This is a genomic window from Myxococcus xanthus (assembly GCF_013116825.1).
Classification (GTDB): Bacteria; Myxococcota; Myxococcia; order Myxococcales; family Myxococcaceae; genus Myxococcus; species Myxococcus xanthus_B.
The window spans coordinates 1-55310 of sequence record NZ_JABFNS010000013.1 but is presented as its reverse complement, the minus strand read 5'-3'; the positions used below and the strand labels follow the sequence as shown (position 1 = coordinate 55310).

General features: G+C 69.9%; 56 protein-coding genes and 1 pseudogene (1 of these 57 running past the window's edge). 30 read left to right on the top strand and 27 right to left on the bottom strand.

Features of this window, described 5'->3' with window-relative positions; genetic code table 11:
• From HNV26_RS05695 to HNV26_RS05665, 7 genes are all read left to right on the top strand, one after another.
• Positions 1–522 carry the 3' end of an ABC transporter substrate-binding protein gene (locus HNV26_RS05695; RefSeq protein WP_171440576.1) on the top strand. It extends 684 nt beyond the left edge of the window, so 522 of the gene's 1206 nt are visible here — the last part of the coding sequence; the start codon falls outside the window, past its left edge; its stop codon occupies positions 520–522.
• Entirely contained in the window at positions 522–1442 is a 921-nt protein-coding gene (locus HNV26_RS05690; RefSeq protein ID WP_011556589.1) for a branched-chain amino acid ABC transporter permease, read from the top strand. Before HNV26_RS05695 ends, HNV26_RS05690 begins: the two co-directional genes overlap by 1 nt.
• Entirely contained in the window at positions 1442–2506 is a 1065-nt protein-coding gene (locus HNV26_RS05685) for a branched-chain amino acid ABC transporter permease (RefSeq protein WP_171440575.1), read from the top strand. The genes HNV26_RS05690 and HNV26_RS05685 overlap by 1 nt, the downstream gene beginning before the upstream one ends.
• Positions 2503–3387 (top strand): ABC transporter ATP-binding protein, encoded by an 885-nt coding sequence (locus HNV26_RS05680; protein WP_171440574.1) that lies wholly within the window; start codon positions 2503–2505, stop codon positions 3385–3387. The genes HNV26_RS05685 and HNV26_RS05680 overlap by 4 nt, the downstream gene beginning before the upstream one ends.
• Positions 3384–4139: an ABC transporter ATP-binding protein gene (locus HNV26_RS05675; protein ID WP_171440573.1), complete on the top strand. Its 756-nt coding sequence runs from the start codon at positions 3384–3386 to the stop codon at positions 4137–4139. The genes HNV26_RS05680 and HNV26_RS05675 overlap by 4 nt, the downstream gene beginning before the upstream one ends.
• A gap of 151 nt (positions 4140–4290) precedes the next feature.
• On the top strand, positions 4291–5037 hold the full coding sequence (locus HNV26_RS05670) for a hypothetical protein (RefSeq protein ID WP_216611828.1): 747 nt from the start codon (positions 4291–4293) through the stop codon (positions 5035–5037).
• A 100-nt stretch (positions 5038–5137) separates the two neighbouring features.
• The gene (locus HNV26_RS05665; RefSeq protein WP_171440571.1) at positions 5138–5905 is read left to right on the top strand and encodes a methyltransferase domain-containing protein; all 768 of its coding nucleotides are present in this window, start codon (positions 5138–5140) and stop codon (positions 5903–5905) included.
• 6 nt (positions 5906–5911) lie between these two features.
• On the opposite strand, the gene HNV26_RS05660 is transcribed toward HNV26_RS05665, so the two are convergent.
• The 4 genes from HNV26_RS05660 to proS all read right to left on the bottom strand — a co-directional run bounded on the left by HNV26_RS05660 (position 5912) and on the right by proS (position 10914).
• The gene (locus tag HNV26_RS05660) at positions 5912–7975 is read right to left on the bottom strand and encodes a putative metal-binding motif-containing protein (protein ID WP_171440570.1); all 2064 of its coding nucleotides are present in this window, start codon (positions 7973–7975) and stop codon (positions 5912–5914) included.
• Positions 7976–8028: 53 nt separating this feature from the next.
• A complete protein-coding gene (locus HNV26_RS05655; protein ID WP_171440569.1) occupies positions 8029–8646 on the bottom strand; it encodes a YiiX family permuted papain-like enzyme in 618 nt (205 codons plus the stop codon).
• 79 nt (positions 8647–8725) lie between these two features.
• Positions 8726–9283 carry an RNA 2',3'-cyclic phosphodiesterase gene (gene thpR / locus HNV26_RS05650; RefSeq protein WP_171440568.1) on the bottom strand — a complete coding sequence of 186 codons (558 nt, stop codon included), beginning with the start codon at positions 9281–9283 and terminating at the stop codon, positions 8726–8728.
• A 179-nt stretch (positions 9284–9462) separates the two neighbouring features.
• Positions 9463–10914: a proline--tRNA ligase gene (gene proS / locus HNV26_RS05645; RefSeq protein WP_011556580.1), complete on the bottom strand. Its 1452-nt coding sequence runs from the start codon at positions 10912–10914 to the stop codon at positions 9463–9465.
• A 159-nt stretch (positions 10915–11073) separates the two neighbouring features.
• Here proS and HNV26_RS05640 point away from each other — a divergent pair, with 159 nt between their 5' ends.
• From HNV26_RS05640 to HNV26_RS05630, 3 genes are all read left to right on the top strand, one after another.
• Entirely contained in the window at positions 11074–11748 is a 675-nt protein-coding gene (locus tag HNV26_RS05640; RefSeq protein ID WP_171440567.1) for a DUF4336 domain-containing protein, read from the top strand.
• A complete protein-coding gene (locus HNV26_RS38900) occupies positions 11729–12466 on the top strand; it encodes a TetR/AcrR family transcriptional regulator (RefSeq protein WP_171440566.1) in 738 nt (245 codons plus the stop codon). The genes HNV26_RS05640 and HNV26_RS38900 overlap by 20 nt, the downstream gene beginning before the upstream one ends.
• Before the next feature lie 72 nt (positions 12467–12538).
• A complete protein-coding gene (locus tag HNV26_RS05630; RefSeq protein WP_171440565.1) occupies positions 12539–13156 on the top strand; it encodes an MXAN_6652 family MXYO-CTERM-anchored protein in 618 nt (205 codons plus the stop codon).
• Positions 13157–13194: 38 nt separating this feature from the next.
• On the opposite strand, the gene HNV26_RS05625 is transcribed toward HNV26_RS05630, so the two are convergent.
• Positions 13195–13476, bottom strand: coding sequence for a hypothetical protein (locus tag HNV26_RS05625; RefSeq protein WP_253816267.1), 282 nt, complete (start codon positions 13474–13476; stop codon positions 13195–13197).
• A gap of 211 nt (positions 13477–13687) precedes the next feature.
• Between HNV26_RS05625 and HNV26_RS05620 the strand changes: the two genes are divergently transcribed.
• Positions 13688–14551, top strand: coding sequence for an endonuclease/exonuclease/phosphatase family protein (locus HNV26_RS05620; protein ID WP_171440564.1), 864 nt, complete (start codon positions 13688–13690; stop codon positions 14549–14551).
• Positions 14552–14575: 24 nt separating this feature from the next.
• On the opposite strand, the gene HNV26_RS05615 is transcribed toward HNV26_RS05620, so the two are convergent.
• On the bottom strand, positions 14576–15127 hold the full coding sequence (locus HNV26_RS05615; protein WP_171440563.1) for a hypothetical protein: 552 nt from the start codon (positions 15125–15127) through the stop codon (positions 14576–14578).
• A 116-nt stretch (positions 15128–15243) separates the two neighbouring features.
• Positions 15244–15630 carry a hypothetical protein gene (locus tag HNV26_RS05610; protein WP_171440562.1) on the bottom strand — a complete coding sequence of 129 codons (387 nt, stop codon included), beginning with the start codon at positions 15628–15630 and terminating at the stop codon, positions 15244–15246.
• A gap of 292 nt (positions 15631–15922) precedes the next feature.
• Between HNV26_RS05610 and HNV26_RS05605 the strand changes: the two genes are divergently transcribed.
• Positions 15923–16564: a YdcF family protein gene (locus tag HNV26_RS05605; RefSeq protein ID WP_171440561.1), complete on the top strand. Its 642-nt coding sequence runs from the start codon at positions 15923–15925 to the stop codon at positions 16562–16564.
• Here the strand turns inward: HNV26_RS05605 and HNV26_RS05600 are convergent.
• A complete protein-coding gene (locus HNV26_RS05600; RefSeq protein ID WP_216611827.1) occupies positions 16545–18083 on the bottom strand; it encodes a trypsin-like peptidase domain-containing protein in 1539 nt (512 codons plus the stop codon). The genes HNV26_RS05605 and HNV26_RS05600 overlap by 20 nt on opposite strands.
• 116 nt (positions 18084–18199) lie before the next feature.
• A complete protein-coding gene (locus HNV26_RS05595; RefSeq protein WP_171440559.1) occupies positions 18200–18709 on the bottom strand; it encodes a MarR family winged helix-turn-helix transcriptional regulator in 510 nt (169 codons plus the stop codon).
• 96 nt (positions 18710–18805) lie between these two features.
• Here HNV26_RS05595 and modA point away from each other — a divergent pair, with 96 nt between their 5' ends.
• The 11 genes from modA (at position 18806) to HNV26_RS05545 (ending at position 29010) form a co-directional block, all read left to right on the top strand.
• Positions 18806–19564, top strand: coding sequence for a molybdate ABC transporter substrate-binding protein (modA, locus tag HNV26_RS05590; RefSeq protein WP_171440558.1), 759 nt, complete (start codon positions 18806–18808; stop codon positions 19562–19564).
• Between the two features lie 20 nt (positions 19565–19584).
• Positions 19585–20238, top strand: coding sequence for a molybdate ABC transporter permease subunit (gene modB, locus HNV26_RS05585; protein ID WP_225888234.1), 654 nt, complete (start codon positions 19585–19587; stop codon positions 20236–20238).
• Entirely contained in the window at positions 20235–21305 is a 1071-nt protein-coding gene (gene modC, locus HNV26_RS05580) for a molybdenum ABC transporter ATP-binding protein (protein WP_171440557.1), read from the top strand. Before modB ends, modC begins: the two co-directional genes overlap by 4 nt.
• Positions 21306–22080: 775 nt before the next feature.
• Entirely contained in the window at positions 22081–22449 is a 369-nt protein-coding gene (locus tag HNV26_RS38185; protein WP_253816274.1) for a hypothetical protein, read from the top strand.
• On the top strand, positions 22439–22621 hold the full coding sequence (locus HNV26_RS38180; RefSeq protein WP_366816762.1) for an MYXO-CTERM sorting domain-containing protein: 183 nt from the start codon (positions 22439–22441) through the stop codon (positions 22619–22621). Before HNV26_RS38185 ends, HNV26_RS38180 begins: the two co-directional genes overlap by 11 nt.
• Before the next feature lie 239 nt (positions 22622–22860).
• Positions 22861–23943 carry a type III polyketide synthase gene (locus tag HNV26_RS05570; protein ID WP_171440556.1) on the top strand — a complete coding sequence of 361 codons (1083 nt, stop codon included), beginning with the start codon at positions 22861–22863 and terminating at the stop codon, positions 23941–23943.
• A complete protein-coding gene (locus HNV26_RS05565; RefSeq protein WP_171440555.1) occupies positions 23937–24512 on the top strand; it encodes an isoprenylcysteine carboxyl methyltransferase family protein in 576 nt (191 codons plus the stop codon). Before HNV26_RS05570 ends, HNV26_RS05565 begins: the two co-directional genes overlap by 7 nt.
• A complete protein-coding gene (locus tag HNV26_RS05560) occupies positions 24505–24786 on the top strand; it encodes an acyl carrier protein (protein WP_020478192.1) in 282 nt (93 codons plus the stop codon). The genes HNV26_RS05565 and HNV26_RS05560 overlap by 8 nt, the downstream gene beginning before the upstream one ends.
• Entirely contained in the window at positions 24783–26561 is a 1779-nt protein-coding gene (locus HNV26_RS05555; protein ID WP_171440554.1) for a fatty acyl-AMP ligase, read from the top strand. The genes HNV26_RS05560 and HNV26_RS05555 overlap by 4 nt, the downstream gene beginning before the upstream one ends.
• An 81-nt stretch (positions 26562–26642) precedes the next feature.
• Positions 26643–27740: an NAD(P)/FAD-dependent oxidoreductase gene (locus HNV26_RS05550; protein ID WP_171440553.1), complete on the top strand. Its 1098-nt coding sequence runs from the start codon at positions 26643–26645 to the stop codon at positions 27738–27740.
• Between the two features lie 232 nt (positions 27741–27972).
• A complete protein-coding gene (locus tag HNV26_RS05545; RefSeq protein ID WP_253816265.1) occupies positions 27973–29010 on the top strand; it encodes an MBL fold metallo-hydrolase in 1038 nt (345 codons plus the stop codon).
• Between the two features lies 1 nt (position 29011).
• Here HNV26_RS05545 and HNV26_RS05540 read toward each other — a convergent pair whose 3' ends face one another.
• From HNV26_RS05540 to HNV26_RS05515, 6 genes are all read right to left on the bottom strand, one after another.
• Positions 29012–30361 (bottom strand): DoxX family membrane protein, encoded by a 1350-nt coding sequence (locus HNV26_RS05540; RefSeq protein WP_171440551.1) that lies wholly within the window; start codon positions 30359–30361, stop codon positions 29012–29014.
• 118 nt (positions 30362–30479) lie between these two features.
• Positions 30480–31217 carry an SDR family oxidoreductase gene (locus HNV26_RS05535; RefSeq protein ID WP_011556557.1) on the bottom strand — a complete coding sequence of 246 codons (738 nt, stop codon included), beginning with the start codon at positions 31215–31217 and terminating at the stop codon, positions 30480–30482.
• A gap of 24 nt (positions 31218–31241) precedes the next feature.
• The gene (locus HNV26_RS05530) at positions 31242–32636 is read right to left on the bottom strand and encodes an FAD-binding oxidoreductase (protein WP_171440550.1); all 1395 of its coding nucleotides are present in this window, start codon (positions 32634–32636) and stop codon (positions 31242–31244) included.
• 13 nt (positions 32637–32649) lie between these two features.
• On the bottom strand, positions 32650–34095 hold the full coding sequence (locus HNV26_RS05525; protein WP_171440549.1) for a UbiA family prenyltransferase: 1446 nt from the start codon (positions 34093–34095) through the stop codon (positions 32650–32652).
• 111 nt (positions 34096–34206) lie between these two features.
• Positions 34207–35250 carry a class I SAM-dependent methyltransferase gene (locus HNV26_RS05520; RefSeq protein ID WP_171440548.1) on the bottom strand — a complete coding sequence of 348 codons (1044 nt, stop codon included), beginning with the start codon at positions 35248–35250 and terminating at the stop codon, positions 34207–34209.
• A 10-nt stretch (positions 35251–35260) separates the two neighbouring features.
• Positions 35261–35611 (bottom strand): MXAN_6627.5 family MYXO-CTERM protein, encoded by a 351-nt coding sequence (locus HNV26_RS05515; RefSeq protein WP_171440547.1) that lies wholly within the window; start codon positions 35609–35611, stop codon positions 35261–35263.
• Positions 35612–35725: 114 nt separating this feature from the next.
• Here HNV26_RS05515 and HNV26_RS05510 point away from each other — a divergent pair, with 114 nt between their 5' ends.
• Positions 35726–37045: a response regulator gene (locus tag HNV26_RS05510; RefSeq protein ID WP_171440546.1), complete on the top strand. Its 1320-nt coding sequence runs from the start codon at positions 35726–35728 to the stop codon at positions 37043–37045.
• A gap of 51 nt (positions 37046–37096) precedes the next feature.
• Here HNV26_RS05510 and HNV26_RS05505 read toward each other — a convergent pair whose 3' ends face one another.
• Positions 37097–37744, bottom strand: coding sequence for a hypothetical protein (locus HNV26_RS05505; protein WP_171440545.1), 648 nt, complete (start codon positions 37742–37744; stop codon positions 37097–37099).
• Between the two features lie 67 nt (positions 37745–37811).
• On the opposite strand from HNV26_RS05505, the gene HNV26_RS05500 reads away from it, so the two are divergent.
• The 3 genes from HNV26_RS05500 to HNV26_RS05490 all read left to right on the top strand — a co-directional run bounded on the left by HNV26_RS05500 (position 37812) and on the right by HNV26_RS05490 (position 40000).
• Positions 37812–38312, top strand: coding sequence for a hypothetical protein (locus tag HNV26_RS05500; RefSeq protein WP_171440616.1), 501 nt, complete (start codon positions 37812–37814; stop codon positions 38310–38312).
• 61 nt (positions 38313–38373) lie between these two features.
• Positions 38374–39192 carry a thioredoxin-dependent thiol peroxidase gene (gene bcp / locus HNV26_RS05495; protein WP_253816264.1) on the top strand — a complete coding sequence of 273 codons (819 nt, stop codon included), beginning with the start codon at positions 38374–38376 and terminating at the stop codon, positions 39190–39192.
• A 316-nt stretch (positions 39193–39508) separates the two neighbouring features.
• Positions 39509–40000, top strand: coding sequence for a hypothetical protein (locus HNV26_RS05490; RefSeq protein ID WP_171440543.1), 492 nt, complete (start codon positions 39509–39511; stop codon positions 39998–40000).
• A 96-nt stretch (positions 40001–40096) separates the two neighbouring features.
• Here HNV26_RS05490 and nagZ read toward each other — a convergent pair whose 3' ends face one another.
• The 4 genes from nagZ to HNV26_RS05470 all read right to left on the bottom strand — a co-directional run bounded on the left by nagZ (position 40097) and on the right by HNV26_RS05470 (position 44263).
• Positions 40097–41206 (bottom strand): beta-N-acetylhexosaminidase, encoded by a 1110-nt coding sequence (gene nagZ / locus HNV26_RS05485; protein WP_171440542.1) that lies wholly within the window; start codon positions 41204–41206, stop codon positions 40097–40099.
• 100 nt (positions 41207–41306) lie between these two features.
• The gene (locus HNV26_RS05480) at positions 41307–41672 is read right to left on the bottom strand and encodes a response regulator (protein ID WP_171440541.1); all 366 of its coding nucleotides are present in this window, start codon (positions 41670–41672) and stop codon (positions 41307–41309) included.
• A 2-nt stretch (positions 41673–41674) separates the two neighbouring features.
• Positions 41675–43174 carry an ATPase domain-containing protein gene (locus HNV26_RS05475; RefSeq protein WP_171440540.1) on the bottom strand — a complete coding sequence of 500 codons (1500 nt, stop codon included), beginning with the start codon at positions 43172–43174 and terminating at the stop codon, positions 41675–41677.
• A gap of 159 nt (positions 43175–43333) precedes the next feature.
• A complete protein-coding gene (locus HNV26_RS05470; RefSeq protein ID WP_171440539.1) occupies positions 43334–44263 on the bottom strand; it encodes a DUF6209 family protein in 930 nt (309 codons plus the stop codon).
• Between the two features lie 180 nt (positions 44264–44443).
• Here HNV26_RS05470 and dbpA point away from each other — a divergent pair, with 180 nt between their 5' ends.
• Entirely contained in the window at positions 44444–45829 is a 1386-nt protein-coding gene (gene dbpA, locus HNV26_RS05465) for an ATP-dependent RNA helicase DbpA (RefSeq protein ID WP_171440538.1), read from the top strand.
• Positions 45830–45838: 9 nt separating this feature from the next.
• Here the strand turns inward: dbpA and HNV26_RS05460 are convergent, their stop codons facing one another.
• The 4 genes from HNV26_RS05460 to HNV26_RS05445 form a co-directional block, all read right to left on the bottom strand.
• Positions 45839–46924, bottom strand: a complete 1086-nt coding sequence (locus HNV26_RS05460; protein WP_171440537.1) for a YcjF family protein — start codon at positions 46922–46924, stop codon at positions 45839–45841.
• Between the two features lie 210 nt (positions 46925–47134).
• On the bottom strand, positions 47135–48115 hold the full coding sequence (locus HNV26_RS05455; RefSeq protein WP_171440536.1) for a sporulation-delaying protein SdpB family protein: 981 nt from the start codon (positions 48113–48115) through the stop codon (positions 47135–47137).
• A complete protein-coding gene (locus HNV26_RS05450) occupies positions 48109–48687 on the bottom strand; it encodes an SdpA family antimicrobial peptide system protein (protein ID WP_366816761.1) in 579 nt (192 codons plus the stop codon). The genes HNV26_RS05455 and HNV26_RS05450 overlap by 7 nt, the downstream gene beginning before the upstream one ends.
• A 71-nt stretch (positions 48688–48758) precedes the next feature.
• Positions 48759–49385: a sporulation delaying protein family toxin gene (locus tag HNV26_RS05445; RefSeq protein ID WP_171440535.1), complete on the bottom strand. Its 627-nt coding sequence runs from the start codon at positions 49383–49385 to the stop codon at positions 48759–48761.
• A 371-nt stretch (positions 49386–49756) separates the two neighbouring features.
• On the opposite strand from HNV26_RS05445, the pseudogene HNV26_RS05440 reads away from it, so the two are divergent.
• Both HNV26_RS05440 and HNV26_RS05435 read left to right on the top strand, forming a co-directional pair.
• Positions 49757–50523: pseudogene (locus tag HNV26_RS05440) on the top strand (zinc-binding dehydrogenase); the annotation flags it as partial.
• 16 nt (positions 50524–50539) lie between these two features.
• Positions 50540–50941, top strand: a complete 402-nt coding sequence (locus HNV26_RS05435) for a hypothetical protein (protein ID WP_253816263.1) — start codon at positions 50540–50542, stop codon at positions 50939–50941.
• Positions 50942–50944: 3 nt separating this feature from the next.
• Here the strand turns inward: HNV26_RS05435 and HNV26_RS05430 are convergent, their stop codons facing one another.
• From HNV26_RS05430 to HNV26_RS05420, 3 genes are read right to left on the bottom strand one after another with little or no spacing between them, the layout of a single operon-like run.
• A complete protein-coding gene (locus HNV26_RS05430) occupies positions 50945–53044 on the bottom strand; it encodes a BatA domain-containing protein (protein WP_171440533.1) in 2100 nt (699 codons plus the stop codon).
• Positions 53041–53919: a DUF58 domain-containing protein gene (locus HNV26_RS05425; protein ID WP_011556537.1), complete on the bottom strand. Its 879-nt coding sequence runs from the start codon at positions 53917–53919 to the stop codon at positions 53041–53043. Before HNV26_RS05425 ends, HNV26_RS05430 begins: the two co-directional genes overlap by 4 nt.
• A 13-nt stretch (positions 53920–53932) precedes the next feature.
• Positions 53933–54961, bottom strand: coding sequence for an AAA family ATPase (locus tag HNV26_RS05420; protein ID WP_140868104.1), 1029 nt, complete (start codon positions 54959–54961; stop codon positions 53933–53935).
• Between the last annotated feature and the right edge of the window lie 349 nt (positions 54962–55310).

Genomic DNA, 55310 nt, shown 5'->3' with positions numbered 1-55310 from the left:
GGCGACACGGATTACCGCGCCCAGCTCACCGCCATCCGCAAGTCGCAGCCGGAAGGCATCTACGTGCCGGGCTACTACAGCGAGGTGGGCATCATCGCCCGCCAGGCGCGCGAGGTGGGCCTCAAGGTTCCGCTGATGGGCGGCGACGGCTGGGACTCCGAGAAGCTCTTCGAGCTGGGCGGCAGCGCCATCGAGGGCAGCTACTTCTCCAACCACTACTCGCCGGACAACCCGGATCCGCGCGTGCAGAAGTTCATCGCGGACTACAAGGCCGCGTACGGCGCGGTGCCGGACGCCCTGGCCGCGCTGGGCTACGATTCGGCCCGCGTGGCGGTGAGCGCCCTGGAGCGCGCCAAGGACCTGAGCGGCCCGTCCGTGCGTGACGCCATTGCCCAGACAAAGGACTTCCCGGGCGTGGCGGGCACCGTGACACTGGATGCCCAGCGCAACGCCGTGAAGTCCGCCGTCGTCCTCAAGGTCGAGGATGGCAAGACGCAGTACGTCACGACCATCAATCCCTAATGGCGCAGCTCCTCCAGCACCTCATCAACGGCCTGGCCGCCGGCACCATCTACGCGCTCGTCGCGCTTGGCTACACGATGGTGTACGGCGTCCTGAAGCTCATCAACTTCGCCCACGGCGACGTCATGATGGTCGGCGTCTACATGGGCTACGCCACCGCGTTCGCGCTCGGGCGCGACATGCGCAGCTCCCTGCTGGGCGTGGCCGTCGTGTTCGCGGTGGCCATGCTGGGCTGCGCGCTGCTCGGGTTCCTCATCGAGCGCTTCGCGTACCGCCCCCTGCGGGAGAAGCCGCGCCTCACCGCGCTCATCACCGCCATCGGCATCTCCTTCGCGCTGTCCTACGGCTTCCAACTGGACCTCGGCTTCCTGCCGGGCGCGGCGCCGCGGGCCTTCCCGGAGGTCATCGAGCCGGTGGAGTGGCTCGTCATCGGTGACCGGGACGTGGTGGTGTGGAACTGGCAGGTCATCAGCTTCGGCATCGCCGTGGCGCTGATGGTGGGCCTGCAGTACCTGGTGTTCCGCACGCGCTTCGGCCGGGCCATGCGCGCGGTGTCCTGGGACCACCGCGTGGCGGCGCTGATGGGCATCCCCACCGACCGCGTCATCGCGCTGACGTTCATGCTGAGCAGCGCGCTGGCGGCGGGCGCCGGCCTGCTCTACGCCATCAAGGACACGTCGGTGAGCCCGCTGATGGGGCTGTACGTGGGCCTGAAGGCCTTCGTGGCGGCGGTGATTGGTGGCATCGGCCACGTGCCGGGCGCCGTGGTGGGCGGCCTGGTGCTGGGCCTGGTGGAGGAGTTCGTGGTGGGCTACGCGGCCAGCACCTGGCGTGACGCGGTGGCCTTCGGCTTCCTCATCCTGGTGCTGCTGGTGAAGCCGGGCGGCCTCTTCGGCCGCGTCGCCGCGGAGAAGGTCTGATGGAGACTCCGGCGATTCCTGCCCCCGAGGCCCGCTCCGCCGTCCCCGCGTCGCTGCGCGGCCTGCTGCCCGTGCTGCTGGCGCTGCCGGTGCTGGCGCTGTTCCAGGGGCTGATGAGCGACGCGCCCTTCGCCTCCTACCTGCTGTCGGTGGTGGGGGTGAACATCATCCTCGCGGTCAGCCTCAACATCGTGAACGGGATGACGGGGCAGTTCTCCATTGGCCATGCGGGCTTCATGGCGGTGGGGGCCTACATCTCCGGCGTCCTGTCGCTGAACTTCAAGGACGTGGCGCTCTCCTTCCTGCCGGTGGCGGTCAGCGACCAGGTGTTCTTCGTCGTGTCGCTGCTGGTGGGCGGCCTGGCCGCGGCGCTGTGCGGCTTCCTGGTGGGGCTGCCCTCGCTGCGGCTGCGCGGGGACTACCTGGCCATCGTCACGCTGGGCTTCGGCGAAATCATCCGCGTGGTGGTGCAGAACACGGACGCGTTCGGCCGGGCGCTGGGCCTGTCCGGCATCCCCCAGACGTCGTCGCCGGCCATGGTGTACTTCTTCGTGTTCCTCACGGTGCTGGTGGCCCGGCGCATCACCGGCTCCAGCCACGGCCGCAGCCTGTGGGCCATCCGCGAGGACGAGGTGGCCGCCGAGGCCATGGGCGTGGACACCACGGGCTACAAGGTCCGCGCCTTCGTCATCTCCTCGTTCTTCGCGGGCATCGCCGGCGCGCTGTTCGCGCACTTCGTGCCCATCATCAACCCCGGCTCCTTCACCTTCGTGAAGTCGATGGAAATCGTCGTCATGGTGGTGCTGGGCGGCCTGGGCTCCACGACGGGCGCCATCGTCGCGGCCACGTTCCTCACGCTGCTGCCCGAAGGCATGCGCTCGCTGTTCACCCTGCTGGGGGCCGAAGGCAGCCTGGCGCAGAAGGTGGACCAGATTCGCATGCCCGTGTACGGCCTGCTGCTGGTGGCGCTGATGCTGGCGCGGCCCCAGGGCCTGTTCGGGACGAAGGAAATCTGGGACGTGCTGCCGCGGTGGATTCCGCGCAAGCGCAGGGGGCTGGCGTGAGCGCGGCCGCGGAGGAGACGAAGGCGGAGGCCGGAGCGCCATTGCTCCAGGCGGACGGGGTGAGCATCCAGTTCGGCGGCCTCAAGGCGCTGACGGACTTCAACCTCTCTGTTCGGCAGGGCGACTTGCAGGGGCTCATCGGCCCCAACGGCGCCGGCAAGTCCACGGCGTTCAACGTGTTGACCGGCGTGTACCAGCCCACCCAGGGCGAGGTCCGCGTGGGCGGGCAGCGGGTGAACGGGTGGCTGCCGCATCAAATCAACCACCTGGGGCTGGCGCGCACCTTCCAGAACATCCGCCTGTTCCGCGCGCTCACCGCGTTGGACAACGTGAAGGTGGCGTGCCGGGCGCAGGGCGCGCTGCACCCCGAAGGCGTGGGGTTGGGCGCGAAGATGAAGGGCGCCTTCATCAACTACCGCGACTGGTGGCGCGCGCTGCTGCTGACGCCGCGCTTCCAGCAGGAGGAGCGGGAGTTGACGCAGCAGGCGGAGCACCTGCTGGAGGTCATGGGCCTGTCGCACCGCCGCGACGAGGAGGCTCGCAACCTGCCTTACGGTGAGCAGCGCCGGCTGGAAATCGCGCGCGCGCTGGGCACGCAGCCCAAGGTGCTGCTGCTGGACGAGCCCGCGGCGGGCATGAACACCCGTGAGAAGGCGGACCTGATGGTGCTCATCCGCAAGCTCCGGGACGACTTCAAGCTGGGGGTGCTCGTCATCGAGCACGACATGAAGCTGGTCATGGGCATCTGCGAGTGCATCACCGTGCTGGACCACGGCGAGACGATTGCCCGGGGCGCTCCGGCGCAGGTGCGCAGCGACCGGAAGGTCATCGAGGCGTACCTGGGCGACAGCTATCTGGAGAGTCACGGAGGGGCGGCGTGAGCGACGCGCAGGTGAAGACGCTGGGGGAGCGCCAGTCCTTCCCGCCGCTGCTGTCGGTGGACGGCATCAAGGTGCACTACGGCGCCATCCAGGCGCTCAAGGGTGTGTCGCTGACGGTGGGCAAGGGCGAGGTGGTGGCCCTCATCGGCGCCAACGGCGCGGGCAAGACGAGCACCCTGCGCGCGGTGAGCGGCATGCTCAAGCCCAGCGCTGGACGCATCCAGTTCAACGGGCACGACACCACGGCCATGAAGGCGCACCAGCTGGTGCCGCGCGGCATGGCGCACGCGCCGGAAGGCCGGGGCGTGTTCCCCAACATGTCCGTCCAGGAGAACCTGGAGCTGGGTGCGTACCTGCGCACGGACACCTCCGGCATCCAGCAGGACCTGGAGAAGAGCTTCACGCTCTTCCCGGTGCTCAAGGAGCGCCGCAAGCAGATGGCCGGGACGCTGTCGGGCGGCGAGCAGCAGATGCTGGCCATTGCTCGCGCGCTGCTCAGCAAGCCGCAGCTGCTGCTGTTGGATGAGCCTTCGCTGGGGTTGGCGCCGCAGGTGACGGAGGCCATCTTCCGCACCCTGCGCGAGGTAAATGCCACGGGCGTGAGCGTGCTGTTGGTGGAGCAGAACGCCCACCTGGCGCTCAACGCCGCGCACTACGGCTATGTGTTGGAGACGGGCGAGGTCGTGATGGCGGGGCCGGGCAAGGCGCTCCTGGAGAGCGCGGAGGTCCGGCGTGCGTATCTCGGCGAGTAGTGGACGGCGCTACGTCCTCTCGCCGACGCTCCGGTAGAGTCCGGCGCGCAATGAAACTGGCTCCCCTCCCAAAGTCGGGTAGTCAGCAACCAGGAAGTTCGTCTAGCGTCCGTCGACGCACTGCGTTCAACCACACTCAGGAAGTGTGCCCATGTCCCCGTTGTCCCGCCTTGTCGCCAGCCTCGCCACCCTGTCGCTGATTGCCGCCGCGTGCGCCGGTCAGCAGAAGCCCGATAACCGGGAAGCCACCTCGACCATCGAGGAGGTCGCCAACGAGGGTGGTGAAGAGACCCCCGCCGTCGCGTTCAACGTCCTGGAGGCTCCCGAGGGCTTCACCGTGAAGCTGCCGGGGCCCCCGCCGCAGGCGCAGCGCAGCGAGGCCGCCCTGCCGAAGCGGACGGACAAGGCCACGCTCGTCACGTACGCGGCCAATGAGGGCGGTGTCAGCTATATCGTCAACGCGGTGGACTACCCGGAGGCGTTTGTCGCCACGGTGCCCGCCGAGGCGCTCATCAACGGCGGCATCCAGGGCATCGCCGGGCAGGTGGGTGGTGAGCTGAAGAGCTCCGAGGACATCACCCTGGATGGCTACCCGGGCAAGGCGTACATGCTGGCGTCGCCCAGCGGCGAGGTGAAGGGCCGCAGCTTCCTGGTGGGGCCGCGCGTCTACAACCTCATCACCGTCTACAACGCGGGCATCGGCGCGCCGGGCGCGGATGAGTTCCTCACCTCGCTCACGCTGGTGAACCCGCCGCCGAAGATTGAGCTCCCGGAGGCCGACGCGGGCACGGACGCCGGGACGGCCGATGCGGCCGACGGCACCGGCGCCGCCGTGGAGGGTGGCGAGGATGCCGGGAGCGCGCCGGACGCGGGCGCCCGTCGCCGCCGCGCCAAGTAGTTTGCTGTCCCGGGGACACGCTTCCTCCCTGGGGAGCGTGTCCCGCGATACCGCGCTGAAGGACCCTGGGCGTTAGGCTCTCCCGTGACAGGAGGCCGCCATGTGGGACCCGGCGCAGTACTCGCGCTTTCGCGACGAGCGGAAGCGTCCCTTCTTCGATTTGCTGTCGCGGGTGGACTCGGCGACGCCCTCCCAGGTCGCGGACCTGGGGTGTGGCGCCGGGGACCTCACGCGTGTGTTGGCCGAGCGCTGGCCGTCCGCCTTGGTGTCCGGTGTGGATGCGTCCTCGGAGATGATTGAGGCGGCCCGTCGCGGTGCGTCCGTGGGCTCGGTGCGTTTCGAGGTAGCGGACCTCGCGGACTGGGAGCCCCCCGCGCCGCTGGACGTGCTCGTGTCCAATGCGGCGCTGCACTGGCTGCCGGACCATGAGGTGTTGCTCAGGCGGTTGGTGGCGAAGCTGGCGCCCGGCGGGGTGCTGGCCTTCCAGGTGCCGGCCAACTTCGAGGCGCCTTCGCACCGGCGTGTCGACGAGGTGCGGGCCTTGCCGCGCTTCGCCTCCGTGGTGGCGCCCGCGCGGCGCAGGCCGGTGGAGTCCCTGCCTGTGTATGTGTCCTGGCTGTTCGGCCTGGGGCTGACGGTGGAGGCCTGGGAGACGACGTACCTGCACGTGCTCCCGGGCGAGGACGCGGTGCTGGAGTGGCTGCTGGGGACGACGCTGCGGCCCGTGCTCGCGGCGCTCGGAGAGGAGGAGGCGCGCGCCTTCGTGGAGACGCTGCGCCCGTTGCTGCGCGAGTCCTATCCCGCGCAGCCGTATGGGACGCCGTTCCCGTTCACCCGCCGCTTCGTGGTGGCGCGGCGGGTGACGTGAGCCGGTTTACTGGGGCCAGTGGAGAATCTGGCCCGCGTTGCCCGCGACCCAGAGGTCCGCGGGACTGGTGCCGGCGATGTCGTTGAAGCGCAGGCTCGTGTTCTCGAAGACGATCTGCCACCCCGTGCCGTCATACCGGTAGATGCGTCCGTTGTATGCGGTCACGTAGACCGACTTCGAACCAAAGGCGATGACGGAGGTCAGGGTCTCGCTTTGCGTGTTGGGGAAGGAGGACATCCTGCTCCAGGTGCTTCCGTCCCACTGGAGGACGGTGTTCGCACTGTTCATTCTTTCGCCCACGGCGAAGGCGAGCTTGTCATTCACCACCCAGACGCCGCGGAGCCGGCCCATGCCTGAGATGGCGGCTTCCACGCTCTCTGACTGCCACTGCCCGGAGGAGGGGTTGAACCGGTGGATGCGTCCCCTGTTTCCTCCATTGTCGAGGCCGCCTACCGCGAACATCACTGCACGGGAACGGCCGTGAATGTCGAATAGCGGCGCGACTGCGGCGGGGCCGAAGCTCAACGCGCTGGAGCTGCTACCTCCAGTCCACTTGAATGTCAGTCCCTGCCCCCCCGTGCCGGAGTTCTCGGTGACTCCATGAATCTCCAGGGTTCCTTCGTGTCGGAAGCCGACGAGCCCTTTCACCCACCGGCCGATGGTGTTTGTCTCGGTGCAGGCATTCTCCGACCTATCCAGGAAGGAGAGGCTGCCTCCCGATGAGCCGAGGTAGAGGCGGCCCAGGTTGGCCATGTCCGCCCAGACGGCGTTCCAGCCCCTGTTGTTGTCGCCGCAGTTGGTCGCGTTGGTCTGGAACGTGGATGAGGGCGGCTTGAGTATCGCGGTCCCGCCCTGGTTACCTGAGACACTCACGTCGCCTGGAGCTTCCGTGAAGATGGAGCGCCACTCCTGATCGCTCGCGCCCACGGTGCGGGCTGCCCAACTGGCACCGCCGCTCGGGCAGACCTCGGGGCCTTCGGCATTCCCGTCGCAGTTGTTGTCCAGGCCGTCGCACAGCTCCGGCGCGCCAGGGTAGGTGAACGGGTTTCCGTCGTTGCAGTCACCACCAACCTCGACGTAGCTCGCGCCAGGCGAGACGCAGGACGACACGGCCGTGCCATCACCAAAGGTGTCTCCGTCGCCGTCCAGGAACCAGTCGGTGGGCGTCGCCGCGGCCTGGCAGGTGGTGGCGATGCCCGAGGCGTCGCAGACGTAGACGCCGGCACACTGGGCATCCGCGGTGCACGCCGTGCCGAGGTCGGGGAAGGTCTCGTCAATCTGGTCGTTGCAGTTGTCGTCGACGCCGTTGCAGAGCTCCGTCGCTCCTGGCCGGATGCTGGCGTTGTTGTCGTTGCAGTCGTCCGCCGGGCTCACGACATAGCCCTGCGGGATACCGGAGCAGAATGCGACGGGAGCGGCGTTCCGGTCGCCGTGGCCGTCCTGGTCCACGTCAGGGTAGGCATACGCGGCCAGTGGCATGTTGCAGAGGACCTCGCCGTTCCCACCGCACGCACGGACGCCCTCACAGCCTTGGCCCTCCGTGCAGCTCTGGCCCAGGCGCAGCTCCACCGTGTCCGACTGACCGTTGCAGTTGTCGTCGACGTCGTTGCAGCGCTCCGTTGCGCCCGGGCGGATGTCCGGGTTGGTGTCATTGCAGTCCGTGCCGCCCGTGAGCACGGAGACGTACCCGTCGCCGTCTCCATCCGTCGCCTGGAGGGACAGGGCCACCGGGACGGGGGTTCCTGGCGTCAACGTCACGGACGTGGACCGCGTCACCACGGGGCTCGCGGCCTCACAGGTCTGCTCGAAGGCGCGCGCCTCCACCTGGATGGTCGAGCCCCAGCCGCTGGGCGCAATCACCGCGACCGTCAGCGAGCCGCCGGTGCGCTCGCCCTTGCCGGCGACGGTGGTGGAGAGCTCCTTGCCGCTGCCCTCGTCGCGTGCGTTCACCTGCACGCAGCCAGGCAGAAAGCCCGAGTAATCCACCGTGACTTTGGCTGCGCCAGGGCTTTCGTCCTTCTTACAGTTGGCCAGCGCGAGGAGAGGGAGGAGCACCAGAACGCGTCGCATGCCGACACTCTATCGCGTCCGTGCCCCGCCGCTGCATCCTCGCGAGCCCGCGCCTACCTCACGGACGGGAAGTCGGAGTGGACCACGTCCAGGCGTACATCCGCGGCGATGCTGGCGGGCGTCACCAACTGCAAATCCAGGGGAACCCGCTTCCCGTAACGTTCGCGGAGCTGCTGCTCCAGGCCCTTCACGCGGAGCGAGTCCAGCCGCTCCATTTTCCCATATTCCAAGCCCGCCCCCTGGGCGTAGGCCTTGCGCACCAGCTCCGAGCAGTACATCGCGTCGTCCCCCCAGCCGAAGTGCCAGTCATAGGGCTTGCCCAGGTGCGCCTTGGCCGCCGTCACCGCCTGCTGGCGCTGCGCATCGCTCAGTTCTCGCGGGCGTAGGACGAGGATGTCGCCCTTCACGCCCCGGGCCTTCCACTTCGAGAACCGGATTCGCTGCACCGGCTGCACGGCCTCCACGACCCACGCGCCCTGTTCGGTCACCTCCACCATGCCCACATGGGACAGGGGGCTCTGCGTGGCCTTCTGGATGGCCTGTGACTGCGAGGAGCGCGAGGTGTGCAGGACGATGTCTCCCGTCTGCAACCGGGCCTCCAGCCCCTCATGTGGCGCCGCGACCGCGTTGTGGGCGCCGAACCACACCATCAGCATGACCATCCACCGCATTGGCGAGTCCTTTCAGGTGCCTGGCTGCTTCCGGCGTGCGGAGAGTGCAGCCGGGATGCCAGCCGTCACGAGGGAGCCGCTACCCCGGCGGGCGGGTGAGGGGCACCTCCAATCGGGGCAGGTAATGGCCGCCCTTGCTCTCGAAAAGCACCAGTTGGTCCACACGCCCCTCGCCCAGTGACGTGTCCTTGAGCGCCTGGACGCATGCGAGGAGGGCGGCGTCTCCGCGCGGGTGTTTCGCGCGGGCCAGCGTGAGGTGCGCGGTGTACTCGCGATGCTCGGGCTCGAAGCCGAGCGGCTGGAGCACCCGAGCGGTATCCGCCTGCAAGGCCTTCAGCGCGTCCGTGGCGCCGCACACATCCGCCCAGAGCACGCGTGGGTGGGCGGGCGCGCCAAAAGCGCCGCCACCGACGACAGACAGCACGAAGGGGGAATGCCGAGCTCCAATCGGCGTCAGGGCGTCGTGAATGGCGGGCAGGCGTGCGTCATCCACGTCCCCGAGGAACACGAGCGTGAGGTGCAGGCCCTCCAGCTTCACCCAGCGAGCCTGGGGGGCCAGGGGGCGCAGCCGGTGCAACTCCTCGGTGGCGCGCGCTTCGATGGCGGGCCCCAGGGTGACGGCGGTGAACAGGCGCATGGCTCACGGCTCCTGACATCATGAGCGAGACACAGTCCGTCGATTCCCTTCAGCACAGGAGCCGGTGGGAGCGCCCCACGCGTATCCGGTGGCACTGGAAGCGCCGCGGGGGCGCCTTCCAGTTCGAGCCGGCGGCGGGCGGTGTCGTGCCCTGCCGCCGGCCCTGACGTGACTGGGGCTCAGTACGCCTTGGAGAACACGATGCGGCCCGGCGAAGGCTCGCCGGTGACGACGCACTTGCCCGGCTCCTGCTTGAGGTCGAAGGGACGGCAGCGCGTCGTCAGGCCCGTCTCCTCCTTGATGCGCGCCTCCACCTTGGGGTCCAGGTTCCAGTGCGCCAGCAGGAAGCCCTGGTCCGCCTTCTCCTTCAGCTCCTCGTAGGAGTTGACCTCGAAGGTGTGCGAGTCGCGGAAGGACTTCGCCTTGGTGAACAGGTCCTTCTGCATGGCGTCCAGCATGGCCTGCGCCTTGGACACGGCCTCGTCCAGCGACACGAACTCCTTCTGGCGCACGTCGCGGCGGACCATGACGCAGGAGTTCTTGGCCAGGTCCTTGGGGCCCAGCTCGATGCGCAGACACGTGCCGATGAGCTCGTGCTCGTTGTACTTGAAGCCCGGGCTCTTGGTGTCGTCGTCGTCCAGCACCACGCCCAGGCCGGCCTTGCGCAGGTCGGCGGCCAGCGCGTTCGTCTTCTCCAGCACCTGCGCCTTCTCCGCGTCGGAGGCCTTGCCGAAGATGGGGATGATGACCACGTGCGTGGCCGCCAGCTTCGGCGGGACGATGAGGCCGGCGTCATCCGAGTGGGTCATGATGAGGCCGCCGATGAGGCGCGTGGACACGCCCCAGGACGTCTGCCACACGTGGTGCATCTTGCCGTCGCGGCCCTGGAACTGGGTGTCGAAGGCCTTGGCGAAGTTCTGCCCCAGGTTGTGGCTGGTGCCCGCCTGCAGCGCCTTCTTGTCCTGCATCATCGCTTCGATGCTGTAGGTGCGCAGCGCGCCGGCGAAGCGCTCGGACTCCGACTTCTGGCCCGTCATGACCGGCATCGCCATGTAGTCCTCGGCGAAGGTCCGGTAGACCTCCAGCATCTGCCGGGTCTCCTTCTCCGCGTCCTCCTCCGTCTCGTGACAGGTGTGGCCTTCCTGCCAGAGGAACTCGGTGGTGCGCAGGAACAGGCGCGTGCGCATCTCCCAGCGCATCACGTTCGCCCACTGGTTCAAGAGCAGCGGGAGGTCCCGGTAGCTCTGGATCCACTTGGCGAAGCTGCGGTTGATGATGGTCTCACTGGTGGGCCGGATGACGTAGGGCTCCTCCAGCTTGGACCCACCCGCGTGGGTGACGACGGCCAGCTGCGGGTTGAAGCCCTCGACGTGCTCGGCTTCCTTCTTCAGGTAGCTCTCGGGGATGAGCAGCGGGAAGTAGGCGTTCTTGTGGCCCAGGTCCTTGAACATCTTGTCCAGGACGCGCTGCATGTTCTCCCACAGCGCATAGCCATTGGGCCGGATGACCATGCAGCCCTTCACGTCCGAGTAGTCGGCGAGCTTCGCCTTCTGGACCAGGTCGACGTACCACTCGGAAAAGCCCTTCTCGCGGGGCGTGAGCTTCTCGGCCATGTGCGGAGCACCCTTCAAAAGTCGTGGAAAGAGGACGGTTGCCTACGCCGGGCCCACCCGGAAATCAACGGCCCCGTCGCCCGGACGGGCGCTGGGTCCCTTCCTGGACGGGATTGTGTTTTTCGACCAACGGTCAGAATAATGAGCGCCGGTTGAATCCGCATCCAGGAGGCAGTCATGTTTCGCCAGGTGGCCGACGACGTGCACGTGCTCGCGGTGGAGTTCCGCATCGGGGGGATGGACTTGGGGGGCCGGATGACGGCCGTCCGCCTGCCGGATGGGGGGCTGTGGCTCCACTCGCCCGTCCGCTGCAGTCCGGAGGCGCGGGCGGCGGTGGATGCGCTCGGGCCGGTGCGCTTCCTGGTGGCGCCCAACCTGATGCACCACCTGTACGTGCAGGACTGGGCGGCGGCCTATCCCGACGCGAAGGTGGCCGCGCCCGCGGCGCTGCGGCTCAAGCGGCCGGACCTGCGCATCGACCTGGAGTTGGGTGCCACGGCCGAGGCCAGCTGGGCCGGCGTCCTGGACCAGGTGCTCGTCCAGGGGATGCCCAAGGTGGACGAGCTGCTCTTCTTCCACCGCCCCAGCCAGACGCTGTTCGTCACCGACCTGGCGTTCAACGTGCACCGGACGGGTTCGTGGTTCACCCGTATGTACCTGAAGCTGAGCGGCGCGTGGCAGCGGCTGGCGCCGACCCTGCTGGTCCGCTCCGTCATCAAGGACCGGGAGGCTGTGCGCGCGTCCCTGGCGCGGGCTCAGGCCTGGGACGTGGAGCGCGTGGTGGTGTGCCACGGTGACGTGGTGGAGCAGGGCGGCCGGGAGGCGGTGCGGAATGCCTTCGCCCGGTTCTAGCGGCGGTGGTCGCAAACCCGCGCCGGGCCGCCGTCGCCCGGCCGCGTCACCGGCCGCGCCCACCCCCGCGTCGGCGCTCACCGCAGCGCTCTCCGAGCGCGAGGCGCGCAAGGCGCGGCGACAGGAGGGGCGCCGTCAGGCCATCCTCGTCGCCGCGCGGGCGGTGCTGGTTCGGGGCGGGGTGTTGGGACTGACCCTGGAGGCCGTAGCGGCGGAGGCGGACCTGAGCAAGCCTTCCCTGTTCTACTACTTCCGCTCCAAGGAGGAGCTCGTGGGGGCGCTGGCGGTGGAGGGACTGGAGCGCGAGGTGAAGGTGCTGGAGGCGGCGGTGGCGGCCGCGGCCAGCGGCGTGGAGGCCCTGGCCGCGCTGGTTCGTGCCCGGGTGGATTTGTACGCGGAGGACCTGGACGGCTTTCGCGTCGTCTATCTGTGGCCGCAGTTGACGGGGCGGCAATCCGAGGCGCACCAGTCGCGGGTGCTGGCGCTGAGTGGACAGCTGAATGACGTGCTGGAGGCGCGGCTCCAGGCGGATGCGCGCGCGGGCCGGCTGGCCCCAGGACTCCAGCCGCGTCGGCTGGCCAACCTGGCCTGGACCATGGCGCACGGGGTGCTTTCCCTGGGGGCCGGACTGGAGCACTCGGGTGTGGGAACGCGCTTCACCTTGTCTCAACTTCGTGACGAGGCCTGTGCGGTATTGCTGCGCAGTAGCGGCCGTTAGGGTGGCTGTGAAGGGTGGGAGGGGCGCGCTATGTAGAGAGCCTCCTTCCCGTCGTTCCTTTTTGGAGGCTTCATGCGGTCGTACCTTGCATCACTCGGAGTTGCCGGCGTCGTGTCGGCGTGCCTTGTCTCCGGTTCCGCGTTCGCCAACTCCATGGGCATCAGTGGCCGAAGTGGTAAGCAGGGCTCGAGCCTCACCTGTGCGGAGTGCCACTCTGGCGGCAGCGCGCCCACAGTGACCATCGAAGGGCCCACCACGCTGGCGCCGGGTGCCACTGGCAACTACACGCTCGTCGTCCGGGGCGGTCCGGCCGCTGGCGCGGGCTACAACGTGGCGGTGAGCGACAACGGCGGCACGCTCAACCCGGGCACGGGTTCGTACAAGCTGAGCGGGGAAGTCACCCACAAGAACATCCAGGCGTTCTCTGGCGGCGCGGCCCGCTTCGACTTCTCCCTGGTGGCGCCGTCCACTCCCGGCACCGTCACCCTGTACGGCGCGGGCAACTCGGTGAACGAGAACGGTACGGATGAAGGCGACGCCTCCGCGGCCACCACGCTCAACGTCACCGTGGCGACTGGCGGCGGCAACGGTGACGGCGATGACGGCGGTGGCTGCGCCGCCGCGGGCGGTATCCCGTTGCTGGGCGCGGCCCTGGTGCTGCTCGGCACCCGCCTGCGCCGCCGCCGCTAGTCCTCGTTGAAAGGCGGCCTCCGTGCGCGACAGCGCCGTCAGTGACCGGAGGCCACCGAGGCGGTGAACTCGTCGGGCAGGAACGCGGAGAAGGGCGGCACCCGTCGAATCTTCCGCCGGGAGTTGCCCGCCAGCCGCAGGATGGCCAGGGACACCAGCCCCAGGCCCACGGCGCTGCGCAGGGGCGCCGGACGGCGTGACCGGTGCCGGGCACGGTAGCGCAGGAGTCCCACGGGCAGCAGGGCGGCGGGAATGGCCATCAGCGCCCACGAGCGCCAGCGAGCCCGGCCAGACGAATCGGATGCCAGTGTCGTTTTCATGAAGGAACAGGTTGGACGTGGGATGGAGCAGGGGGAAGGGTGGCCCGGACCGGACGCAGGTCGGCTCCTGGGTCGGGCCCCCCGGTGGAGAGCGGACACGGCCTCGCCAGCCTGCTTGCGGATGGCTCGCCAGGCCGGCTGCCTTCCGGACGAGCCAGGGGGGCCGGGAGACAGGTTCGCGGAGGGGGCTTAACATCGCGCCCCTTCGCCCATGAGCGTTCGCCGCCTCCTCCCCGTCTTGTTCCTGATGGGGCCGCTCGCGTGTGCGACCGGCCCTGGCTACCTCGCCTCCACCGAGTCCGTCGCCGCCGTGCGGCGCGCCCCGGGAGAGCTGCGGGTGATGACCTTCAACATCCAGTCTGGCGCCCGCGGGTTGGAGCGCGTGGCGCACGTGATTCGCGCCGCGGTGCCGGACGTCGTCGCCTTGCAGGAGGTGGACGCGGGGTCCACCCGCGCGCGGGGGCTGGACCAGACGGAGGAGCTGTCCCGCCTCACCGGCCTGAAGTACCGCGCTCACTTCCGCACCACGGATTTGTTTGGTGGGGCCTACGGCATCGCCGTGCTGTCGCGCTTCCCGCTGGAGGCGCTGGCGCAGTATCCGCTGCCGGGGCCGCGCGGCGCGGAGCCTCGCACCGTGGCGCACGCGGTGGTGGAGGTGGATGGGCGCGAGGTGAGCGTCTACCTCACGCACCTCATCCGCCAGCCCTTCAACAGCGACACCCGCGTGCGGCAGAGCGCCTTCGTGGCGCGGCTGATGGCGCGGGATTCGCGGCCCAAGGTGTTGATGGGGGACCTCAACGACGGACCGGATTCACGCTCCACGCGGCTGCTGCGGCGGGCCCTGCATGACGTCGCCGAGGCGACTGGGGGCACGGGGGGCACGTATCCGCTGCCGCTCTTCCTGCCCACGCTGCGCATCGACTACGTGCTGGCGTGTGATGCCTTCACGTCCGTGGCCAGCCGGGTGCTGCGCGTGGACGTGTCCGACCACTACCCCGTGGTGGCGGACCTGCGGCTGAAGCCGGAAGCGGCGCCCCTGGTCGCCGAGCGCGCGGCGACCGGCACCGCGCCTTGAACGAGGCGCGGGCCCGCGCGGGCATCAGCCGACGTTGAAGCGGTACAGCACTTCGTTGTCGTTGCGCGTGAAGCCCTTGAGCACCTGGTGCTCGAGGTTCTGCGCGCCCAGGTACGCCAGTCCGCCGGAGGCGAAGCCCATGACGGACAGCTCGAAGTAGGGGTGCGGCCGGGGGACGTGGGTGATGCGCAGGTCGGTGTGGCCCTCACCGGGGAGCACGCTGAGGTCGCCCTCGGTGAAGTAGCCCTTCCAGATGCCGGGGGTGAACAGCAGGAAGCGCCGGAAGTCACCCTGGCTGAACATCGCCTTGAGCTGGCCCTGGCCCAGGGCGTACTCGGCGGACTTCACGCCGAACTGCCAATATGCGCTCGGGTTGTTGTTGTAGAAGCGCGCCAGCAGTTCGTCGTTGAGCCGGAGGAACGCGTCCGCCGGCATGCGCGACACTGGCATCACGGGCTTGGAGAAGAAGGGCTCCTTCTTCGCGAAGTGGGTGAGGAAGGCCTTCCAGGCCGCCTCCCCGTGGGTCTGCACCATCAGCTGTTGCCGGGCCAGGAAGGCGACGCCTTTGACTTCCATTCACGCTCTCCGCGGGGGCGCGGACGCCCCGCGTTTGGGTTTGCAGGCCACAGTGTGCTGTAGATGTTTCATGAGACGAAGCGGTGATGTGACAACCGCTCGCGTCCGCCCGTCCCTCAATCGAGCTGGAGCCCGCAGTCGCTACAGGCGCCTTCCAGCAGCGGCGCGGCGGTGCCACAGGCCGGGCAGGGCGGTTCGTCGTCCTCGGAGACGGGGGCCGCCGGAGCGGCGGTGCGTCCCATGGGCACCAGGCCTTCGCGCTCGATGCTGTCCATCCACCGCTGCTGGAGCAGGGCGGCCACGCGAGGGCCGTCCTCGGGGCGCACCAGCACCTGGAACTTCGGGCTGCATCCCGGCTTGCTGCAGGCCTCGCGATGCACGAGCGCCGGTACGTCCGCGCCCAGGCAGGCGTCCACCAGCCGCCGCGCGTCCATCAGCGCCATCTCCGCGCAGGGCACCAGCTCCACTTCCGAAAGGGCCTTCGTCGCGTCTTCAGGAGTCATCACCTGGGGGATTGGAGCGCACCGCTGGGGCTACGTCCAGTCCGCCCGGGCCCGCGTGTCATGCCGCGCACGCGCCGGGGCACGACGCGCCGCGGCCGAGAGGTGGTTCATTCCCCGGGCCTTCTCATGGCCCGTCGGGACATGCGCTCAGGCGACGCGCCAGCGCTGGAGATCCTCGCGACCCCGGTGGTTCTTGCGGGCCACCGCGGCAAGGCGCGCCGGTGTGTGGCCTCCAGGCCTCGGCGTGGATTGCGCGGTGGCGGAGGGGCGACTTCAGGCTAGCGTGTGGAGGGTGCCGCCCACGTCCCTCACGCCGCGCACCGCGCGCCTCTTCCGGCTCCTGATGGTGGGGGCGGGCGTGCTGACGTGTGGCGTCTTCGGCCTCGCCTGGGTGGTAGACCGCTTCGGGCAGCGCGAGCAGGCCGCGCCCGCGGACGTGCTGGTGGTGTTGGGCGCGCGCGTGTTGCCCGGGGGCGTGCCTTCCGGGGCGCTGCGCGCGCGCACCGAGCACGCGGTGGCGCTGTACCACCGCGGCGTGGCCCCCCGGCTCGTCTTCTCCGGCGGCGTGGGCGTGAATCCGCCCTCCGAGGCGCGCGCCATGCTGGCGCTGGCGACGCGGATGGGCGTCCCGGCGGAGGCGTGTATCCTGGAGGAGAGCAGTCACTCCACCGACGACAACGCCCGGCTCACGGCCGAGGTGCTGCGCGGGCTGGGGGCTCGGCGCGTGGTGGTGGTGTCGGACCCGTATCACCTGCTGCGCGCGCGCAATTACTTCCGGCTGTATGGCTGGGAGGTGGCCACCAGCCCGGCGCTGGAGACCGAGCGCAACCTGGACACGTTCGACCGAATCTATTGGACGGTGCGCGAGGCCGTCGCGCTGCTCCTGCACCCCCGCGTGCTGCTGGCGCGCGCGCCTACCTCTCCGGCACCGTGAGCGCGCGCAGCTCCAGCGCGCCACCCGGCAGGGCCACGCGGAGCAGCACGGAGTCGCCGGGCTTCGTCTTCCGCAGCGCCGTCACCACGTCCTTCGCGCCGCGCACGGGCTTGTTCTCTGCCTCCACCACCACCATGCCCGGCAGCAGGCCGGCGTGTTCGGCCATGGAGGCGGGGGCCACCTCCGTCACCAAGGCGCCGGAGGGCGGCAGCTCCTGGGACTCCGCCAGCGCCGGGTCCATGTCCATCAGGCTCAGCCCCACGCGATGCTCGGCGGGGCGCTGCGAGCCCCCGACGGCAGGCTCCTTCTCGGCGACGCCTTCCAAGTCGGGCCGCGTGCCCAGCGTCGCCTTCACGTCGCGCTTCTTCGCGCCCCGGTAGAGGGCGAGCGTGAGCTCCGCGCCCGGTGGTTTCTGCGCCACCAGTCGCGTGAGCGCGCCCGCCGAGTCGATGGGCTGCCCATCCGCGGCGACGATGATGTCGTCCGGCCGCAGCCCGGCTCGGGCCGCCGCTGTCTCCGCCGTGACGTCGGTGACGACCGCGCCCGCCTGCACCGGCGCGCCCAGCGCCTCGCCCAAATCGGGCGTCATGTCCTGCACCAGCAGTCCCAGCCAGCCCCGGGTGACGGTGCCCTTCTTCTCCAACTGGGGCAGCAGCGATTTGACGAGGTTGCTGGGCACCGCGAAGCCAATGCCCGAGCCCTCGCCGGCGATGGCGGTGTTGATGCCCACCACCTCGCCGTTCAGGTTGAACAGCGGACCGCCGGAGTTGCCCGGGTTGATGGCGGCGTCCGTCTGGAGGAAGTCGTCGAAGGGGCCCGCCGCGATGTCGCGCTCCTTCGCGGCGAGGATGCCCAGGCTGGTGCTGGACGTCAGGCCGTAGGGATTGCCAATGGCCAGCACCCAATCCCCCACCCGCAGCGCATCCGAGTCTCCCAGCCGCACCACCGGCAAGGGCTTGCCGCCGTCCCGGCGTTCGAGCTGGAGCACCGCCACGTCGGTGAGCGGGTCCGAGCCCAGCACGCGCGCCTCCAGGTCGCGACCGTCGGCGAGCTGTACCTGAATCGCCTCCGCGCCTTCCACGAGGTGGTGGTTGGTCAGCACCAGTCCCCTGGCGTCGATGATGAAGCCGGAGCCGATGCCTTCGCGCACCGGCGGCGCGAAGGGCGAGGGGGCCTCGAAGGGAGACAGCGGGTCCTCGGGGGCGTCGCCGAAAGGGGCGCCGTCGAACGGCAAGCCTCCGAAAGGCGAGGGACCGTCACCACCCCAGGGCGTGTCCTTCATCTCGCCGGGCGTGGGCGCGCCCAGCCGCACCTCCACGTTGACGACGGCCGGACTCACGGACGCCACCAGGGGCGCGACGGAGGCGAGCGCCACGGCGCGTCCGGCGGGCAGCGGGGGAGGCTCGGTCGGCTTCGGCGCGGAGGTCGTCGTGGAAGGAGGCGGCTCCTCCGCGTCCTTCCGGCAGGCCACCAGGCCCAGCAGCACCCCTATCGCCACCCCGCGCGCGTGTACCCTCATCGCCTTCCTCCCCTGTCGCAAGCTGCGACCGCCGCGCGACGCAGGGGGGCTGACCACCCGGGCATGAAGCCTGTCAGGCCGCCTGGGGGACTGGGGCCCCGCCGGGGGCCCGCCTGTCAGCCCGCGCGCTCACGCGGCGTGGACGTGGCCGGGGCGCCCATGCGCTTCACCAGCTTCTCCAGGATGCGGAAGAGGGCCTTGCGGTCTCCCGCGTCGAGGATGCCCAGGAACTGGTGCATGCCATGGACGACCACGCGGTTGAGCCGCTCCCAGGTCGACTGGCCCTCCTCCGTCAGGCGGCAGTGCACGACGCGGCGGTCGGTGGCGCTGCGCTCGCGCAGCAGGTGCCCCTGGCGCTCCAGCCGGTCCACCACACCCGTGACGGTCTTCTCCGTGACGCCCAGCCGGCGCGCCAGCTCGCCCATGGTGAGCGGGCCGTCCTGACCCAGCCAGAGGATGGCGTGAACCTGAGGTGGCGTGAACTGGAGCTGTTCGCACATGCTGGCGATGGGGTCACGGAGCGAACTGCGCCGGCCCAGCGCGAGGAGCAGGTTCTGGAGCTTCTCCAGGTCCTCGGAAACGTCTTCATCCTCTTTGTGGAATTTCCGTGGCACGGAGTATCCCATAGCGGCCCCGCATGGGCCGGTCAATCTGTTGTCCAGATGGGCTCGGACCTGACGACAATGCAACGTGGGTTGTCCGGATATGCGAGGTGCTACGCCATGCGTCATCTGTTCCTGTTTTGTGCCGTCTCCACCCTGTTGTCGGGGGGGGCTGCCCAGGCCGACACGGTGTTGGTGTTCGCGGCCGTGAGCACCTCGGACGCGCTCCAGGAACTGGCGCCGGCCTTCACCCGGACCACGGGCCACGCGGTGGAGTTCTCCCTGGGGGCCTCGAGCGACCTCGCGCGTCAGGCCGTGGCCGGAGCGCCCGCGGACGTCTTCCTCTCCGCCGACACGGCGCAGATGGACGCGGTGGAGAAGGCGGGCCTGGTCGCGCCCTCGACGCGCGTGGACCTGCTGTCCAACCGGCTGGTGGTGGTGGTGCCGGTGGACGCGAAGTCGGCGCCGGCCTCACCCGCTGGGTTGCGTGGGTTGAAGCGGCTGTCGCTGGCGGACCCGGAGGCGGTGCCCGCGGGCGTGTATGCGAAGGCGTGGCTGGTGAAGGCGGGGCTCTGGGAGGCGCTGGCGCCGAATGTCGTGCCGGCGCTCAACGTGCGCGCCGCGCTGGCGGCGGTGGAGACGGGGCGCGTGGAGGCAGGCGTCGTGTATTCCACGGATGCGGCGCATTCGAAGCGCGCGCGCGTCGCCTTCCTGGTGCCTGAGCAGGACGCGCCGCGCATCGTGTATCCGGCGGCGGCGCTGACGAAGGGCGCCGCGCCGGAGGCCGGGCGGGCATTCGTGCGCTTCCTTCAGACGGACGCGGCTCGGAAGGTCTTCACACGCCACGGCTTCGGCGTTCCCAGCGCGCGGGCTCCCTGATGGAGGGCGTCGCGGCGTTGGTGTCCTTCACAATCTGGGTGGCGACGCTGGCCACGCTGCTCATCCTGCCGCCAGGTCTCGCGGTGGCGTACGCGCTGGCGCGGTGGGAGGGCCCAGGAAAGGGCGTGGTGGAGACGGTGCTGACGCTGCCGCTGGTGCTGCCGCCCACCGCGGTGGGACTGGTGCTGCTGGAGTTGCTCGGGCGCAACGGCCCGTTGGGGCGCGTGCTGGACGCGTGGGGCATGGAGGTCGTCTTCACGCCCAAGGCCGTGGTGCTGGCGAGCGCGGTGATGGCGTTCCCGTTGCTGGTGCGCTCGGCGCGCTCGGGCTTCGAGGAGGTGGACCCGCGGCTGGTGGCGGTGGCGCGCACCCTGGGCGATTCGCGCACGCGCGCCTTCTTCCGGGTGACGTTGCCGCTGGCCTGGCGCGGTGTGCTGGTGGGCGCGCTGCTGGCGTTCTCCCGCGCGCTGGGGGAGTTCGGCGCCACGGTGTTGGTGGCGGGGAACATTCCAGGCCGTACGCAGACGCTCTCCCTGGCCATCTTCCAGCGCACGCAGTTGGGGCGGGACGCGGAGGCGCTGCGGCTGGCGGGCGTGGCGGCGCTGCTCGCCTTCGTGGCGGTGTTCGCGACCGAAGCGGTGACGCGGCGGCGTGGGCGGAGGGTGCGCGCGTGAGCCTGGAGCTGGACATCCGGTTGCCACTGGCGCGCTTCACGCTGGAGGTGGGCACGCGGCTGGATGGCGCGTCGGTGGCGGTGATGGGGCGCTCGGGCTCCGGGAAGACTTCGCTGCTGGAGGTGCTCGCGGGGCTGCGGCGCGGCGCCCGGGGCCGGGTGGTGCTGGATGGCCGCGTGTTGTTGGACAGCGTTGCCCGAAGCGACGTGCCGCCCGAACAGCGCCGCATGGGCTACGTGCCCCAGGATGCGCTGCTCTTCCCGCATCTCACGGCGGAGCAGAACGTGCGCTATGGCGCGCGGCCGGGGCGGGCCTCTCGCGTGGACGAGGCCGTGGAGATTCTGGAGCTGGCGCCGCTGCTGCGCCGCTACCCGGCCACGCTGTCCGGAGGCGAGAAGCAGCGCGTGGCGTTGGCGCGCGCGCTGGCCACGGACCCGGCGTTGTTGTTGCTCGATGAGCCGCTCGCCGCGCTGGACGTGGCGCTGAAGGAACGCGTGCTGCCGTACCTGCTGCGCGTGCGCGACGAGGCCCGGGTGCCGATGCTGTACGTGACGCATCAGCTGGGCGAGGCGCGCGTGCTGGCGCGGGAGGCGCTGCTGCTGGACCAGGGGCAGGTCCGCGCGGCCGGGCCCGCGGCCGAGGTGCTGGGCGCGGCCGCGCGAGGCCTGCTCGCCGGTGAAGGGGAGGGGGAGGAGAACATCCTCGAAGGAGTCCTGGAGCGTCCGGACGACGGCGGGCTGCGGCTTCGGATGCAGGGTGGGTTGTCGTTGTGGGTGCCGGACTCGCCCGCGTTGGCGCCGGGCACGCGCGCGGCCTATGCCGTGCCGGCCGCGGACATCCTGCTGTCCATCCAACTGCTGGCGGGTGTCTCCGCGCGCAACGTCATGACGGGCACGGTGGTGAACGTGGAGCCCGTGGCGACGGGCGAGGAAGCGGCCACCGTGGAGGTGGCGGGCGTTCGCTGGGTGGTGTGGCTCACGTCCACGTCGGTGCGTGAGCTGGACGTGGTGCCCGGCGCGCGGGTGTCCCTGGCGGTGAAGACGTCCGCGTGCCGGCGGCTGCGCTGACTCATCGCGCGGCTCAGATGCGCCGCGCGACGGAACCGCCGAGGTGGGTGAACCCTCCGCGACGTGTCGTTCGTGGGGCGTGCGAGCGCCAGGCAGGGCAGGACGAGCAACAGCAGGATGGAGCGGTTCGCGTAAGGAGTGCATGCGCGCGGGGCACCTCGTGAGCGCACGGCGCGCGTGGATGCCATCACCTCCGTGGCGGATTTCATGCTGAGCGGACCGCGCGCGCTCCCAGGAGGCCCCTCGCGCCGAGGGCGCCGGAGTCCCTCCCGTAGCTCGCTGTTCGGAAATGTCGGGGGTTTTGGCGCCGCGAAATCTCCCGACATTTCCGAACAGCGAGCTGCCGAGGTGCGCCCCGGCCCTCGGGGCGGCTCGCCTCATGGCGCGCCTCAGAAGGGCTGGGCGATTGCTTCGCCGCGTTGGGCCAATCCCCCGGCTGCATCGCGCGGAGAAATAGCCGCCAGGAGGGGTGGGGTACTCTCTTGCCAGGTTGCGATGGACCGCTCGCGCAGGTCGAGCGAATGCGTACTGGACATGGCAGGCGGTACCTCCTCTCGCTCGACAGTCTCCGCCTGCTCACTTCATCCGCACGCCGCGAGCAAAGGCCTCGCTTGCCGCTCGCCCAGTGGACCTTGTTGCGTACGTCGCGCTTCGCGAAGCTGCGCCGGTCGAGCAGCTCCTTGCACGGCATGACGACAAGGGCTGCCGGGGCCGTGGCCATGGGGGGAAGAAGACGACCTCGGGCGCCCCACGCGCTGGGTCCACCAGTGATGGCGTGTCGTGCCGGAATGCCGTCGGGCCGACACGGAACTCCACTTTCAGCTACGGCACGAGCATCTACTTTCAGTTCCTGGGTGAGCGCTTCGGGGATGGGCTGGTGCGCTCGCTGTGGGAGGAAAGCGTCGTGACGCCGTCGGCCCGCTGGCCGGTGCTGCGCGTCGCACGCGCGGACGGCGTGGGGCCCCTGTCCGCCCACGTGGACGCCGAGGACGCCACGCACGTCATCGTCGCCGTGGTAGACGGGCGACGCGAAGGCCTGGGCCGGTATGGGCGGCTGTGCCTCTCCGGGGAGGACTCCGGCACGCCCTGCGCCTCCGCCCGACCCGGACGGTGGGGGCGACCTGGACGGGGGCGTGGGCGGTGAGCCGGATGGCGGCGTCGACGCAGGTCCAGGAGGAGACCCGGACGGCGGTGTCGACGCGGGCGTGCCAGGTGAGCCTCCGCCTCCGCGTGACGAGGGGGGCTGTTCGTCGGCACCGGACGGGCTGACGTGGGCGCTGCTCCTGTTGCTGGCGGCGGCCTTCATCCGGCGTTGAGCAAGGTTCGTTCAACGCTTGTGTATGGAGCGGGACGGATTTCTTCGACGCCACCGCCCAGGGGATTCCCGACACGTGTTGTTGATGCGCCAGCCACGACGGCCGTGTGCGTCATCCGCGTGACAGTCGAACATGCGAGGTGCGCGCGGGAGACGGAAGCGGGAACATCCCGTATCGCGTTGGACGCTATCTCCGATTAAGCGTCAACTCTCCACCGACGCGAATGACCCGGGAACGCCATGCTCAGTGCCTCAGGCCAGGACCGCTCGCCCTTCATCCGTGCCGTGGGGCGGGCACTCCCGCCGCACTACGCCAGTCAGGAGCAGCTCATCGCCGCGTTCCGCGAGCTGTGGGCCACGCGCCACTTCAACCTGGAGCGGCTGGAGGACCTGCACCGCGCCGTCCAGGTGGGAGGACGGCATCTGGCGTTGCCCCTGGAGGCTTATCCGTCGCTGCTGACATTCCAACAGCGCAATGACGCCTGGATTCGCTCGGCCACGGAGCTGGGCGAAGCGGTGGTGCGCCAGGCCTTGGACGCAGCGGAGCTCACGCCCGGGGAGGTGGACCACGTCTTCTTCGTCACCGTGACGGGCATCGCCACGCCGAGCATCGACGCGCGGCTGGCCAACCGCATGCGCTTCCGGGAGGACTTCAAGCGCACGCCGCTCTTCGGTCTGGGATGCGTGGCGGGCGCGGCGGGCGTGGCCCGGGCGGCGGACTACCTGCGCGGCTTTCCGGAGCACACAGCGCTCGTCATCGCCGTGGAGTTGTGCTCGCTCACGTTGCAGCGCGAGGACCTGTCCATACCGAACATCATCGCGTCCGGCCTCTTCGGCGACGGCGCGGCGTGCGCGGTGCTCCGAGGCGCGGCGGCCCCGGGGGCGCGAGGGCCGCGGGTGGTGGCGTCGCGCTCCGTGTTCTACCCGGACACCGAGCGCGTCATGGGCTGGGACGTGGTGGACACCGGCTTCAAGGTGGTGCTGTCCGCGAAGGTGCCGGGGCTCGTGAAGGACCACATCCGGGGCAACGTGGATGGCTTCCTCGCGCAGCATGGACTGAAGCGCGGGGACATCCGGCACTGGGTGGCGCACACCGGCGGGCCCAAGGTGCTGGAGGCCTTCGAGGAGGCGCTGGAGCTGGCGCCCTCGACGCTGGAGCGCTCGTGGGCCTCCCTGCGCGAGGTGGGTAATCTCTCCTCCGCGTCGGTGCTCTTCGTGCTCGGAGAGACGCTGGAGTCCGTCCGCGCGCAGCCGGGGGACTGGGGCGTGATGATGGCCATGGGGCCGGGCTTCGGCGCGGAGATGGTGCTGCTGCGATGGTGACCTCCACACAAGCCCTCTTCCTGGGCTTCATGGCCGCGCTCGTCGTGGAGCGGCTGGTGGAGCTGGTGCTCTCCAAGCGCAACGCCGCCCGGGCCTTCGCGCGCGGCGGGGTGGAGACGGGGCAGCGGCACTACCGCTTCATGGTGGTGTTCCACACGCTGTTCCTGGTGGCGTGCGTGGCGGAGGTGTTCCTGCTGCGGCGCGGCTTCCCGGGCGCGTGGGGCTGGGCGGCGCTGGTGGGCGCGGTGCTGGCGCAGGGGCTGCGGTACTGGGCCATCGCCACGTTGGGCGACCGGTGGAACTCGCGCATCATCGTGGTACCGGGGCTGGCGCCGGTGACGGGCGGGCCCTATCGCTTCCTGCGCCACCCCAACTATGTCGCGGTGGTGTTGGAACTGGCGTGCGTGCCGCTCATCCACGGTGCATGGTGGACGGCGCTGGTCTTCTCAGTGGGCAATGCGGCGCTGCTCTACGTGCGAATCCGCGCGGAAGAGGCGGCGCTGGGGGATGTGTACGCGCAGGCGTTCTCCCATCGCCCTCGTTTCATTCCGGAGGTGCCACGTGGCTGAACGCGAACTGGAGGTCATGACGGAGATTCATCGCATCGTCACCGAGGAGCTGGAGTGGAAGGGCGCGGTGGAGCCCTCGCAGGACCTGGTGCGTGACCTCCAGTTGGACAGCCTGGGCCTCACGGTGCTGGCGGTGGGGCTGGAGAACCGCTTCCGCATCCGCCTGTCCGAGGAGGACGCGCAGGGCGTGCGCACGGTGGGAGACCTGGCGAAGCTGGTGGCGCAGCGGGTCGCGGCTCCGGTGGAACCCAGGCCGGAGGAGGCCCTGCCGTGAAGGACGCTGGCTCGCGGCTGGTGGGCCCGGCGTTGCCTCCGCCAAGGCATCTGACGGTGAACGCGGCGCTCGCGGACACCGGGCGCACGTCGCCGCTGGGGCTCACCTTCGTGGACGCGGCCGAGCGCGAGTTGTCCATGTCCTGGGCGGACGTGTACCGCCGGGCGAGGCGCACCGCCGCGGGGCTGGCCCGGCTGGGCGTGAGCGAGGGGGACCGGGTGGCGTTGCTGCTGCCCACGTCGCCGGCCTTCATGGACGCCTTCTTTGGCACGTTGCTCGCGGGCGCGGTGCCGGTGCCGCTGTACCCGCCGGTGCGGCTGGGGCGATTGGATGAGTACCACCGCGCGACCTCGCGGATGCTCCACGTGACGGGCTCGGTGATGGTCCTGACGGACGCTCGCGTGCGCCTGCTGCTGGGGCCCAGCGTGGAGCGCGCGCGCCCCCGGCTGGGGTGTCACACGGTGGATGCGGTGTCCCGGGGGGATGACGTGCTGGAGGTCCCGGTGCGGCCGGCCGCGCTGGGGCTCATCCAGTTCTCGTCCGGTTCCACGGTGGATCCGAAGCCGGTGACGCTGACGCACGAAGCCCTGCTGGCGCAGGTCGCGGCGCTGGAGATGGCGATGCCGCTGGGGGCAGGGGTGCCCCGGGTGGGCGTGAGCTGGCTGCCCCTGTACCACGACATGGGGCTCATCGGCTGTCTGCTGTCCGCGCTGTACTACCCGGGGAGCCTGGTGCTGATTCCCCCCGAGGCCTTCCTCGCGCGGCCCGCGTTGTGGCTCCGCGCGCTGTCTCGCCACCGGGGCTACATCTCTCCCGCGCCCAACTTCGCCTATGGCCTGTGTTTGAAGCGGGTGAAGGACGCGGAGCTGGACGGGGTGGACCTGTCGTCATGGCGGCACGCGCTCAACGGCGCGGAGCCGGTGTCCGTGGACACGCTGCGCCGCTTCTCGGTGCGCTTCGAGCGGTGGGGCTTCTCCGCGCGGGCGTTGCGGCCGGTGTACGGGCTGTCCGAGGCGTCGCTCGCCGTCACCTTCCCGCCGGAAGGGCGGGGGCCGCGCGCGCTGGGCGTGGACGCGGGGCTGCTGGCCCGGGAGGGCCGGGTGGCGGAGGGCTCGCGTGAGTTGGTGAGCGTGGGCATGCCCGTGGCGGGCTTCGAGGTGGAGGTGCGCGGCGAGACGGGCGAGGCGCTCGCGGAGCGGTGCGTGGGACGGGTCTTCGCGCGCGGGCCGTCCCTGATGGCCGGCTACTTCGCGGATGCGCAGGCCACGGACCGGACGCTGACGCGGGACGGATGGCTGGACACGGGTGACCTGGGCTTCATCGCGGAGGGCGAACTGTTCCTCACGGGCCGGGCGAAGGAGGTCGTCATCATCCGAGGCGCGAACCACGCGCCGCAGGCGTTCGAGGAGCCGCTGCAGGGCGTGGCGGGCGTGCGCGCGGGCTGCGCGGTGGCGCTGGGCTTCACGCCCGAAGGGGGCGAGGACGAGGCGCTGCTCATCCTCGCGGAGCGCTCGGGGCAGGAGGCGGATGACGTGGTCGAGGAGCGCATCCGCGCGGCGGTGGTGGAGACCACGGGCGTGCGGCCGCACACCGTGCGGATGCTCGTGCCAGGCACGTTGCCGCGCACGTCCAGCGGCAAGCTGCGCCGCGCCGAGGCGCTGCGCCGCTACCTGGCCGAGGAGCTGGCGCCGCCGAAGAAGGTGGGCGCGGTGGGGCTGGCGGTGGAGATGGCTCGGAGCGCGCTGGCGATGGTCCGCGCGGAGAGCGACACGTGAGGCGTCGGGCCGTGGGGCCGTGCACGGCGTCAGCGTGAGGCCCGCCATCATGGGGATGCGAGTCCCGGAGGAGTGCACGCCGTGAAGCGGTATGACGTCGCCGTGGTGGGCGGAGGACCCGCGGGGCTGGCGGTGGCCATCACTACCACGCTGCGTGGGCTGAACACCGTGGTGCTGGAGCGCGGCACCGCGCCGGTGGACAAGGCCTGTGGCGAAGGGCTGCTGCCTCCCGGCATGGCGGTGCTGGAGCGGTTGGGCGTCCTGCCTCTGCTGGATGACCAGGGCAGCCATCCCTTCGTGGGCATCCGCTACGTCCAGGAAGATGGCAGCACGGCGGAGGGCCTGTTCCCAGGCAAGGGCGCGCTGGGCGTGCGGCGCATGGCGCTGGCCACGGCGCTGGTGTCGCGGGCGCGCACGGTGGGCGTGGAGTTACGCGAGCGCACGCAGGTGCTGTCCCACCAGCGGGATGGCAATGGCGTGGTGCTGCAGACGGCCGAAGGCCAGGTGGAGGCCGCGATGCTGGTGGCCGCGGACGGGCTGGCTTCACCGCTGCGCCGCGCGGAAGGTCTGGAGGTGGCGCCGACGGGACCGCGCCGTTTCGGCCTGCGACGACACTTCCAGGTCGCGCCGTGGACGCCCTATGTGGAGATCCACTTCGCGCATGGCGTGGAGGCCTACGTGACGCCCACGGGCGTGCGGCGCGTGGGCCTGGCCTTCCTCTGGGAGGACGGCGTGGCGGAAGGGCGGGTGAGCTTCGAGACGCTGCTGGCCCGCTTCCCCAAACTATCGGAGCGGCTCGCTGGCTCGGAGTCGGACTCCCAGCCCCGCGGCGCGGGACCGCTGGCCCGGGTGTCCCGAGCGCGCATCGCCGACCGCTTCGCGCTGGTGGGAGACGCGGCGGGCTACGTGGACGCCATCACCGGAGAGGGCCTGTCGTTGGCCTTCGTGTGCGCGGAGTCGCTGGGGAACCTGCTCCCGGAGGCGCTCGTCCATGGCGCCACGCGCGAGGCGCTGATGCCCTACGAGCAGTGTTTCCAGCGGGTCTTCCGCAAATACTCCCGGTCGACCGGCGCGCTGCTCATGCTGGCGCGACGGCCCTGGCTTCGCCGTCCCGTGGTGCGGCTGCTGGGGAAGACGCCCTGGCTGTTCGAGCGCATCCTGCACGCCGTCGTGACGTGAGCGGTGGGCCGAGGGGCGCGGAGACGTTGGCGTTCTCTTCCGCCCGTCGCCGGTGCGTGACACCCGCTATGCAGAGGCGTCCCCGAAGTGGGTTGCCGGTTGCCGGACGGGCGCAAACCCGGTCCACTGTCGAGCCGAGACATGGACGTCGAGCCCGGGCCGCGCGGGCGTCTTCCCAGTCCAGTCTGGAGGGAGCACCGCACCCATGTCCCTGGACCGTTCTTCCCGGCCCATGACGAAACTCCTGTCGCTGGTGCTGCTGCTGGCAGCACCGTGGCTCGGGGGCTGCCTCTTCGCGGGTCCCCGTCACCAGGGCCCGGTGACGGAGCACTTCGACGGTGAGCACTTCCAGAACCTGGAGCCCATCAAGCGCCTGAGCCCGGACGAGGTCTTCAAGGCGCTGCGCAAGGGGCCTCGCGGCCCGTGGCGGGACTACGAGGAGTCCGCTCCAGGCAGGCCGCCTCCAGCGCGCGTGGGGCCGGGACAGCTCCGGGTGACGTTCATCAACCACGCCACCGTGCTCGTCCAGGCGGACGGGCTCAACATGCTGACGGACCCCATCTATTCGGACCGCCCGAGCCCGGTGCCCTTCATCGGTCCCAGGCGCGTGCGGCCTCCGGGCATCCGCTTCGAGGACCTGCCGCCCATCGACGTGGTGGTGGTGAGTCACAACCACTACGACCACATGGACTTGCCGACGCTGCGGCGCCTGGAGGAGGCGCACCAGCCGCGCTTCATCGTGGGTCTGGGCAACAAGGCGCTGCTGGACGGCGAGGGCTTCCGGCACGTGGTGGAGCTGGACTGGTGGAAGTCCACGGAGGTGGCGCCGGGCCGCACGGTGACGGCGGTGCCGGCGCAGCACCGCTCCAACCGCGGGCTCACCGACAGCGCGGCGACGCTCTGGGCGGGCTACGTCCTCGCCACGTCCGGCGGGCCGGTGTTCTTCGCCGGCGACACAGGCTTCGGTCCCCACTTCGCGATGATGGCCGAGCGCTTCGGTCCCATGCGGCTGTCGGTGTTGCCCATTGGCGCCTACCGGCCCACCGCCTTCCGCCCGGTCCACATGGGGCCGGTGGAAGCCCTCCAGGCGCACAAGGTGCTGCGCTCGGCCACGTCGGTGGCCATGCACTACGGCACCTTCGCGCTCGCGCTGGATGGGCAGGACGAGGCGAAGTACCACCTGCTGTGGCTGCTGGCGCGCGAGCCTGTCCGGCCGCGCTTCTGGGCCCTGGGCTTCGGCGAGGGCCGCGACGTGCCCCCGCTGGACTGAGTCAGCGGTTGAAGGGGGCCTCCTGAATCCAGTTGAAGCCCCGGTTGAGCAAGAGGAACTTGGACTCATCCACCCGCGTGAGGCGGACCTCGATGGCAGCCTCCTGGAGCGTGCCCTGGAGGACGAGTTGGTTCGCGTCCGAGCGTGTGTAGGCGAGCACGAACTTCTTCGCGGCGTCGTCCTGGCCCTCGATGAGGGTGAGCGTCTTCTTCGGTGCGTCCTCCTCCAGTCCGAAGGACTTCACGGTGTCGTCCAGGTGCTTGATGTTCATCCGGCCGAAGCGGCTGACGGCCACCGCCTTCCACCGCCGGGCGTCTCCGGACGTGGCATCCAGGCGCTGCCCGTCCTGGGTGAAGGAGTCGACCGTGTAGTAGCCGTAGAACGGGGGACGCGGCGCGGAGTCCCCGTACTTGCGGATGAACTCCAGCCGCGAGCTCCCAAATCCGTAGGCGATGCCGCCCACCACCAGGACCTTCATCACGAGCCCGGCGCCACTCAGCCAGCGCGAAGGTGGGAACGGCGGCTGGAGCGGGCGAGGCTGCGTGGCGCGGTTGAGCACCAGCACGTCGAGCAGCCGCCGGGCATCGGGCAGCACCAGGAACAGCGACATCAGCAGCAGGTGGGACGAATAGAGTTTGACGGGGACGTCGTAGAAGAAGTTGAGCGCCACCACGTTGACCATGACGCCCGCGACGACGAGCGCGCCCAGCGTCGTTGTGCGCCGGAAGAGCAGCAAGCAGCCGCCCAGGAACTCCGCGCCGCCCGTGAAGACATTGTAGCCCTTCGAGTAGCCCATGAAGTTCCACAGCAGCCCCATGGGAGAGAAGTCCCCCAGTGGCTGCACCAGCCGCTCAGGGCTGGGGAAGGGGAACTGGGACTTGAAGAGCTTGGCCAGCCCGTAGGACAGCATGCTCATCGCGAGCACGTACCGGACATTCGTATGCAGCACGTCGTGGGCCTTCACGTACTCGGTGCGGCGCCGGTCGATGACGGACCAGACACCCGTCACCGCCACGGCGACGACGAAGAACATCAGCACCTGCACGTAGTCGAACGTGGTGTCGCCGCTGCCGTTGGGCATCACGGTGATGTCCGTGGACAGCCGCAACATGTGCTTGCCGACCCAGGGCACCACGGCCTTCCAGAGCCCCTCCTGGAACGAGGTGATGAAGTCACCCAGGACGGGGATGAGGTCCAAGGGGAACGGGAAGAAATAGAGGCCCAGGTAGGCGAAGGCGAAGCGGAAGGCCAGCCGCCGCGCGAGACTCCAGGCTTCGGGCGCGGAAGGTGTCACGCTCGCTTCGGACGCTGCGGGCTCGGGGACCGGGGACAGTGGGGCCGTGGCGCTCATGGTGGGCTGGCCTGGAAGTCTATCCGGAATATCCCAGGTGCTTTCCAGTCGCCCCCGTTACTTCGGAGGCGCTCCCCTGACGGGCCTTGTCTCGGCGCCAGAGGGCGGCCCTGCCTGCTCAGAGCTTCATGCGCTTGAACACGGTCTCCGGAATCGTCCGGATGATGAGCATGATGAGCGCCCAGATGCCGGGCACGTAGACTTCGTTCTTCCGCGAGTCTGCGGCGCTCAGGAGTCCGCGCGCCACCTTCTCCGGCGAGGCGAACAGCTTGTTCTTCGGCAGGTGTGCCGTCATCGGCGTGTCGACGAAGCCCGGCTTCACTGTCACCACCGCGACATTGGATTTCGCCAGCCGGTTGCGCAGGCCCTGGAGGAAGACGTTGAGCGCGCCCTTCGACGCGCCGTACACGTAGTTGCTCTGCCGGCCGCGGTCACCCGCCACCGACGAAATCACCACCAGCGTGCCGGCCTTCTGCGCCTCGAAGCGGTTGGCCAGCACTGTGAGCAGCGACACCGCGCTCAGGAAGTTGGTGCGCAGCACCGCCTCCGTCGCCGCCCACGAGCGCTGCGCCTCCGCCTGGTCACCCAGCACGCCGTGCGCCAGCACCACGCCGTCCAGCCCGTCCAGCGCCGTGTACGCGGCCTCCACCAGCGCCTCGTGGGTGTCGAAGTCGTTCAGGTCCACCACCTGCGACGCGACCTTCGCCGCGCCGCGCGTGGCGGCGTCCTTCGTCACCGCGTCGAGGTTCGCCGCGTTGCGGCCAGTGAGGTACAGCGAGGCCCCGCGCGCGGCCAGGAGCCGCACCGTCGCCTGGGCAATGGCGCTGGTGGCGCCGAGGACGAGCACTTTCTTCATGGGGAGTGAATCTCGGAAAGAAGGTCAGCGGATGGCAAGCAGGGACCGCGGCGGCGGGGATGCCGTCTCGCCTCGCCCCGCGGCCAGGGAAAAGGGCAGGGACACCGGGTTCACCCGCCGCCAGAACGACGAGGAGAACGACGGGTCCACGTACTGGATGAAGCGCTCCCGCTGCGGAAAGTACGCCGCGAAGTTCTCCGGGCTCATCCGCGCGTCCTTCGCCGGGTACACCGCGCCGCCCGCCTGCCGCGTCAGCAGGTCCAGGTCCTCCACCAGCTTCCACGTCTTCTCGCCGCGGTTGGCGAAGTCCATGGCCAGCGTCACGCCCTCGCGCGGGAAGGACAGCCACCCCGGCGAGGGAATGTCACCGAACGTCTTCAGCACGGAGAGGAAGCTGGGCAGTCCGCCGCGCGAGCTGCGCTCCAGGATTTCCTTCAGCGCGTCGCGCGCGGTGGCGTAGGGCACCACGCACTGGAACTGGAGGAAGCCGCGCCGGCCATAGATGCGGTTCCACGCGTAGATGGCGTCCAGCGGGTAGAAGAACGGGTCGTAGTGCGTGAGCCGCTGCTTCGGCTTGCCGTTCTGCCGGTGGTAGTAGAGCCAGTTGAAGGCGGACACCGACAGGCGGTTGAGGCAGAAGGCCGGCATGTCCATGGGCACCGCCAGCCCCACGCCGTGCGACAGGTGGCTCCTGGCCAACGGCAGCCCGTCGAACTGCGGCGGCGCGAAGTTGCCCCGGTACAGGAGCCCCCGGCCCAGCTTCTTGCCCCGGGCCAGGCAGTCCACCCACGCCATGGTGAACGCGTAGTCCTTCTCCGACGCGCGGGCGACGTCGAGGAACCCATCCAGGTTCCCGAACGGCACCGTCTCCTGGAGCACGTACGGGTTGCTGATGGGTGTGAGCTGCACCTCGGCCCACGTGATGAGTCCGGTGAGGCCCAGGCCGCCAATCGTCGCGCCGTACCAGTCCGGATGCTCATCCGGCGCGCACACCCGGCGGCTGCCGTCCGAGCGCAGCAGTTCGAAGCGCCGCACGTAACGGCCGAAGGTGCCACTCCGGTGGTGATTCTTCCCGTGCACGTCGTTGGCGATGGCGCCGCCCACCGTCACGAACTTGGTGCCCGGTGTCACGGGCAGGAACCAGCCGCGCGGAGCGGCCAGGCGCAGAATCGTGTCCAGCGACACGCCCGCTTCGCAGCGGACCACGCCGGTGGCCGGGTCGAAGGCGATGAAGCGGTCGAGCCCCGAGGTGAGCAGCAGCGTGCCCCCCGCGTTGAGGCACGAGTCGCCGTAGCTGCGCCCCAGCCCGTGAGGCAGCAGGCTACCGTCCCTCCGGGGCAGCGCATCCGTGCGCCACACCAGGGCGTGCGTCTGCTGCTCGACTTGGGGGTAACGCCCCCAGGACTCCGGTGGCTTCATCGCGCCAGACCTCTCACGTGGCGGCCCATAGCACCAGCGCGCACACGAGCCCCACGGCGTAGCTCACCCGGTCCCTCAGGGCGAAGACGAGCGGGTCCTCGTTCACCAGCCCGCGGTGCGCCAACAGCCACACCCGGCCCACCCAGTACAGCATCACCGGGCAGATGAGCCACAGCCGCTCTGGGTGTGCGTACAGCGCCGTCACTTCATCGGAGGTGATGTAGAGCGCCAGCACCAGCACGGACACCTGTCCCGAAGCCGCGCCCAGGCTGGCGAGCTGCTCGTAATCCTGAGCCAGGTAGCCACGGCCGTGCGCGGACGTCTCATTGGACTGCCGCAGGCGCCGGACCTCGCTCAATCGCTTCACCAGCGCGAGCGAGAGGAAGAGGAACATGCTGAACATCATCAGCCAACTGGACGTGGGCACGTCCACCGCGAGCGCGCCGCCGAAGATGCGCACCGTGTACAGCCCGGCCAGCACCAGCACGTCCAACATCACCACCTGCTTCAGCCGCAGTGAGTAGGCCAGCGTCAGCACGTAGTAGGTGCCCAGCAAGGCGGAGAAGGCGGGCGGCAACAGCAGGCACACCGCTGCGCCGGCCAGCAGCAGCACGGGCGCCAGCATGACGCCGGTGCTCACGGGGAGCGTGCACGCCGCGAACGGACGCTGCTTCTTCGTCGGGTGTCGCCGGTCGGAGTCCAGGTCCAGCAGGTCATTCAGCACGTACACGCTGGAGGCGCACAGGCTGAAGGCCGTAAACGCCAGCAGGGCCTGAACCAGCTTGTCCGGCTCGGTGCCCTTGTGGGCGGCCAGCAGCGGCACGAAGACGAGCGCGTTCTTCGCCCACTGGTGCACGCGCAGCGCCTTCACCCAGGTGCGGAGGCGGGTGGCTGGGCGCTCGAAGACGCGGTGGACGCCGCGGCCCAGGCCCTGTGCTTGTTTCAGCACCCCGGCTGGCGCGTGGACCACGACGATGCGGCGGCATTCACGCCACAAGGGCAGGTCCACCGCGTCGTTGCCCGCGTAGTCGAAGGTGCCCAGCAGCTCCTTCAGCTTCGCCAGCTTGCGCTCGCCGGACAGGTTCACCGTCGCTTCGCTGGCGACGACGTCAGAGAAGAGACCCAGGTGCGCGGCCACGGCTTCGGCGATGCGCCGGTCCGCCGCGGTGGCCAGCACCAGCCGGCGCCCTCGGGTCTTCTCCTCGTGCAGGTACGCCAGGAGCTCTTCGTGGTAGGGCAGGCTGGCTGCGTCCAGGGCGGCGCGCCGGGCCACTTCCGCTTTGAAGAAGGCCTTGCCCTTGAGCACCCACAGCGGCGCCAGGAACAGCAGCCAGGGCGCGCGTTTGAAGAGGACGAGCAGGTTCTCGTGCAGCGTGTCCGTGCGTACCAGCGTCCCGTCGAGGTCGACAGCGAGAGGGACGTCCGGAGGGTCCTCGGGAAGTGGTGTTTGCGGAAGCATGGGCAACGGTGTGACGAGAGCCGTCAAAAGGGCGGGCAGGGTAGCGCAGGCGTCTCCCGGGTGGGCAGGCCTCCGCGGGCAGGCACGCCAGTTCAGCGGTCGGGTGGACGCTCAGTCCAGTCGGGCCACCAGGAGCGTCTGCAAGGGCAGGTGCCGGATGGGGCGGCTGTTCTCGATGCGGAAGCCCGCGTCGTCCAGGAAGCCTTCCACCTCGGCGGGCGTATAGGCGGCCGCGCCGGAGGTGAGGAAGTAGTGCAAGCCAATCAACGGCGCCGCACTGGTGGGCGTGTCGACGTTCTCGCGCAGATACTCCAGCACCGCCAGCGTCCCCCGGGGCGCCAGTGAGGCGCGCACCCGTCGCAGCAGGGCCACGTTCTGTGCGGGGGACAGGTGGTGCATCACCTGGAAGAGCATCACCCCGTCATACGGGCCGCCCAGCTCCGCAGTGAGGATGTCGCCTTCGCGGTGGGTGACGAGGTGGCTCAGCCCCGCCGAGGCGATGATCTCCCGGCCCACGCGGGCGCTGCCTTCCAAGTCCAACACCGTGGCCTTCAGGCCCCGGTTGCGCAGGCACAGCTCGGCGGCGAACCAGCCGTGCGCGCCGCCCAGGTCCAACACCTGCTTCGCACCCCGGGGCAGGGGGATGGCCGCCACGACCTCCGGCGCCGCCAGCCGCGCCATCTGGTGCATGGCGTGGATGTAGTCGCGCCAGCGCGCGTCGTCGGGCGCGAAGCCGTGGATGTCCACCGCCTGGCCGGTGCGCACCACGCCCTCCAGCCCGGTCCACCAGTCCCACTGCGCGTAGTTGAACTCCAGAAAGGCGCCCACGTAGCGGGGCGAGCGCGGGTCCAACCATCGCCTGGCGCGAGGGGCCAGCCGGTAGCGTCCACCGCGCTGACGCTCCACGGCCTCGCACGCGATGAGGGCCTCCAGCAGCGTGCGAGTGCCCTCCTGGGACAGCTTCAGCCGCGCCGCCAGCGTCTCCGCCGACACGGGCCCGTCCGTCAGGGCTTCATAGACGCCCAGCCGCACGCCGGCCATCAGCGTCCGCGACGCCATCATCCCGAAGAAGGCATGGGCCACCGGCTGTGGGGCCAGGTTGAGCCAGTCCGCCACGCGCTCCAGCAGGTTGTCCGCTTTGAGCCCCAGCCTCATGCGTGTGCTCCTAACGCCTGCGCCTGTAGCCGCCCACAGCGGCCAGGCCCACGACGAGGAGCGCGGCCTGGCCACCCAGCACGCAGCCTTGCTGGTCTGCCTTGCGCACGCCAGTGTAGCGGCAGAGCCCGTCATCGCAGGAGAAGCGGGGGGAACAATCCCGGCTGCTACGGCAGGACGTATTCACCCTGCCTGTACCGTCTTCCCCCTCGGGGTTGTCCCGGTCCGCGCCGCCCTCTCCCACGGAGGCGTCGGGGAGGCCCGCGTCGAGCCCCCCGTCGGACTGGGCCATGGCCCCGAGGGGCAGCAGGAGGGGAAGGCAGGCCAGCAGGTGACGCAGGTAGGAGCGGAAGGGGGACATCGAGGGCGTCACCCTAACCGCATGGAGGGTCGGATGCATCTTCCTCGGTGGCTGGAGCACCCGGGGGCAGATTGTCTGACCCTTCCCTTCGCATCTGGTACGGTACGCCCCGCGATGGCACCCCGAATCCTCGTCGTCGATGACAATCAGGAGCTGTTGTCCCTCCTCACGCAGCTCTTCGAGGAGGCGGGCTACGAGGTCATTGGTGCGAGCCGCGGCAAGCAGGCGGTGGAGCTGGCCAAGGCCCAGCCCCCGGCGGCGGCCGTGCTCGACATCCTGCTGCCCGACATGATGGGGTACCACCTCGCGGACGCGCTGCGTAAGGACAACCCCCAGCTCCCGCTCCTCTTCATCACCGGCGTCTTCAAGGGTGGCAAGCACGCCGTCGAGTCGCGCACCAAGTACCAGGCCGCCGGCTACTTCGAGAAACCCTTCGAGGCGCAGAAGCTGCTCGAGGCGATGACGAAGGTGCTGCCTCCGGAGAAGCCCGCCGCCGCGGCCGCGTCGCTCCAGGACGCCTTCGAGGTGGAGCTGGACATCGACGTGGAGGAGGAAGGCCCGCAGGACGCCATGGAGCTGACCGGCCGCATCAAGGTGACGGGCGGCGGCAACATCACGGCGGAGATTCGCGGCGCCAACCTCACGGCCAGCCCCATGCAGAAGGTGCCGGCCACGCAGGTGCGCCCGCCCACGCCGGGCCGTCCGCCGGACCCGCCGCCCCCGGGCGCGCCAGGCAGCCGCCGTGGTGAAATCCGCGACAACCTGCCTTCGCTCCTCACCGCCTTCTACCTCTCCCGCGAGACGGGCGAGCTGGGCGTGCAGAAGGGCAAGGTGAAGAAGGTCGTCTACTTCGAGAAGGGCACGCCGGTGTTCGCCCTCTCCAACCTGCTCGCGGACCGCTTCGGCCAGTTCCTCGTTCGCGTGGGGAAGATCAAGCCGGAGCAGCTCCAGGACGCGTCGGCGGTGGCCGCGCAGTCCAACCGCCGCACCGGTGACGTGCTGGTGGAGCGCGGGCTGCTCAAGGACACCGAGCGCCTCTACTACGTGGGCCAGCAGGTGAAGGCCGTCATCTACTCGCTCTTCGCGTGGGATGAAGGCTCGTACGTGCTGAGCTTCCGGGAGAAGGCGAGCGCGGAGTCCATCAAGCTGGACGTGCACCCGGCCAACCTCATCGTCCGGGGCATCAAGAAGCTCTACAAGCCGGAGCGCCTGCGGCGCCTGCTCCAGCCGGAGGACCGCCTCATCCCCGCCGTGGCCCCGGCCTACCAGCTCAACGAAGTGGAGCTGGAGCGGTGGGAGGCGGAGCTGCTGCCGAAAATCGACGGCAACCGCACCGTGGCGGAGCTGCTGGCCTTCGCCAACCGCCCCGAGCACGTCGTCTACGGCTTCCTGGTGGCGATGATGTCGCTGGGCATCCTGGACAAGCGCGGCTAGCCGCCGCGCCGTCCGTCCCCGCCGTCATGGGCGGGGACGCCGCGCCGGGGCTCAGCCGCCGACCAGCCGCGAGCCAATCCAGAACAGGCCCAGCGCGCCGGAGCTCACGGCCACCACGCGCTGCACCCAGCGGGTGATTTGCGCGTTCAGCCGGGCGATGCCCTCCGCGAAAATCAGCCCCACCACGCCCATGCCGATGAGGATGCCCAGCGCGAAGCCGGGCAGGTACATCCACGCGGCCGCGCTCATGCTGCCACCCACCAGCAGCGGAGGCAGCGCCAACAGCAGCGAGCGCACGCCGCTGACGGCCATCAGCGCGCCAGCGGTGGTGCTCACCGTGTGCACGTGCTGATGCGGCTCCTGCGTGTGGCCGGGCAGGTGCGGGTGTCCGTGGTCCAGGCTGCTGGGGAACAGCAGTGCGGCCACCGCGAGGGCCACCAGCACGGCGCCGCCGAAAATCTCGGCCCAGCGCTCGAAGGTTTCTGAGAGGCCCACGCCCGCCAGGATGCAGAGCGCGGCGATGCCGCCCAGCATGACGGCGTGTCCCAGCGCGAAGCGCACGGCGGTGGCGATGGCGGCGCGGCGCCGGCCTCCCCCCAGGGTTCCGAGGGTGGCCATGGCGGCGCAGTGGTCCGGGCCCACGGCGTGGAGCATGCCTTGGGACAGGCCAAGCAGGAAGGCGAGGAGAATGGGCTGCACGACGCGGCACCCTAGCCGTGCTTCAATCGGGAGGCCAGCAGGAGAGGAGAACCGACCCTTCATGAGGATGCTCACCCGACGGCTGTCCGCCGTCATGCCGCTCGCGCTCTGTCTGCTTCTGTCGCCTGGCTGCGACAAGGGACCCGACCAGCTCCGGGACGCGGAGAAGTCCTACCGCGACCTGATTGACCGCCGCGTGTCCCCCCTGGACCCGGCATGGGACCCCGTCATCAACGCCTTCGAGGCGATTCCCAAGGACTCCAAGGTCCGCCCGGAAGCGGAGCAGCGGATCGCCGCCATCCGCCGCCTGCGGGGAAAGCTGCCGCCGCGCCCCCTGGCCACGCCGGGCGCCACGGGCCCCGGGACGTCGGAGGTGGACACCAAGCGCGCCGCGTGTGAGGCCCTGGCGATCCGGCTGGGCCAGACGCCGGAGGGCGCGGACCGGGAGCCCTTGCACCAGGCCCTGACGGACTGCCAGAAGGAGCTGGTCCGGCTGGAGGCCCACAGCCATCCCCCCGGGGAGCATGGTCATGACCATGGCGGTGAGCCGGGGCACCCCGCGCACTAGCGGGACGCTGTCGCTGGGCGTTGAGTGGCGCGGGCTTTGTGGTTAATGAGCCCGCATGCCCATGCCCCAAGCAGGTGACCAGGCCCCCGCCTTCCAACTCGCCGACCAGGATGGAAACCCGGTTTCGCTCGCGCAGTTCGCGGGCCGGAGTGTCGTCCTCTACTTCTACCCGAAGGACGACACCCCCGGATGCACCGTGGAGGCGTGTGGCTTCCGTGACGAGCACTCGGCGCTGGAGGCCGCGGGCGTGGTGGTGCTGGGCGTGTCCGCGGACAGCACCGCGAGCCACCGGAAGTTCGCGACCAAGTTCAACCTGCCCTTCCCGCTGCTGGCCGACGTGGACCACACGCTGTCCGAGGCCTACGGCGTCTGGGGGGAGAAGTCGCTCTATGGCCGCAAGTTCCTGGGCATCACCCGGGCCACGTTCCTCATTGGCCCGGATGGTGTGCTGAAGCAGGTGTGGCCCAAGGTGAAGGTGAACGGCCATGTCGCCGAGGTGCTGGCCGCGCTGAAGGGCGAAGCTCCGGCGGCGGATGGTGCCGTGAAGAAGTCCGCCGCGAAGAAGGCGCCCGCGGGGAAGAAGGTGGCCGCCGCGAAGAAGGCTCCGGCGGGCAAGACTGTCTCAGGGAAGTCCGCCGCGACCAGGAAGGCGGCGGCGAAGAAGGCGGCTCCGGCCGCCAAGGCACCCCGCGCGGCGAAGAAGGCCGCGACCGCGAAGAAGTCCTCGGCCGGGAAGAAGGCCGCGGCTGCGAAGAAGGCCTCGGCCGGGAAGAAGGCCGCGGCTGCGAAGAAGGCCGCGGCCGGGAAGAAGCCGGGCGCCGGCAAGAAGATGGCGCTCGTGAAAAAGGCCTCGGCGGCGAAGAAGGCCTCCAGGAAGTAGCGCTCTGGGCCTGGGCCCAGGAGGACGCAGGGCCAGACGTCTTCCAGCAAGCAATCCGCCATGGGGACCGGCGGCCCTGGGCGAGGATGCGGCCCGCGACCTCGAAGTGGGCTTCCTCGACGAAGAAGAAGCCCTCCGCGGGTCGGGCGCTGGGAGCGCCGAAGAAGGCTGCTCCCGGCCGCCGCTGGGGCTATATGTGGGGTTCGGGCGGTCCGTCGTCATGCGGACATGGAGTCACCCCGTGGTGTCCATGCCCGGCGTGCCCCATCTTCGGGAAGTACGAGCAACCAGATTGAAGGGACTCGGAGGAGTCGACATGCGCGAGCGGAATATTCGGCGGTGGGGTTCGGCGGCGGCGTTGGTGGCGGGCGCGGTTCTGGCCGTAGGCTGCCGGGGTCTTCCGGAGACCGGTGGCCGTCAACCGGATGAGCCACGGGGCAGCCTCGTCGCCCAGCGCGGTGACCAGCCCGATGCGATGAAGAACATCGAGGGTGGCAACACCAACAAGCCGCTGCCGCCTTGGACGCTGCCGGCGAACCGGGGCTACAACGGCACCATTGACCAGATTGGCTCCAGCATCGACCCGCGCACGCCGAAGAACGACGGCACCCAGGGTCGCTCCATCGTGGATGACGCCGGGAAGATGATGAATGACCGGTACCAGGCGGAGGGCGGCGCCGCGTACTCGCCCGCGGCCCATGGCCTGGGTGGTGAGGACGGCGCGACGCTGGGCGGCAAGCGCGGCGGCCACTACAGCGGCTACAGCCCGCTGGGTTGGCAGGACCGCAGCGGCCCCTACCGCCGCTGAAGTCACGCCGGGGCGGGCGGGCTTCTCATGCCGCCCCTTCCAACTGCTCCCGGCACAGGACGCCGGGAGCGCGTGGCACTCCGGTCTCCGTCGCCTTCAGCGGGAGGCCAGCATCACCTCGGTCGGGTCGCGGCCGGTGAAGGTGCTGACGAGCCCCTCCGCCAGCGCGTGATGCTCCGGGCTCCCCAGCAGGGCGAGCCGGTCCTCCGCCGGGTGCGCGAAGCGGGCACTGAGCGCGTCCAGCCGCCGGTGCGCCTGCGCGATTCGCTCCCGTGACACGCGACCGGACTCCACTGCCTTCACCAAAGCTTCGATGGCGCGGCGCTGCACGTCCGCGTTGTGGCACACCAGGAACAGGTCCACGCCCGCGAGCGTGCCCTGCACCGTGGCCTCCTCCACGGAGTAGTGGCCGGCAATGGCCTTCATCTCCAGGTCGTCGCTGACGAGCACCCCGTCAAAGCCCAGCTCCTCGCGCAGCACACCCTGGAGCACGCGCGGACTCATGGTGGCGGGCACCCCCGGGTCCAGCGCGTCGAAGAGGACGTGCGCTGTCATCAGGGACGCAAGCCCCGCCTGGGCGAAGGCGCGGAAAGGCACCAACTCCACGCTGCGCAGCCGCTCCAGATCGTGCGGCAGCCGCGGCAACGTCAGGTGGCTGTCGGTGGTGGTGTCGCCGTGGCCGGGGAAGTGCTTGCCACACGAAGCCACGCCGCCCGCCTCCAGTCCCCGCGCGAGCGCCACGCCCAGCCGCGCCACTTTCTCCGCCTCGCGGCTGAAGCTGCGGTCGCCAATGACGGGGTTGGCCGGGTTGGTGTCCACGTCCAGCACGGGCGCGAAGTCCCAGTCGAAGCCCAGCGCGCGCAGCTCGTATGCCAGCAGCCGGCCCACGCGCTCCACCTGGGCCGCGTCGCCGCGTTGCCCCAGTTCCCGCATGGGCGGCAGCGTGGTGAAGGGCGCGCCGCGAAGCCGGGCCACGCGGCCGCCCTCCTGGTCCACCGACAGGATGAAGGGCCGGCCTGCGCGTGTTTTCAACGCGTGGCACAACGCGGCCGTGTCCGCGGCGCTGCCCACGTTGCGCTTGAAGAGGATGGCGCCGTAGACGCCGTCATCCATCAGCGCGGCCAGCTCGTTGTCGATGTGAGTGCCGGGAAAGCCCACCATGAAGAGGCGGGCACAGTCACGATAGAGGCTGGAGGAGGTCGTCACGGCGCGCAGTCTGGCAGAAGCCAGGGGCTGGGCGCTTGGGGGAAACGCGGTCCTCCTGGGAGCGTCGGCTGCCTGTCAGGCCGCAGGGCAATGAGGCGCGCTACTGGAGGATGGCGCCCTGGGCGAAGCGCTTCACCACCACCAGCAGTTCGTCCAGGGAGAAGGGCTTGGGCAGGAAGGCCGCGCAACGCAGGTGCTTCCAGTAGTCCGGCGGGCTGGCGCTCATCATGACCACGGGGATGTCACGCAGCAGGGGATTGCGCTCCATGGCCTCCAGCAGTGCCGGGCCGTTCATCACCGGCATCATGTAATCGAGCAGCACCAGGCAAGGGTGCTCCTCGGCCATCCGCTCCAAGGCCTCCTTCCCATTGAGCGCGATGGCGGTCCGGTAGCCTTCGTCGGTCAGGAGGTCGCGCATGGCCTCGACGATGCCGAACTCGTCATCGACGATGAGGATGGGGCCCATGCTTAAGGCTCCTGGCGCCCGCCGCCGGGATGCCGGGGCTCGGACCACGTGGTCGACCGCGGCACGCCGGTCATCATCGCCTCGACATCCGTGAAGGCGCCCATCACCTCCATCCCCTTCGCGCTGATGCACAGCTCGCGCAGGGAGGCGTCGTGCGAGCTGTTGCGCAGCTTCAGCACCGTGACGAAGCGGCGCAGCCGGGAGTCCAGCTCGGCCTGACGGAGGAAGAGGATGTTCTCCGCCACCATGGAGATGCCCCTCATCGGGAAGGTCACCTCCGGGCCAAACGCGGAGACCGATTCGACGGAGTAGAGCAGCGTCACGCCGCGCATACGGCACTCATTGACCAGCGCGGCCAGGAAGCGCGCCACGCGGGACTGCCGGACGGCCGCCCTGCGGAGCGCGTCGTAGCCGTCCAGGAAGAGCCGGCGCACGCCGCGGGTCCGGATGATGTCCAGCAACTGAACGCCCAGCTTGTCCAGCAGGTTCTCCGTGGGCGGCCGGAAGCTGACCTCGAAGTCGCCCCGGTCGATGAGGGGCTTGAGGTCGAGCCCGATGCCCGCCGCCTGCGCCACCATGCGCTCCGGGGAATCGTAGAAGGCGAAGTAGTGGACGCGCTCGCCCCGCCGGGCGCCTTCCGCGAGGAAGTTCAGTCCCAGCAGCGTCTTGCCGCTGCCCGATGGCCCCAGGAGGATGGTCGTCGAGCCCTGGGCCACGCCTCCGGTCAGCATCGCGTCCATCCCGGGGATACCAAACGCGCACTTCGCGTCCTGCGGCGGCCCCGGCGGCGGCCCGGACTCCGCGAGCGTCTCCAGGCGGGGATAGATGATGATGCCGTCCTGGGTGATGTCGAAGCTGTGCTTGCCCAGCAGATAGGGGCTGCCCCGGAATTTGCGCACGAACAGCTCGCGCACGGCACGCGCGCCGAACATGCGCTGCCGGAGCAGCATCAACCCATCCACCATGGTGTGCTCGGCGCGCAGACCTTGTCCGCGGCCGGTGGTGAGGATCAACGTGGTGCAGCCCATGAGGCCCGTCACCACCTGGAGGCCGTGGATGAACTTCTTGATGGCCTGCTGCGACGGCGCCACCTCCTCCGCGGCCACCAGTCCATCCAGCACGAGCAACGTGGCCTGGTGGTTCTTCGTCTCCTTGCGGATGAGCTCCGCCAGCGCGTCCAGCCCCCCCTGCTCCAGCACCGTGAAGGCGCTCAGATAGGTGATGGCGTTGGGCAGCAGCGTGGGGTCGAAGTAGGTCAGCGAGGAGAGGTTGCCGACCAGCTCCGTGTGCGACTCCGCCAGCAGCGTCAGGTAGAGCACGCGCCCGCCGTGGCGCTTCGCATGGTGGAAGCACACCTGGTTGGCGAAGATGGTCTTCCCCGAGCCCGGGAGGCCCATCAGCATGTAGGTGCGGGCCTTGCGGAAGCCTCCGTGCAGCACGGTGTCGAGGCCTGGAATGCCCGTGGAAATCCGCTCCGCCACGCGTGGAGTGCCTTCGGTCATCTCGCGTTTCCTTTCCTGGGCCCGGCCCGGGTGTGGCCCCGCTGGAATGATGGGCGCAGTGCGCTCGCCTTCTCAGGGGAACACTTCTTGCCACAGCGCCTCTTCCAGGACGCCGCTGAATCGCGCGGGCCCAGCGGCATTCAACAGAGGTGGGCCGTCTCAGAAGCTTCGTTGCACGGTCCGCGCGGTGCCGCCCGTGGGGTCAACGTCGCTCGCGATGCGATACCAGCTCACGCCATCCGTTGAATAGCGGAACCCGAATGCATAGGCGTTCCACGGCGTATAGGCGAGCGGTTCCGCGGCGAGGTTCCAGCGGTACCGGTAGTTGTTGCCCACCCGACCCTGATAGGCCAGCCACCGGTGCTGTGTGGCCGCGCCGTCCACGCTGAACTCCACCTGCGCCTGGATGAGCTCCGGACGCGCGGTGGCGGCATCCGTCACGCCGGGCACGTACACGTCCGCGTCCACGAACTTGCAGGCGCGCTCCATGACGTAGCTGTCGATGACGATGGGGTCCGCCAGCCCGTCGCGGTGCTCGCAGTCGCGCGCGAAGCTGCCGCCCCAGTCACCGGCCCACACCACGGCGGAGGGCGACTGCGCCTCCACGGGGAAGACGTAGTTCTGGCCGTAGGTGCTGTCGTACCTCGGCGCGCAGGTGCGGCCGGAGGTGAAGAACCATGTCTCCACGCTCGTGGCATCCGAGGGCACCGTCACCTCGAAGGGCTTGTTCACGAACGAGGTGCTGCCCGTGGCCTGCTTCACGCTGCCACTGAAGAGCTGGCCGCTGGGGAGGAAGCGGACATAGGCCAGCGTGTCCCACGCCTGCTGGCCGGCGTAGGTGCTGTGGTGACAGTCCGTCATCCGGTACAGGTCGTAGTCGACGACGAGCGTGCCGCCGCGGACGATGGCGCCGTGCTGCGAGTGCGTCCAGCCGGTGAGGAAGCGCACCGTGGCGGTGGGCGTGGTGAGCGGCGCCTGCTGTGACTCCGTGGCGCTGGCAAACGTCTCCTCCTGCTCATGAGGCGCTCCGCCACGGGCCGCCATCAGCGGCAACGCGAGGACCAGGGGCTTCCAGGCAGGTGTCTCCATACGGGGCTCTCCAGGATATTAGAATAGTCCACTTAACAGGACTTCCAGGTGCGTGTGCTGCCGGTCGCTCGCCCTGTCAGAGAGCGGTCGGCGGCTTCACTTGTCCTGCCTTCGCTGGGTGTGACATGGGGCCTGCAGAACCCGAGGCTCCTTCCGTGCCTCCGCTCATCGAGGCCTCGAATGGATTTTTCCGCGCTCGCGCTCTCTCCCCCCCTGCTCCAGGTGCTGGAGGAGCTCGACTTCAAGACGGCCACGCCCATCCAGGCGCAGAGCATCCCCGTGCTGCTCCAGGGCAGGGACCTGGTCGGCCAGGCGCAGACGGGCAGCGGCAAGACGGCGGCCTTCGCGCTGCCGCTGCTCCAGAAGGTCCAGTTGCAGCACCGCAAGGTGCAGGCGCTGGTGCTGTGCCCGACGCGAGAGCTGTGCGCGCAGGTGGCGGGCGAGATTCGCAGGTTGGGGCGGCGGCTGCCCGGGCTCCAGGTGCTGGTGCTCGCGGGAGGCCAGCCCATCCGCCCGCAGCTGGAAGCACTGGAGAAGGGCGCGCACCTGGCGGTGGGAACGCCGGGCCGGGTGATGGATGTGCTGGACCGCGAGGCGCTGGAGACGCGGCAGCTGTCCACGGTGGTGCTGGACGAGGCGGACCGGATGCTGGACATGGGCTTCCGCGAGGACATGGAGCGCATCCTCGGGGCCATGCCGCCGCGGCGGCAGACGGTGCTCTTCTCCGCCACCTTCCCGCCGGACATCGAGGCGCTGAGCCGCGATTTCCAGCGTCAGCCCGTCCGCGTCACGGTGGAGACCGCCACCGCGGGGCCCGACATCCAGCAGGTGCGCTACGACTGCGAGCCGGGAGACAAGCAGGCCCTGCTGCTGCGCATCCTCCGGCACTACCAGCCGGCGTCCGCCATCGTCTTCTGCAACCTCAAGGCAACCGTGGTGGAGCTGAAGAAGTCGCTCTCCGCGTCGGGCGTCAGCGTGGACGGGCTCCAGGGAGATTTGGAGCAGTTCGAGCGCGACCGGGTGATGGCGAAGTTCCGCAACCAGAGCACGCGGGTGCTCATCGCCACGGACGTGGCGGGCCGAGGCATCGACGTGGAGGCGCTGGACGCCGTCATCAACTTCGACCTGCCCATGCAGGCCGAGCCCTACGTGCACCGCATCGGCCGCACGGGCCGGGCGGGGCGCGCGGGCCTGGCCGTCTCCATCGTCACGCCTCGGGATGGCCGCAAGGTGGACGACATCCAACTGGCCACCGGCGTGAAGCTGGAGCGCGGGGACGTGGAGTCACTGCCCTCGGCGGACCCTCGCAACGCGGTGTCCCTGGAGTCCACGTGGGACACGCTCTACATCTCCGCCGGACGCAAGGACAAGATGCGGCCCGGGGACATCCTGGGCGCGCTCACGGGCGAGGCGGGCGGGCTCGAAGCGACCGACGTGGGCAAGATTGAAATCCAGGACCACGTGGCCTACGTCGCCGTCGCCCGGCGCGTGTCGCGGGTGGCCTTCCAGCGGCTGAGTGAAGGCCGCATCAAGGGCCGCCGGTACAAAATCGAGCGCGTGAAGTAGCCCGGGCGTCTACGCGGCGCCGCGCAGGGACATCTCCTCGCGGAAGGCCTGGATGACCTCCTCCTCCGTGGGCAGCTCGCCACAGCGCTTCTCCATCAACTTGGAGAGGACGGCGACGTAGGCCTCGCCGAACAGCGTGGTGAGCGCGGTGGCGGTGGTGGCGGAGATGAGCGCGCCAATCACCGTGCCCGGGCCGGGGACGAGCTTCAGCAGGCCGGACACGATGGATTGGCCGGTGAAGGTGGCGCCCAGGCCGGTGATGCCCGCGCCCACCAGCGTGGAGAGGAAGGCCTCCGTCAGTGGGAGGCCGAAGACGCTACTCACCCCCGCCAGCATTCCGACCTGCGTGGGGACGAGCAGGGCGGCGTCGGCGAAAGGGATGGGGACGGCTCCAATGAGGCCGGCGGCGGCCGCGGCGCTGGCGACGATGCCGTGCGCGCGCTTGCGCTTCTGGCTGATGCTCACGCGCTGGGCGGCGGCGAAGGCGTTGCGCTGGGCTTCGGGGACCAGCTCCATGGTGAGCTCGACGAGCTCCACCAGGCCCTTGGGCTGGAGCGTATGGCCCTCGTCGTCCGTCTCCTGGAGCGCGCGCACGCGCATGACGTTGCGGGCCATGGGCAGCAGCTTCTGCACCTCCGCGCGGAAGCCCTGGTCGCTGCGCGCCTTGGTGACCACGACGACCACCGGCATGTGCCGCGCGAGCATCTCCACTGCCTTCATGTCACCGTCCTCCACGCGGCGCGAGTCCTCGCTGATGCACAGCCAGGCGCAGTGCAGGTGGCGCGTGGCGTCCGCGTCCTTCGCGCGCGTGGCCACCAGCTCCTCCAGCAGCTTCAGCGTCTCTTGAAAGGCGCCCAGCTCCAGGCCGCGGGTGTCGAGGATGCTGACGGGGATGTCGTCCTTCGTGTACTCGCGCGTCTCCTTCGTGACGGGGCGGCCCTGGCCGGTGTCCGCGATGCGGCCGTGGAACACCGCGTTGACCAGCGTGCTCTTGCCCACGCCGCTGCGGCCCGCGATGACGATGTTGACCCGGCCGCGCTTGCGGAAGGCCTCTTCGACCTGCTTGCGGATCTCCTCCGCCAGATGGATGTCCATGGGCTGCCGCTGCCTCCGCTGGTGAGCCCTCCCGCGTTGACGGGAGGGGGCTTCAGCGTAGCGGAAAGGCCGCGCGGGTCGACGATGGACCCATGGAGGGCCGCATGCCTGCTCCGCGGCAGGCGAGCAGGCGCGCGCCCGCCATCCGCCCGCCGAGGCGCGGAAGCCGCCGCCCCGGCGGGACCGGGACGGCGGCCCCGATGGGCGCTCTCAGGTGACTTCGGTGGTCGGCACCGCCTGCGCCGTCACCGGCTCCATGGCTGGCGCGGGGGCGGGCTGGCGGCGCGGTTGCCGCAACCAGGCGTGGAGGCGCTCGAAGCGGAAGACCTCATCGTAGGGGCGGAGCAGCAGGATGAGCGCGCCGAACATGATGGCCACGAAGCTGATGAGCCCGTGGAACACGGCGATGCCCAGGTGGAAGGCGATGCCCAGCGGCAACAGCACCCGCCGGAGGGACGGGCTCAGCAGCGGCCCCATCGCGAGCCCCAGCTCCAGCAGGAGGACGGACCAGGTGAGCAGCGCCACCACGGGGCTGCTGAGCACCGGGAGCATCAGGCGAGCCAGCCAGGCGGGGGCGCCAATCAAGGGGTCCAGCAACCAGTAGTACAGCGCGGTGCCGTCCACCCACTCCGCCACCTTGAACTTGCCCACGGAGGCATGGAAGTAGATGCCCGCGACCTGGAGGCGGAGCATCACCCAGGCGGAGCGGGCGATGAGCCGCTTCGGCTCGTCGTTCAGGCCGGCTTCGGAAGGCGCGCTCCAATGCCAGCGCCGGTCGTCCGTCAGCGTCAGGGGCAGCATCAGCAGCGCCAGGATGGCGGCAATCTGGTCACCGCCGTCCGTCAGCGTCGCGGACCAGTGCAGGCTGACGGCCACCCACCAATGCACGAGCCCCGTGAGGCGCGGTCGCCAGCCGGAAGCGACGACCACGAGCAGCAGCACCGCCGTCCAGCGCGCGACCTCCAGCCAGCCAGCGGGGAGCACGCAGAAGAGGGATGCCGCCCGGAGGCCATCGCAGAGAGGCGTGTTGGAGATGCCCGAGACGGGATGGAACATCGTCGTGGAGTGGCTGAAGGCGAGGGTGCCCGCCGTCGCCAGCGCGATGAGTGTTCGCGCCAGGCCGTAGACGTTGGTCCACGGAGAAGGCCCCGCCACCCAGGCGCGCGCGCGGTTGCCAAGCTCGGTCAGCATTCGACGTTCAACCTCAGGACCTTCGAGGGGAGAGTGATGGGCTTGTCCTGATGGGTGCGGCTCCAGGCCCACGGGATGGTCCGCTGGAAGACGAGCCCCAGCTCACCGCACATCGTGGGGCGGGGGCTCTTGTTGCGGAGCGTCTTCGCCACCGGGGCGCGCTCGAGGCAGGCGCTGGGAGCTTCGCTGCAGGCCACCTGTTCGAGCGCGGCGGCCTCGCTGGTCAAGATGCCCAGCTCCACGCTCTGGGCTCGCGAGACACGGTTGATGCCGAAGGCGTTCTGGAGCTGGAAGTTGGGGGCATTGCTCGCCCAGACCCATTGACCTTCCGGCGTGCGGAGGTAGGGCAGCGTCCGGTCCTCACGTGGGTCTCGCGTGAAGAAGGCCCACCCCTCCGGGAGAATCAGCTTCATGTCGAAGTGCTTCTCGAAGGGGAGGTGGATGGGGTTGTAGGGCAACGACGCGTGCACGGCGTACATCGTGACGCTGGCCCAGCCGAGGATGAGGCCCAATGCCAGCAGGCCCAGGCGGCGGGGCGAGGAGGTTCGGGGGGAGTGGGAAGACGCGGTCACAGCCGTGCTCGTGAAAGGGAGGGAAGAAGGGGAGCGCCCACCGGTGAGGGCGGCGGACGCTCCCCAGGGGACTACTCGGCGGGAGCGAACTTCTTCACCAGCATGTCCACCCACACATCGCGCTTGAGCCGGCTGGCCTCGGACTCCATGACAGGCGTCATGTCGAACTGGGTGATGAAGAGGAATACGAGGAGGATCACCGCGGCGGCGGTTTCGATGTAGACGGTCAGGCCGGCCTGCACGTGCTCCATGGAGCCGATGCCCACGCCGCCTTCCTGGTCGCCGGTCTTGGCCAGCTCATTCACGGCGGACATCACCAGGGTGCGCGTGTCGGTCAGCAGCTGGTCGACGACCAGGTGGTTGCCGCTGCGCAGGTCCTTGTTGAAGCGCTCGAAGAACGCGGCGTCCAACTGGGCCATCTTGGCGATGACGGACTCGGCGGCCTGTTCGCGCTTGGCCAGGGTGTCTTCGCCCAGCCGCTCCTTGATTTCCGGACGCTGCCAGATGTCATCGAAGTGGTGGGCGTCCGGGCCCAGGCCAAAGGCCATGCCCTTGAAGAGGCTCTGACCGGACTGCGCCGGGTTCTGGGCGACGCGGACCGCGGCGCCGTTGTCCGAGGGGCCGCAGCCCACGCCGAAGGTGCTCAACGAGATGAGGGCCGTTGCGGCCGAGGTCAATTTCAGGGTGGAGCGCTTCAAGGTGTTCTCCTGACGACATGGGGGTGTGTCCGCGACATCCCCGGAAGCCGGAGAACGTCACGAACAAGTCAAGATTTTCAGCGAAACTAGATTTCTCTTCAATCCCAAGAATTTCTTAAGGTCGTGCAATCGCAAATCAGTTTCGTGAATGTGTAAAATTACCAGCATGACTGGTTTTGGGCGGGTGTCAGCACTCGACGTGGCCTGGCTCCCGCTCCATCCGGTGCCGAGGTCGTCAGCCAGCGCAAGGGAGCGTCCAGGCTGGCGCCAGCCCTGGCTTGCCACCTCTGTGTGGGGGCCTCACTCCTTTACCTACAAAGGAGCGGTACACCCATGCGCGCACTCAGTTACGAAGGCCCCTATCGGGTTCGGGTGAAGGACAGGAGTACGTGCGCGTGCCCTTCGCCAACGTGGGGCCCATGAAGATTCCGGAGGACATGGACGAGGAGGACGTCCTCTTCCTCAGCGACATCTTCCCCACGGGCTACATGGGCGCGGAGATGGGCGGCATCCAGCCAGGGGACACGGTGGTGGTGTTCGGCGCGGGCCCCGTGGGCCTCTTCGCCATGAAGAGCGCGTGGCTGATGGGCGCTGGCCGCGTCATCGCGGTGGACATGCAGGACTACCGGCTCGACTTCGCCCGGAAGTTCGCCCACGTGGAGACGTTGAACTTCAAGAACGTGGACATCGTCACCGCCATCAAGGAGACCACCGAGGGCCGGGGCGCCGACGTGAGCATCGAGGCGGTGGGCTGCGAGGCCGAAGGCTCGATGTTGCAGCGGGTGCTGGGCCTGGGGCTGATGGCCGAGGCCGGCGCCACCACGGCGCTCAACTGGTGCATGCACCAGTTGAGCGCAAGGGCGGCGTCATCTCCGTGGTGGGCGTGTACGGGCCGCCGTGGAACCTGGTGGATATCGGCACGGCGATGAACAAGAACCAGACGCTGCGGCTGGGGCAGTGCAACGTGAATCGCTACATGCCGCACCTGCTGGAGCACATCCGCCAGGGGCGCGTGGACGCCAAGGGCATCATCACCCACCGCTTCAGCCTGGAGGACGCGCCGAAGGCGTACGACCTCTTCTCCAAGAAACAGGACGGCTGCATCAAGTGCGTCCTCTCCCCGCATGGCCACGCCTGAGTGGAAGGAGCCCACCATGAACCCGAATGCGCGAAACATCCCCGGGTACGGCGTGGACGCCGACCCTCGCAATCGCCCTGGCTACCCCAGGGAGGAATCACCCCAGCTGCGCGGAGACGCGCAGGGCCCGCCGTCCCGCCAGCAGTCGGACGTGACGGTGTTCAAGCACGGGCAGCCCGCGCGGAAGATGCCGCCGGTGTTCGGCACGGCCCAGCCCCCCAAGGGCGTCTCCGGCATGCTGCGGCGCCTGGCCTACAAGTACCCGGACCACTGGACGCGGCACTGGATGATGTTGCTGCTGGCGGACCGGGTGGACGTGGCCGAGCACAAGCTGCGGAGGGGCCTTCCACGTCTCGCGGCGGGTGCGGCGGCCGTCCTCGTCGGCGGCGTCGTGATGCGCCGGCTCCGGGTCTGGTGACGGCTACTTGCGCAGCAGCGTGCCTTCAAGGAAGAACGCCAGGCACGCGGCCAGGATGAGCCAGGTCCACAGCGGCACCGTCGGCTTGTCCGCGTCACCCGTGGAGGCCTTCACCGTCTCCTCTCCGAAGTAGGCGGTGAGGGTGTCCGTCGGTACACGTCCCAGGTCGCTCTCGGAAGGGTCGAGCACGGCGGCGAAGGACAGGTCCGGCTGCACCTTCCCGTCCGCGCCCAGCACCGAGTACACGCCCGGCTCCGTCACCGGCCCGGCCACCAGCGCGCCTTCCGGCTGCTCCTTCACGGTGACCTCGGCGCCGTCCGGCGCGCGCACCGAGGACACCTTCTGGGCCCCCTCCGGGCGCAGCGTGGCGCTTTCGCCCACGCGCACGCGCACCTCCTCGCGCTCGTCCAGGGAGCCGGTGAGGTACGCGGCGAAGCGCTGCATCAGCGGCAGGAAGGAGGTGCGGATGGAGAAGTCGCTCCAGTCGCGGTCCACCGTGCTGGTGAGCAGCGCCACGCGCCCCTTGCCCTTGCGCGCCACGGCCACCGCCGGCGCGCCGTCCTCATACGTGGCCAGCACCTGACTGGCGCCGCCAGCGCCCGGGGAGTCCGCCTCCAGCAGCATGTACTTGTAGAAGCGCGCCCCCACGAGCCCTTCCTCCGCCTGCCCCGTGAAGGGCGAGAAGAGGACGTGCTCCACGGAGACCTGCGCCAGCCGCGCGCTCTGGGTGTCCGCGTCCGGGTCGTCGCGCTCGGCGCTGGTGCGCACCAGGCGCAGCGGACGCGGCAGCACCGGGCCCAGCCGCTGGTTGTACGCGTCCGGGTTCACCCGGTCGCCCATGCTGATGAAGAGGCCGCCGCCGTTCTCCACGAAGGCCGCCAGCTTCTGCGCCTCGTCGGCGCTCGGCGCGGGCACGTTGAGCAGCAGGACCAGGTCGTAGGCGGAGAAGTCCTCGCGCAGGCCCACCTCCGCGTCGCGCGTGGCCACCTCCACCGGCGAGCCCGGCGCGGTGAGGGCCGCGTCCACGAAGAAGGCTTCATCCCGGTAGCGCGTCGCGTGGGGCGAGCCATTCACCACCAGCGCCTTCAGCGCGCGGGGCACCGGCAGCACGAACGAACGTCGGTCATCCTCCACCAGCGCGTCCGGCGCCAGCGTCACCTGCCCCAGCACCGTGCCGCCCTGCGGGAAGCGCACGGTGAGCGTCTTCTGCGTCGTGCCGCCCGGGGGGATGTCCACGAAGCCCTTGGCCAGCGTGGACTCGCCCACGCGCACCGCGGCCTCCAGGTCCTTCACCGGCTCCGCGCTGAAGTTGCGCACCGTGAAGGTGAACTGGAACGTGCGCGGGCCGGCCTGGAGCGCGGGCTCCACCTTGAGGTCGACGATGGCGCGGTTGTTCAGCACCTCGTGGCCCTCGGCCGCGTCGCGCAGCACCACCTCCGGCTTCACGGGCGCGCCCGTGGGGCCCTTCACCGTGGGCGGCGGCGCCTCCAGGCGGAAGGCCGCGGCCGTCATGTCGGAGACCAGCACCAGCCGCTTGGCCGGCATGGGGTTCTCCTCCAGCGCGCGGGCCGCCATGTCCAGGCAGCGCGACAGGTCCGCGGTGCCATGGGTGGCCTTCGCTTCGTCCACCAGCGAGCGCAGGCGGCCGCGGTCGAAGCCCGGCGGCGGCGGCGCGGCGGGGGACTGCGTGCACACCAGCACGGTGGCGGGCTCTTCGGGCAGCAGGTCCTTCAGCGCGTCGCGGGCCTCGTCGCGGGCGCGCTCGAAGAGCGGCGTGCCGTCCGACCAGCGCATGGACAGCGACGCGTCCAGGACGATGGCCGTGGCCGCGGGGCCCTTCACCACCTGCGCGGCGGCCGCGTCACGCGTCAGCTCCGGGCGCGCCAGGGCAATGGGGATGGCCAGCAGGATGAGCGTGCGCAGCGCGTACAGCAGCAGGCGCTTGAGCTTGAGGCGGCTGGCGGTGCGCTTCTGGCTGCGCATCACGAAGGCCAGCGGCCCGAAGGGGTGCGGCCGGGGGCGGCGCCGGTCGAACAGGTGCACCAGCAGGGGGATGAGGGCGCCCAGCGCGCCCAGCAGCATCCACGGGTTGCCGAAGGTCACCGGCGCCTCCCGCGCCGCGACAGGTACCGCAGCAGCACGTCATCCAGCTTGTCGTCGGTGCGCACCAGGTCGTAGTCCACGTCCGCCTCGGCGCACGCGGCCTTCACGTTCGCCAGGAAGGCGTTGAACTCCTCCAGGTAGCTCTCCTTGATTTCGCGCGGGTTCACCTCGATGCGACCCTGGCCCTCCATGTCGATGAAGAGCGTGGGGTCGTCGAAGGGGAAGGTCAGCTCCGCCGGGTCCACCAGGTGGAACACGGACACGTCGTTCTTCCGCTGACGCAGCGCGAGGATGCGGCGCAGGGCGTCCTGATTCTCGTCCAGCAGGTCCGACAGGACGATGACGCTGGAGCGCCGGGGCAGCACCTCCGCCAGGTGGTCCGCCGCGCTGCCCAGGTCCGTGGTGCCGGTGGGCTCGGTGTGCTCCAGCGTGTCCAGCAGCACGTTGAGGTGCCCGGCCGACGCGCGCGGCGGCACGTCCTTCCACTTGCCGCCCGCCATCAGCGCCAGGCCCGCCGCGTCCTGCTGGCGCACCAGCAGGTAGCACAGCGCGCCCGCCAGCGTGGTGGCCACGTCCAGCTTGCTCAGCGCCCCGCTGCGGTAGCCCATGGAGGCGGACGCATCCACCACCATGACGGCGCGCAGGTTCGTCTCATGCTCGAAGCGCTTGACGTAGTACTTGTCGAACTTGCCGTAGGCCTTCCAGTCCAGGTGGCGGAGCTCGTCGCCGGGGGCGTACTCCTTGTGCTCCGCGAACTCCACGCTCTGCCCCTGATGCGGGCTCTTGTGGAGGCCGGACAACACGCCCTCCATCACCGCGCGGGCGCGCAGCTTCACTCCCTGGAGGCGGGCCAGCGTCTGGGCGTCGAGCAGCATGGCGCGGGCCTGGCTAGCCCTTCACCACCGTGAGGAGCTGGTCGATGAGCTTCACGGAGGTGATGCCCTCGCTCTCCGCGGTGAAGTTGGGCAGCACGCGGTGGCGGAGCACGGGACGGGCCAGGGCGCGCACGTCCTCGACGGTGGCGACGAAGCGGCCGTGGAGGATGGCGCGCGCCTTGGCGGCCACCACCAGGTACTGGCTGGCGCGGGGGCCGGCGCCCCAGGACGCGTTCTTCGCGATGAAGTCCAGCGCGCCCGGCTCCTTGGGCCGCGTGTGGCGCACCAGCTCCACGGCGTAGCGCACCACGTGGTCCGGCACCGGCACGCGGCGCACCAGCTCTTGAAGCGCGAGGATGCGCTCGGGAGACAGAATCTTCTCCAGCTTCGGCTGCGGACCGCCGGTGGTGCTCTTGACGATTTGCACCTCTTCGTCGGCGGTGGGGTAGCCCACGTCCACCAGGAACATGAAGCGGTCGAGCTGGGCCTCGGGCAGCGGATAGGTGCCCTCCTGCTCGATGGGGTTCTGCGTGGCGAAGACGAGGAAGGGTAGCTCCAGCGGGTACGTGCGGCCACCGGCGGTGATGCGGTACTCCTGCATGGCTTGCAGCAGCGCGGCCTGCGTCTTCGGCGGGGTGCGGTTCACCTCGTCCGCCAGGATGATGTTCGCGAACAGCGGTCCCTGGAGGAAGCGGAAGGTGCGCCGGCCGGTGGTGCGGTCCTCTTCCAGGATGTCCGTGCCGGTGATGTCCGACGGCATCAGGTCCGGCGTGAACTGGATGCGGTTGAAGGACAGGTTGAGGACGTCCGCCAGCGTGGAGATGAGCAGCGTCTTGGCGAGGCCCGGCACACCCACGAAGAGGCAGTGGCCGCGGCTGAAGAGGGAGATGAGGAGGTGCTCCACCACCTCGCGCTGACCGACGACGCGCTTTTCAATCTGGGCGACGATTTCGTTGCGGGCCTGGGCGAGCTCCTCGACGGCACGGAGGTCGTCGCCTGAGGCGTCGGGCACGGGCAGGGAGTCGGGGGCGGCGCTTTCCATGGAAGGGTTCTCTTAATTCGTGGGCGGCGCTGGGACCAAAGGATTCCGCCACCCCTGTGCCAAGGCGTGCGCTGCCAACCGTTCGGGGAGAGACCTATTCCGCTGCCGCACACCCCGGCACGCTGGGGCACATGGGCGCGCTGTTCGCCTGGATGCCCCCCTGTCATGTGACAGGGCCCCTGGGCTGGGGGGGAATGCCGGGGGCTGGACACGCTGCTTAGGTTCCCAGGGCCTCGCTTCCGGTGGACGGGAGCAGGCTCCTTGGAGCGTGTCATGGGGTCATTTCGGCGTGGTGGGCGTGGCAACCTCTGGACGGGGCTTCTCCCAGTTGCCCTGCTGTGGGGCTGTC

Bases quoted from the DNA above. Each gene is read 5' to 3' on its own strand.
- HNV26_RS05685 (WP_171440575.1), top strand. From the start codon at position 1,442: ATGGAGACTCCGGCGATTCCTGCCCCCGAGGCCCGCTCCGCCGTCCCC.
- HNV26_RS05420 (WP_140868104.1), bottom strand. From the start codon at position 54,961: ATGGAAAGCGCCGCCCCCGACTCCCTGCCCGTGCCCGACGCCTCAGGC.
- HNV26_RS05515 (WP_171440547.1), bottom strand. From the start codon at position 35,611: ATGTCCCCCTTCCGCTCCTACCTGCGTCACCTGCTGGCCTGCCTTCCC.
- HNV26_RS05570 (WP_171440556.1), top strand. From the start codon at position 22,861: ATGCTCAGTGCCTCAGGCCAGGACCGCTCGCCCTTCATCCGTGCCGTG.
- modA (WP_171440558.1), top strand. From the start codon at position 18,806: ATGCGTCATCTGTTCCTGTTTTGTGCCGTCTCCACCCTGTTGTCGGGG.
- HNV26_RS05535 (WP_011556557.1), bottom strand. From the start codon at position 31,217: ATGAAGAAAGTGCTCGTCCTCGGCGCCACCAGCGCCATTGCCCAGGCG.
- HNV26_RS05690 (WP_011556589.1), top strand. From the start codon at position 522: ATGGCGCAGCTCCTCCAGCACCTCATCAACGGCCTGGCCGCCGGCACC.
- HNV26_RS05470 (WP_171440539.1), bottom strand. From the start codon at position 44,263: ATGGAGACACCTGCCTGGAAGCCCCTGGTCCTCGCGTTGCCGCTGATG.
- HNV26_RS05620 (WP_171440564.1), top strand. From the start codon at position 13,688: ATGAGCGTTCGCCGCCTCCTCCCCGTCTTGTTCCTGATGGGGCCGCTC.
- HNV26_RS05475 (WP_171440540.1), bottom strand. From the start codon at position 43,174: ATGACCGAAGGCACTCCACGCGTGGCGGAGCGGATTTCCACGGGCATT.
- HNV26_RS05490 (WP_171440543.1), top strand. From the start codon at position 39,509: ATGCGCGAGCGGAATATTCGGCGGTGGGGTTCGGCGGCGGCGTTGGTG.
- HNV26_RS05500 (WP_171440616.1), top strand. From the start codon at position 37,812: ATGCTCACCCGACGGCTGTCCGCCGTCATGCCGCTCGCGCTCTGTCTG.
- HNV26_RS05545 (WP_253816265.1), top strand. From the start codon at position 27,973: ATGACGAAACTCCTGTCGCTGGTGCTGCTGCTGGCAGCACCGTGGCTC.
- HNV26_RS05630 (WP_171440565.1), top strand. From the start codon at position 12,539: ATGCGGTCGTACCTTGCATCACTCGGAGTTGCCGGCGTCGTGTCGGCG.
- HNV26_RS05600 (WP_216611827.1), bottom strand. From the start codon at position 18,083: ATGAGGGTACACGCGCGCGGGGTGGCGATAGGGGTGCTGCTGGGCCTG.
- thpR (WP_171440568.1), bottom strand. From the start codon at position 9,283: ATGCGCCTGTTCACCGCCGTCACCCTGGGGCCCGCCATCGAAGCGCGC.
- HNV26_RS05540 (WP_171440551.1), bottom strand. From the start codon at position 30,361: ATGAGCGCCACGGCCCCACTGTCCCCGGTCCCCGAGCCCGCAGCGTCC.
- HNV26_RS05595 (WP_171440559.1), bottom strand. From the start codon at position 18,709: ATGGGATACTCCGTGCCACGGAAATTCCACAAAGAGGATGAAGACGTT.
- HNV26_RS05655 (WP_171440569.1), bottom strand. From the start codon at position 8,646: ATGCGGTGGATGGTCATGCTGATGGTGTGGTTCGGCGCCCACAACGCG.
- HNV26_RS05510 (WP_171440546.1), top strand. From the start codon at position 35,726: ATGGCACCCCGAATCCTCGTCGTCGATGACAATCAGGAGCTGTTGTCC.
- HNV26_RS05455 (WP_171440536.1), bottom strand. From the start codon at position 48,115: ATGCTGACCGAGCTTGGCAACCGCGCGCGCGCCTGGGTGGCGGGGCCT.
- HNV26_RS05525 (WP_171440549.1), bottom strand. From the start codon at position 34,095: ATGCTTCCGCAAACACCACTTCCCGAGGACCCTCCGGACGTCCCTCTC.
- HNV26_RS05665 (WP_171440571.1), top strand. From the start codon at position 5,138: ATGTGGGACCCGGCGCAGTACTCGCGCTTTCGCGACGAGCGGAAGCGT.
- HNV26_RS05520 (WP_171440548.1), bottom strand. From the start codon at position 35,250: ATGAGGCTGGGGCTCAAAGCGGACAACCTGCTGGAGCGCGTGGCGGAC.
- HNV26_RS05530 (WP_171440550.1), bottom strand. From the start codon at position 32,636: ATGAAGCCACCGGAGTCCTGGGGGCGTTACCCCCAAGTCGAGCAGCAG.
- HNV26_RS05625 (WP_253816267.1), bottom strand. From the start codon at position 13,476: ATGAAAACGACACTGGCATCCGATTCGTCTGGCCGGGCTCGCTGGCGC.
- bcp (WP_253816264.1), top strand. From the start codon at position 38,374: ATGCCCCAAGCAGGTGACCAGGCCCCCGCCTTCCAACTCGCCGACCAG.
- HNV26_RS05615 (WP_171440563.1), bottom strand. From the start codon at position 15,127: ATGGAAGTCAAAGGCGTCGCCTTCCTGGCCCGGCAACAGCTGATGGTG.
- HNV26_RS05460 (WP_171440537.1), bottom strand. From the start codon at position 46,924: ATGGACATCCATCTGGCGGAGGAGATCCGCAAGCAGGTCGAAGAGGCC.
- dbpA (WP_171440538.1), top strand. From the start codon at position 44,444: ATGGATTTTTCCGCGCTCGCGCTCTCTCCCCCCCTGCTCCAGGTGCTG.
- HNV26_RS05565 (WP_171440555.1), top strand. From the start codon at position 23,937: ATGGTGACCTCCACACAAGCCCTCTTCCTGGGCTTCATGGCCGCGCTC.
- HNV26_RS05435 (WP_253816263.1), top strand. From the start codon at position 50,540: ATGAACCCGAATGCGCGAAACATCCCCGGGTACGGCGTGGACGCCGAC.
- HNV26_RS05660 (WP_171440570.1), bottom strand. From the start codon at position 7,975: ATGCGACGCGTTCTGGTGCTCCTCCCTCTCCTCGCGCTGGCCAACTGT.
- HNV26_RS38900 (WP_171440566.1), top strand. From the start codon at position 11,729: ATGCCTTCGCCCGGTTCTAGCGGCGGTGGTCGCAAACCCGCGCCGGGC.
- HNV26_RS05640 (WP_171440567.1), top strand. From the start codon at position 11,074: ATGTTTCGCCAGGTGGCCGACGACGTGCACGTGCTCGCGGTGGAGTTC.
- HNV26_RS05670 (WP_216611828.1), top strand. From the start codon at position 4,291: ATGTCCCCGTTGTCCCGCCTTGTCGCCAGCCTCGCCACCCTGTCGCTG.
- HNV26_RS05480 (WP_171440541.1), bottom strand. From the start codon at position 41,672: ATGGGCCCCATCCTCATCGTCGATGACGAGTTCGGCATCGTCGAGGCC.
- HNV26_RS05425 (WP_011556537.1), bottom strand. From the start codon at position 53,919: ATGCTGCTCGACGCCCAGACGCTGGCCCGCCTCCAGGGAGTGAAGCTG.
- HNV26_RS05610 (WP_171440562.1), bottom strand. From the start codon at position 15,630: ATGACTCCTGAAGACGCGACGAAGGCCCTTTCGGAAGTGGAGCTGGTG.